Genomic DNA, 41,444 nt, shown 5'->3' with positions numbered 1-41,444 from the left:
ATGCCCTTGCAGATACGCAAATCTTTGATTTGCTCCCTGCATATCGGGCAATTATACCACAACGCTTCGCTTATGTGGTATAATATTAAACACATTATAAATTGCTTCGCTTTGTTATGTGGAGCAATATTTTTACGGAGGGGAATGGTTTGGACTTCAAAGCAAACAGCGGTATATGGGGAACTATGTTCGGAGTTCCTTGTATAGTTGCAGATAATTTCCTTAAGCTTGCAACAGGCGAACAGATAAAGGTACTGCTTTACCTGCTGAGATGCTCGGGAAGGAGCGTTTCCGCAGAGGAGATATCCCTTGCAGCAGGAGTAAGCATACAGCAGGCAGAGGATGCCGTACTTTTCTGGCAGCAGGCAAATGTTCTTACAACTGATATGGCAGTTCCTCAGCAGAGCAGTATAATGACGGCTCCCACAGAGAGCGCACCACAGGAACAGCCTGTACAGCAGACCGCTGCACCTGCCGTTATCGAGCATCAGCCTGCAAGACAAAAACAGAATCTGACTCCTTCAGAGATATCGGAGATAATCAAGGGTTCATCGGATATTGCCGAGCTGGTAAAGGCTGCAGAATGTACAATGGGTAATCTTAACTATACGATGCAGAATTCGTTGATATGGATGCATAACTATCTTGGACTCAAAAAAGAAGTGATTCTCACACTTCTCGTGTACTGTCAGAGCATCGAAAAGACCAACTCCGCATACATCGAAAAAATAGCGTGGAGCTGGTCCGAGAAGGATATCAACACTCTCAGTATCGCTCAGGAGGAAGTCGAGCGTCTTACAAACAGTCACAACTTCGTTAACAAGATAATGAATGCTTTCGAGATGAAGCGCCGTCCGACTACAAAGCAGCTTGAAATGATAGAACAGTGGCGAAGTGAGGGGTTCAGTGTTGAACTGATACACCTTGCCTATGAAAAAACTATCGAGAATATCGACAAGCTGAACTTCGATTACCTTAACAAGATACTTCTCTCGTGGAAGGAAAGCGGATACGCTACAGTTGCCGATGTTCAGAACGCAGAGACCGATTTCCGACGCCGCAGGAAGAACGAGCAGAAGTCCGATGATTTCGACATGGAAAAGTATAAATTCGTAATAAATAATATATAGTGAGGTAAGGATTTGGATAACGAACTTCTTGAAAAAGCTCAGGCGATAATAAGCGACAGAAGGCATAAGGCATTATCGGAGAACGAAATGCGTATCAACGAGATAAATCAGCGTATACCTCAGATAAAGGAAATAAACGATACACTTTTCAATACGGGAAGAGACCTTATAAGACTTATTTCCGAAGCCAAGGGAAGCGACGTTTCGGCAAAGGTCGAGGAGATAAAGCGGAACAATCTCGGCGCACAGGCAATGGCGCGTCAGCTTCTTACCGCAAACGGCTATCCCGAGGACTATCTCGATATACACTATACCTGTAAGAAATGCAACGATACAGGCTATTGCAGATATTCCTTCTGCGACTGCCTCAGAAAGGTGATCGGAAAGCTCTCGGCGGACGAGCTGAACCGTGAAGCACAGCTGGAGCTTTCAAGCTTTGATACCTTCAAGCTGAGCTACTACCACGGCGACGATTACTACACTATGGAGCGCATCTATAACTACACCCGCAGATACGCCGAGCAGTTTACACCTAATTCCGAGAGCATACTGATGTTCGGCAAAACGGGACTGGGAAAAACTCACCTTTCCCTTGCGATAGCGAATGCAGTGTTACAGAAGGGCTACAGTGTAATATACGATTCTGTTATCAATCTTCTGAGGATAGTGGAGAACGAGCATTTCAGCAGGGATCATTCCTCGGAAATGATAGATATGCTTATGAATACCGAGCTTCTTATCATGGACGATCTTGGTACGGAATATGTCTCGACGTTTTACAGCTCTACGGTCTACAACATAATAAATACCCGTCTTAACCGCAGAAAGCCGACTATAATAAGCACGAATCTGGACTTCAAAGGCATCAGCGGACGATACGATGAAAGAGTTGTATCAAGGCTTACATCGACTTACACATGTCTTGAATTCGTGGGGGATGATGTGCGCCTGCAGATGAAGCTGAATAATTCGGCAAATAAATGATAGAAAAAAGGAGTATGACCTGAAATGGTACATACTCCTTTAATTTTGTGATCGTGGATTACTTCTTGAAAAGTGAGAATCCTTTTTTCTCGTATGGTTCACTCTCAACTGAAATGAACTTATAGCCTGTTTCGTCGATAACTGCCTTTATCTTGTCTGTATCTATCGGCTCCTGAGATATAATCTCTGTTTCGCCCTTGCTGTGTGAAGAAGTTACCTTCTTAACGTCGAAAACTTTTCTTATGGCGTCATTTACGTGTGCCTCGCACATACCGCACATCATGCCGTCTATTTTTACAATTGTTTTTGTCATAACGATACCTCCGTTTTATTATGCCCATATACAACGAGAGTATACGCGGCATTGTTAGTCTACTCTATTATTTTATATCAACCGCTTCAAGAAGTCAATATAAGATAACTGCGGGTAGAACCGAATTGTCTGTAATGCCTTTATTCAGCGGATGATACCTGTATATTTTTGGTGAATCGGACGAGTACCCTTGCAGCTGACCTACAGTCAGACGTTAGCTGTAATTAACGATATAAGTCGGAATATGTCCGAATGGAGCTGAAAATAAAGCTTTTTGGTGCTATACTGAATGTAGAAAGAAATCAGCGAAAGCTGTAATATAAGGAGGTCATACTATGAAATGTGATTGGCGTAAAATAGGTATATTTGCAGGCGGACTTCTCTGCGGTACAGCAGGTATCAGAATACTCAGCAGTAAGGACGCAAAGAAGGTCTATACCCAGACTACAGCGGCTGCACTCCGTGCAAAGGAAAACATCATGGAGACTGTTACAGCAGTCAGAGAGAATGCGGGAGATATCCTCGCAGACGCAAAGGAGATAAACAAGCAGCGCATCGAGGAAGAGGCTGAGGAAATAATCGAGGATGCTGCTGAAGAGGCAGTGCCCGAGGCATAAAATAATGGGAGGCATGAGCAGCGGGGAGCGTTCCTCCTGCATCATGTCTTTCTTTTTGCGAGGTGAAACATATGAAATGTAAGATAATGCATGACAGCTGCGGACGTATGAGAGTTCATCTGATGCAGAAGTATATGACTCTCGAACAGGCGGATATCCTTGAATACTATCTGCGCTCCGGGAAAGGCGTAAAAGACGTCAAGGTGTTCGACCGTACATGCGACGCAGTTATAATATATGAAGGGTGCAGGAACGATATAGTATCTGCACTTGCAAGGTTCTATTACAGTGACGAAAGGGCGGTAAGTCTTGTACCCGAGCAGACAGGAAGAGCGCTTAACCGTGAATACGAGGATAAACTGGTATGGAAGATAATCGGCAGGATAGTCCGCAATACTGTCCTTCCCGTGTCTGTCAGAACGATACTCTGTCTTTTAAGGTCGGTGAAGTATATATTCAGCGGTCTCAGGACTCTCCTTCACGGTAAACTGGAGGTATCAGTCCTTGACGCAACAGCTATAACCGTATCCATGATAAGAGGGGATTTCGGTACGGCTTCATCTGTCATGTTCCTTCTTGGAGTTGGTGAGCTGCTTGAGGAGTGGACTCACAAGAAGTCCGTAGCCGACCTTGCAGGAGCAATGTCCCTGGGAGTTGATAAGGTATGGCTCAGAAAGGACGGTCAGGAGTTACTTGTTCCCGTAAATGAGGTGCAGAAGGGCGACTGCATCGTGGTACGCACAGGCGGTATGATAGCTCTGGACGGCAGAGTTGTATCAGGTGAAGCGGAAGTTAACCAGTCCTCTATCACAGGGGAGGGACTTCCCGTAAGAAAGACCGCTGACAGCCCCGTATATGCAGGTACGGTCGTTGAGGAAGGCGAGTGCGTAATATGCGTGGAAAAGGTATCAGGTACAGGAAGATACGACCGCATAGTGAAGATGATAGAGGAGTCCGAAAAGCTTAAATCAGCGGCAGAGGATAAGGCTTCACACATAGCTGACAGCCTTGTTCCTTACAGTCTCGGAGCGACTATCCTGACATACCTGATAACAGGCAATGCGGCAAAGGCGATAGCTATTCTCATGGTGGACTTCTCATGCGCCCTGAAACTTGCAATGCCCATATCGGTGCTCTCAGCGATGAGGGACTGCACACGCCGCGGTATATCCGTAAAGGGCGGCAAGTTCCTCGAAAACATAGCCGAGGCGGATACCATTGTTTTCGACAAGACAGGTACACTGACCTACGCTTCACCGAGCGTCCGTGAGGTAGTTGCATTCGGTGATAACGATCCCGAGGATATGCTGCGGCTTGCGGCTTGTCTGGAGGAGCACTACCCACACTCTATGGCAAATGCAGTTGTGGGCGAAGCCGAAAAGCGTGGACTTACCCACGAGGAACGCCATTCGAGAGTTGAGTACGTTGTGGCTCACGGCATTTCAAGTACGGTGGACGGTGAAAAGGTAGTGATAGGAAGCTATCACTTTGTATTCGAGGACGAGAAATGCGTCATCCCAGAGGGTGACGAGGAAAAGTTTGCTTCACTGAACGGCGAGTATTCGCATCTGTATCTTGCATGCGGAGGAAAGCTTGCGGCAGTTATATGCATCGAGGATCCTCTCCGTGAGGAAGCTGCCGAGGTGATCGAAACCCTGCGAAATCTCGGAATAAACAAGATAGTCATGATGACGGGAGACAGCAAGCGTACAGCAAAAGCAGTAGGCAGGCGTGTGGGAGTTGACGAGCTTCACTACGAGGTTCTTCCCGAGGACAAGGCGGAATTCATACGCCGTGAGCATGAGCTTGGCAGAAAGGTCATAATGATAGGGGACGGCGTGAACGATTCACCTGCACTTTCCGAATCCGATGCAGGCATAGCCATAAGTACGGGTGCGGCAATTGCCCGTGAGATAGCGGATATAACCATATCGGCAAACGACCTCTATTCACTGGTGACACTGAAAAAGCTCAGCGACTCGCTGATAAAGCGCATCAACTGGAACTACAGGACGATAATCGGATTCAATTTCGGACTTATCGTACTTGGAGTCATGGGAATACTTCCCCCTGCAACATCTGCATTCCTGCATAACGCATCAACTCTTGCGATAGGAATACGCAGCATGAGGGAATATGAAGCAGATTAAACATACAGAAATACCGCGGAGGGATCCGCGGCATTTCTTTTCTATGGGTAACTTAAGGAGGTAGGTTGTCATTCCGCAGTGGGCGGAGTTGTGTGCTCGGGGAGGTATAAAAGAAGCTTGGCATCGTATTTCTGGATAGCAAGTGCGTCCAGAGGAGTAATGCCCGAACCGGGATCGCAGCAGTCGGCGTTTATAAGTGCCTGACCTTCAAGGGGATATTTGTCGCTGTTTGCGATGTACTGAAGGATAAGCAGTGAATCCGCTAATGTTGTCACATAGTCCATGTTTGCATCACCGGGAGCCAAAGACTTTAAAAAGTCCTCTGTGTATGTATCCATTGTTGCAGCAGGCACTGGATAACCGGCGTTTTCTGCTGTAGGTATATCCTGCACCGGTATCACAGTATCTATCAGTTCGCTGTTCTCTGCAATTGCCACCTGTTCACGGGTAAGCTCTGCTGTCATTGTGAGAGTGAGCATACTGCGTGATTTTACGGTGTCTTTTATACCGAGTTCGGCAATTATCTTTTCCTGCTGTTCTGCAACAGCTTTCTTTATCAGTTCAGTGCGTTTCTTACGATAGTAGTCGATCTGGAAGTTCTCCAGCTGGTTGTGAGTGTATTGTGAACTGTCGAATGATTCTGCGTATTTGATGCTTTCGTAGTTTATCTCATTTTCCTGTTCCTCTGTTATCAGAGGTGTGGTCTTGCCCCATATGAGGACGTCCAATGGATATTCATAGCTGTCCCAGTCGGGGTTCTGCGGAGGATCATACTCGTAGAATTCCCTTACAAGCTCACATTCCTCAGCGGCTTTCATCTGTTCCGGAGTGAGTGCGGCATAGATGACCTGGGGATGCTCAAGATATTCCGCATCTTCTTTTGCAATGCCTATAGCCTCAAGCACCTTTTCGCAGCGTTCTGTCATAGCTTTGCTCTGACGCTCTTGGGTGAGGTCATTATAGAATTTCCTTCGCATCATTTCTATATCGTCCTCTGTGTAAACGTTTCTGTCGAGAGAAGCAGCATATTCATATGATTCGATCTCAGCCTGTTCCATGATAGCAGGCACATCGATCTTTTCGGGGTAGATCTGATATTTCTGTATCTCGGTTTTTTCGTCAGCTGTAACTGTCGGTGCTGACGCATCCTCTGCATGGATGTATGCTGAAGCAGAAAGAGCGAAAGTTCCGAGGATAACAGCTGATACAGCTAATGCAAATAATCTGTTTTTCATAGTAAAGCCTCCTTTAGTCTGGTTTTTTCGGCGATATCTTCACCTTTCATTAAATAGACGGATGAGGAATGTATTTTTCTCATCATAATTATGCATTTTTGTTATTGATAACTAACAAAAGCGTACAAATACAAAACTGATACAGGAGTAGTTTTTTTGGCATTGCTATTTGAGGGTTTATGATGTATAATATAGAGAGCAGCTTACTGATTAAAATAAGGAATCTGCACATGAAAGGAAGCAACAGAGATGGATATGATACAGAGACTGTTTCCCGTCGTTACTGACGAAACAAAGAAACGCGGAAAAATACTTTATTATGCACAGAACGATATGACCTGTTACGTCCTGAGAGGCAGTCGGGGTGATCTTCTGATAGACACGGGATTGTTTCATATATGGAACGGACTTCACAAATGGATCGGACAATTTGATATCAGATACGTACTGCTGACTCACGCTCACGCCGACCACGACTGGAACGCAGCCAAACTGCAAAAGTCGGGAGCTAAGATATTGCTTTCTGCGGACGATAAAAACCTGCGTCAGAATTATCTTTCCCAGAGAGTCAGACCGACAATGCCGAAATATACTTTCAGAAATTACACGCAGTGGATAAACGGAAGCCTGTTCAAAAGTCCGCATTACGATGCAGACATCTATTTCGGAAGACGGGACAGCAAACTTCTGCGGAAGCTTGGATTTGATGCGGATATCGTACTTCTTCCCGGACATACATACGGTTCTGTCGGAGTCTACAGCAAGGGAGTACTTTACTGCGGCGATGCCTTTACAGCCATGTGGAAGCGTCCCGACATCACACCTCACGCTGTCAGTCCGAAGCTGATGAAAGGCTCTCTCGAACGGATAGTGAAACTGTCTCCCGAGTGGTTAGCCTGCGGACACGGACTGCCAATGCGGTTTGATGAGGCACTTCCCGTGATAGAAGACTATCTGCGGAACTGTGCCGATTGATTTGCAGTGTAATCGAAAAAACGGAGGAACAACGACAATGAAAAAGAAAATCACATTACTTGCTTTATGCTTTTTGTGCGTTAGTCTGATATCCTGCGGCACGAAAACCGTTGAGACAAATGCACCCAAAACCGAACCTACCTCTGCGGCTTCAAACGTGCAGACTAACCCACCGACAGAGTCCATTCAGACCGAGACAACTCCCTCTGAGGATACCGAAACGGTCATTCCCGAAAATACGGAAGCTGATGAGACATCTCAGACCGCCGCTGCCGAGTCGGACGAAACCGAAGTTACCGAACAGACCGAAAGTGTATCAGATGCTGTTACAGCGGAGCAGGCATTGGATGCGATAAAAAAGTATTGTTACGATAATAACCCCGACCTGAAAAACATGGCAGATTCGGGCGAATACAATATTTACTGGGAGGTAGTTTCAAACGAGGCTGATGAGATAGTTGTTCTCTACAGGTCATACACAGGCGCACTGATACGCTATTACATTGCTCCTGTTTCGGGAGAAACATATGTTACCGAGTTCGTTCCGGGAATCATGGACGCAGAGCAGCGTACAGATGAAAGCTTTAATGTCAGGGACTACATAGCCTGACATGATGCAATATACGATGCCGGAGAGATGTTTACAAGTCTGATGCAGATAAAATGCACTCCGAAAAGAAAAGTCCTGAGACTTGCTTATGCAGATCTCAGGACTATTTTATGTTTCAATATGGAATATGCTGAAATACAGAGAACCGATCATTCATCAAAGTTCTTCGGATGCTTAGGCTTGCGCTTATAACGCTTCTTGTCGGTATCCACGACCTTTGTGGCAGGATCCACCTCATTCCAGCTGCCGCGCTTTTTGTCATTTATCTTTTTCTGCTCTTTTTTACTTAGTTTATCATAAGGTACAAATTTTTCCATAGTTTCCTCCATTCAAAGTAAATACGGATGATACATGCAATATTGTTTACAGCTTATTCCTCGCCTGCCTTGAAGTTGTATATCGGCTTGATGACCTCGTTTATCTCCACTGTATCACCGATATTATCCACAATATCCTCCATTGACTTATATGCCATCGGACACTCGTCCAGAGTCTGTGCATTTACCGATGTAGTGTAGATACCGTCCATCTGCTTTTTGAACTCGGACACCGTAAAGCTCTGCTTCGCCTGTGAACGGGACATAAGTCTTCCTGCACCGTGCGGCGCTGAGCAGTTCCAGTCGGGAGCACCCTTGCCTGTACAGATAAGACTGCCGTCACGCATATTTATTGGTATCAGGAGCTTCTCACCTGCCTGTGCGGATACTGCACCCTTTCGCAGTGTCATTGTATCGGTATCGATGTAATTGTGTATGGTTGTGAACTGCTCAGTAACGTGCAGATGCATACCCTTGATGATCTCGTCCATCATTGCCTGACGGTTCAGCATTGCGAACTCCTGAACGATTTTCATATCGTGGATATACATGTCAAAGAGTTCGCCCTCGCAGTAGGCAAGGTGCTTCGGAACATCTGTTGTTTTGGTATTTTCAAGCTTTTTAAGCTCTGACTGTATCTGCCTGTGCTTTCCCTCTGCTTTTAGCTTTGCAATAAGTTCGTTTATCTCTTTGTCGGAGCTTTTGTTGAGCCTTCTGTAAGCCTCATTCTGGTAATATTTTGCTACTTCAACTCCGAGATGACGGGAGCCCGAGTGGATAACGATGTATATGCTTCCGTCCTCACCCTTATCAGCTTCGATGAAGTGATTTCCGCCGCCGAGAGTACCGATACTCTTTTCCGCACGAAGGGGATCAATGTGCGGATAGCAGAAAAGTCCGGTGAGATCAATTTTTCCGTTATAGCGGTGGGGTTTTTCACGAATGGCAAAGCCCGAAGGTATCTTCTCGTAAATGAGTTTATCAAGCTTTTGCAGTTCAATGTGTTTTTCCTTCAGTTTTACGGTCTCCATTCCGCAGCCTATATCAACGCCTACGAGATTCGGGATTATCTTGTCCGTTATGGTCATGGTAGTACCTACGGTACAGCCTGAACCTGCGTGAACATCGGGCATTATACGTATTTTTGAGCCTGCGCTCATCGGCTGGTTGCAGAATGATATTATCTGAGCGACAGCATCCTGTTCGATAACATCCGTAAAGACCTTAGCTGAGTTATATTTTCCTTTTAATTCTATCATGGTCTTTCCTTTCCGAGCTGCCCCCGTATACAGACAAAAAAAGCACTCCCGCAGGAGTGCATTCGCTTTTCATATACGCAAAATCAGCACATGGCTGAGCTTACGGGGCAAACTCCATGCTTGCATAAATTATTATTTGATTTCGGCATCTTGTGTGTATAGCTGATAAATGTCATGGTGTTCACCATCCTTTCGTAGAATATGGGATTATTATAAACCTATATGCGGATTTTGTCAAGCATAAAGAGAAATTGTAACTGAAATGTAACTCTGCACTGATATGGATAAGCTCATTATCAGGCAGTTTTCTTTCTTTCCGTCGGGAAACATCCGAAGAACAATGCTGCTGCAAGCATGATGATAATTGCCGTCAGTTTTGCGGGAACTACCGTGAAGCCGTTCCTTTCACACAGCCAGCTTATGGCAGCTGTGACCATGAAGCCGATGAGTGTTGCTTCGGTCATTGTCCTGTTATAGCGCTGAACGAGACCGCGCTCGGGTTCAGCGGAATTTACATAGTAACGGCTGCCCGAGAGAAAGATACTGTTTCCTGCACCGCTCAGGACTGCTGCAATAGTCAGCAGAATGGGGGAACTGCTTTTCAGTATCATGATAAGTGCGAGAGCCAGAGCGATAGACAATGGCGCCGCCCATTGCAGTTTCCATAGCTTCATTGCAGGTATCAGAGCTATTACAGCTGCCGAAACGAGAACTGTTCCCGCAAGGAAAAGACTGCTTGTCAGCGCATAATTTTCAACGAGCAGGTAGTCCTTCATTGTGTAGGCAACGGAAGTCATAAGAACGTTCGTGGCGCAGGACATCATGAAGCTGTAGAGCATAACTATGTTATCCTTGTCCTTAAGCGAAAGGGAGGAGTGACGGACAGCTGAAGCTTCGGCGGTTTTACGTACAGCGACAGAAGATGATATATAGCTGCTGCTCACAGGCAGATAGCATATCAGCAGCAGACCGACAGCGATACACATGCACATCAATGATGAACCTTCAAAGAGAGAGAAGAAGAGAGGACCTATGATGTATCCTGCCATCTGATAGGTCAGCAGGATGCGGACGTTCTTTTCCTTTTCTTCGGGTGCAGTATCGCCTGATATGAAAACGTCGAATACATTGTACAGGAAATTAAGTGCGAAACCGGTAATGCAGAACATGGCTGTATATGCTGCGAAATTCTTTACCATGAACATCGAGGCGAAGGACATGCAGAATATGAAAGACATACCGACAGTTACAATGCTCTTTTTCAGTCCCTTTGTCCATTCTGTTGAGCGCAGCATACGAGTTGAAGCCATGATGCCGAACATAGTGAACAGAGCGTTGAAAAACAGCGAGAGCGAGACGAGTGTTTCCTTGTTCTCAGGGTAGTAGCTGTCAAAAAACATCTGTGAAACGATGTTTCTCATGCCTGCCGAAATTATGGAGGTGTAGAGGTACATCAGATCACGGACGAGATGCTTCTGCACGATCATCTTCCCTCCTTCTTGAGTCTGAAGAACAGCGTGAACGCCATTCTGCATATCTCAGCGGCTGCACCGATAAGCATTGGTATCATTATGATATCGAGGAGCATGATCGGGAACGAGCCGATGTGGAAGAGGGTTACAGGTCCGAGGATCATGTTGAGTACAGCCACGATTATGTATGTAAGGTGTATCTCAAAGGGACCGAATGGCGGAAAGGGGAACTCGTTGTAGATCATTATGTAGTGCATTGTGCAGAGCATATGTATTCCGTAGAGCGGCGCACCGAAAGCGGCAAATTCAAGGTGTCCGTAGGATGAGAGACCGATGAACAGCAGAGTGAATGTGCATACAAGGGTATCGGACATGATATCGTAAAAGCCTCCGCGGAGCGATTTCTGATTACGTGTACGTGCCATATATCCGTCAAGGTTGTCGCATACGATGTGAATGAGAAGACCGACTATTGCGCCGATGAAGAACAGCTTTGAGAACGTGCCGAGGAAGAAACACACCGAACCGAGAAGTCCTGCGATGATACCGAAGGTAGTTACAACGTTGGGATGTACGGTCTCGGGTATGAGATAGGCGAACTTGTAGTTGAAGTCCGCAAACTTTCTCTCCAGCAGGCTCGGAACTGTCTTAAGCGGTGCATTCTTTGCGCCCGACTGGTCAGGTCTTATGCTCTCTGCCTTTTTCTTTTCAGCCTTTTCCTGTTTCTTTCTGAGTTTTTCTTCTTTTTTATTATCGCTCATGATAATATGCTCCTTTATATTATATTCTGGTCCCTGAGATACCTTTCGGCTTCATCCCAGTTTTTTACTCTTATAAGGTTTTCGGATACCGCCTTGCGGTTATAGGGTGCATCAAAGAGAAGCACCTTTATACCGTTTCCTGCAAGTGTCATGGCAGTATCGGGATTATCCTCCATCATTATGTCAATGCCGTGCTTAAGGCAGAAGCTCAGCTTTTCCTGAGCCGCTCTGTGCTCATCGCAGAGCAGAAGCCTGTCATAGCAGAAACCGTTCCTGCTGAGCCATTTTTTCAGCGCATTGTAACTGTATCTGCCGAGGGGAGAATGCTGAAGTGCGAACTTTCGTGCAGTTATCTGCCATATCGTGTTTCCGCTGTTTTTCAGCTCTTTGTATACCTTTGCCGAATTCGGGTAAGGGGGGAACTTCCTGCAATAGTATGGCAGGAACCACCTCATTCCGAACAGCAGTACGGGTATCCCGTCCACGCCGAACATCTCCTCTATCGTATAGCCCGAGGGTTCAACAGGCTTCTTCCTGAAGAAGCGCTGTCCGTATTTCAGCATGAACTTGTGCGTATTGAGCAGAACTCCGTCAACATCTATTCCTATATTCATCCCTTATCAGCTCCTGTTCCGTCTCTCAGTGCCTCAACTGCGGACCGCAGTTTCTGCGTCAGCGTATCAGGGGTATCGTCCTTCTGCGGGTATATGGGTTCACCGAAGAATATCCGCAGTGGCAGACGCTTATGTGTGTCCGAGTCATGTATTCTCGGAAGAAGTCTGTCCGCAGGGTAAATGCGGTATGCTCCGTCTATATAGACGGGAACGAGAGGAACTCCCGTATCTATGGAAAGTCCCGCAACGCCCTTCTTGAATTCGCCCATTGAGCCGTCCCTTGTACGTGTTCCCTCGGGGTGAACGAGGAACTGTCTGTCAGCCTTTCTGATGACCTTGACAGCTTGTTCGAGGGCAGGTGCAGGGTTGCCGCTCCGGTCTATAGGAATGCCGCCGAGTATACGTATCATCTTTCGTGATACTGCGTTGTCGAGGTGTTCCTGCTTTGCAAGGCAGGCGAGAGCGGTGCAGTAAAGGTGCTTTCGCAGTGCAGTCATTACCCACAGACCGTCAAGGTGACTTTCGTGGTTCGGACAGAAGATATAGTGACCATCAGGCCGCAGGTTCTCGGTACCGAAAGCCTTTATGTCATACACCTTATCCGAAAGGCGCATGAAAGCGTCAAGGAGGAAGATGTCCGAGGAATTGCGTTTCAGCGGATAATTGCGGACGTCCGTCTTTTTGCCGGCGGCACGGCGGACAGGTGAGCATCCGCTGATACCGACGATATTGATAAGGTCCTGAACTGTACGTACATTGTCGAGCCGGTCCATGAAGTCGGTACCGTAAACTGTCTGTAATTCCGAACAAATCTCGAACATGGTTATCGAGTCTATGAAAAGCTCCTCGGTTATGAGGGAATCGGGAGTTACGGCAGTACCTTCGGGGACATACTTGCTTATGATACTGCAAACGCCCTCTGTGAATGTGGGGTAGTCCTTTGTCTCGGCACGAAGGGTACATGGAAGAATGATATCCTCGTCAGGTTCGTTCAGAGCAGACTCGGCTGTCTGACGGAGCCTGAAACGCTGTATCTTGCCGAGAGTAGTTCGGGGAAGTTCGGGGATACACATTATATCAGCGAGCCTGTAAAGACTTCCTGCGGACTCTGAGCGGCTCCTGAGCGTTTCTTTCAGTTTAACAATCTCCTGACTTTCGGGCTTGTCGGTCTCGATGAAGAGCACGAGTCGTTCCGTATCCATATAGTCGTCGGGAACTCCGCAGCAGGCAACAGGGATATCGCCGCAAAGAGCCTGATAGTAGCTGTCAACATCCGGTGCCGAGACCTTGTTGCCGTTACTGAGCTGAATAGTCTCCTTGCGCCTTCCTGTGATGTAGAGGTAGCCTTCCTCGTCGATATAGCCGAGGTCGCCTGTTTTGAGATATCCGTCCTCTGTGAAGGCGTTCTTTGTGCTTTCGGGATCGCGGAAATAGCCGTTCATCATGAGTTCCGATCTTACAAGTATCTCATCGTTTTCGATGCGGATATCGATGAATGGGAACTGATGTACATTTCCTGCGCCCTTGTTCGGATAGTTGTCCCTCATGGACGAAGCGGTTATCGGGAAGGAAGCTTCAGTCGAGCCGTAGGCGTTGAGGAATTCTATGCCGAGATCGAGGAAAAAGTCAACAGTCTCCTGATCGCAGGGTGCAGCGCCGCAGCCGAGTATGATGATACGGCTTCCAAGTGCCTGCGAGTAGAAAGGTCTCGTCAGGAAACGGAGCCTGATGCCTGTTTTTTTGCGTACTGCCGAGGTGATGCCCTTACATGCACTGAAAGCAGTTCTCACAGGTGCAGGACGCTTTTCTATCTCTGCCAGCATCTTTTTGTGTATGGTCTCGTACACCTTCGGTATCATTATCATGTGCGTCGGCTGATAGACCTTAAGGCCGAGGGTGAGTCCTGCCGCTGTCAGCTCGGGTACAAATCCCATTTCGGCACCGAGTGTAAGGTTGATGTGGAGCATCGTGAAGCCTGCAACGTGGGAGAGGGGGAGTATCTGGAGAAAATGCGGCGAATTATCAACATAGTTGCCGTATGAGATACCTGCCTTATGTGCGTAGAATATGGACTGGTATGTAACTTCAACGCCCTTGACGCTTCCTGTCGTTCCCGATGAAAAGAGTATGGCGATGATGTCCTTATTGCAGGGCAGCTTTGAGATACTGCGTTTTTTCAGTTTGCCGTTCAGCGGTACCATAGGTGATCTTCCTGAAATAAGCCTGAATACGGGTATATGTTCCGTCAGCTCCCTGCCGAGTTTTCCGCAGAGGTCATCAGTTGTTATCACAGCCGAGGGTTCGGTCAGCCGCAGCAGACGTTTCTGTTCAGCCTCGGGCAGCAGTACGTCAGGTATCACGGCAGTATAGCCGAGATATGCGAGCGCAAGGAGAGTTACCGCCATGTCAGCCGAAGGTCTTGTCAATACAGCGATGCGCTCTCCGGGACGGATGCCGCTGTGTTCAAGTACGCGCCTGATATGCTCCGTCATTTTCTGAAGCTTGCGGTATGTGTACCGACGCTGTTCGTTTTCGTTTATGCAGTTTACAATAGCAGTCTTGCCGGGAGTGCGGGCAAAAACCCTGTCCATTTTCTTCCGGTAATCCTGCTGTCCGTATGTCTTCATCAGACTTGCCTCCTGTTTTATATGCAAATAAGCTCCGCTTGCTGTGCGGAGCGGAAGTCTCGCTCATAAAGAGTAGAAAGCGAGGAAATCAGCGGTATCACTGATACCGTAGTCTTCGTATCTGAACATGTCTGTTTCTTTTTTTATTCCGTCATACCATGCGAGGACGCTTTCAAGGTTCGGTATATCTGTTCCTGCGAAATGTGCTATCTGTACTATAGCAGAAAGACCGTAGGAAAAATCAGCTGTGAAGTACCTTGAATGAAGATCGGGGATAAATCCCTTTTCCGTGCGGACAGAGGGTGTTCCGAGTCCCTTGAACGCCTTTATGCTGCGTATTTTCTCTGTGAGCTGATGCGGAGTCGGACTCTCGTAATGCTCTCTCAGGGATCTGACTCCCGAGAGGTCGAACGCAGGCAGTGAGCGGCATATCTTCCTGACCTCCTCATCGCAGCGGAAGAGCAGTTCGGAAGTCTCATCGTCCCATTCCTCGTAGAAGAGCGGAAGTCTGTCGTATACCATTCCCTCGTGGTAATCACGGAATATCGTCATAAGGCGAGTGGTATGGAGTACGGGGTTTGAGGGAGTCATAGTGAGCGCGAGCATTGAGGGTACCGCCTTGCAGGGGATATCGAATATCCCTTCCACGAATGAAGCACAGCGTTCCGCCTCTGAAGAAGGGATAGCTGCTGCGTGGAGCTCCGACCTGTAACCGACGGAGCGTACTATGCTGCCTTTCTTTACGAGTCTTGCCACAGCAGGAACACGTTCGATGCAGAAGAATGTGTTTCCCTTTCCGATACATTTGCGGAATGCACATTCACTTCCTCCGTTGCCTGGGACTACACCTATAAGAGTGTTATTTCCGCAGTAGGTGTAAACCTGATCTGCGGCTTTTTTCATAAGGTTTGAGGGAAAGGTCACGAACACGGCATCAGCGTCGGAAAGAGTCTTTTCGGGATCGGCTGATGCGAAGTCTATACTTCCTGAAAGAGTGACATTTCCGTTCTCATCCACTGCGGTGAGGCACTTTTCAAATACCTCGGGTGCGGAGGTCAGTATCCTTACATTATGACCTTTTGCGGCGCAGTGTACGGCGAACTGTGTTCCGATATTTCCGCCGCCTATTATCGTTATCACCATATCATTCTTCCTCCGTCAGGACTCTGAGTGCAGATATCAGCCTGTCGTTATCATGCTGATCGCGGACTGCTATGCGTATATACCGACCGTTCTTCATTTTCTTTGAAAGGTCTTTGATAAGTATTGAGTGTTTCAGAAGCAGGTATTTGGTCAGCTGATGAGCAGTCATGCCGTTTGTGATCTCCGCCATGAAGTAGTTTGCCTGCGAGTCGATAATACGCAGTACTCCTGTCTCTGTGAGTGCGGCGGCAAAGCGTCTGCGCTCCTCACGGAAGAGTCGGAGAGCTTCTGTATAGTCACTGTTGTATTTCTCTGCTATCTGCATGTAGAATTCAGCGAAGGAGTTGATGTTCCAGATAGCAACATCCTTCTTCATAGCAGATATTGTTTCGGTATCTCCCGAAGCGAGTATACCCAGACGAAGTCCGGGAACTCCGTAGGACTTGGATATGCTCTTCATCACATAAAGATGCCTGTTTTCACTGAGTATATCCTGATCGATGAGGGTAGCATTTTCCTCGTCTGCAAAGTCAACGAAGGATTCGTCGATAACAAGACGGATATCACGTTCAGCGCTCCATTTCACGAGCCTGAGCATATCCTTTTTCGGTATGTAGCTGCCTGAGGGGTTATCGGGATTTACGACAACAAGTGTTCGTATATCCTTATCCTCAAAGAAGGACATAAGGTCATCGGCAGTATATGAGAGGTCGGGATCATCGGGGAAGAACGAGACCGACTCATCTTTGCTGTATCTGTTCGGGTATTCTTCAAATGTCGGACGCATAAAGCCCGTCCTGCCGCTTATGTTCTCCATAAGGGACTTTATCAGTTCCGCTGCACCGTTGCCCACGATGATATTCTCCTGAGCAACGCCGAAGTTCTTTGCCGCAAGAAGTGAGTTTACGCCCATGCCCGAGGGGTACTGTGTGAGGAGAGTCTCGAAGCTTGCCTTGATCTCATCGATGAGCTTCTGCGGCGGGAAATATGGGTTCACCAGATAACAGAAGTCGAGGAGCTGTGGGTATCTCCAGTAGCCGCCGTACCTTGAAGTTACAAGGCTGACTCTTGTATCCTCGTCGGGAGCGAACATTGATGCGGCGATATCAAGGTCCTGTATATCGTCTATCTCGTACCAGAGCTGTCCGTTCAGGCGCTTTGCCTTGATGACAGGATCATCGAGCATAGTGATGACTTTGAGGACCTGTTCATAGTACTGGTTGTTTCCGAGGGCAGCACAGTAGGCTTCAAGGAAGGGAACATAGTGCGTCTCAGAAAAATGACGGCTGAATTTGTAGATATTCACCGTCTTGTAGTAACTTCTGATCTTGTTGAAGCGGAACCTGTCCTTTGTCACGAAGGCTTCGATATTATCGTCCTCGTCGAGCTTAACGCAGGTGCCGTCCATCCAGCTCTCGTACTTGTCAACGAGAGCGAGTGTATCCCTCGGATCCTCCAGCAGAAGATCTATTACCTCATCCTCGAATATCAGGTCTGATTCAAAGAGAAGTGTATCATCGCTGCAAAGGTGTTTCTTTGCCAGTGCGAGGGAGTATATATTGTTCGTCTTGTAGTAGACTGGGTTCTCGATGTATTCTATCGGAGTCTTTATGCCGAGGGTTGAGATGTAGCTTATAAGTTCCTCCGCCATATAACCGACAACTATAACTATCCTTGAAAGGGATTTCTTTTCAAGCTGGTGAAGCATTCTGTCGATGAGGGAAACTCCGTTGACCTTCACCATACATTTTGTATTGCTGCGAGTAAGTCCCTTCAGTCTTTTTCCCATACCGGCAGCAAGTATAACAGCCTGCATCAGATCACTCCATTCTGTAAGCGTGTCCGGCAAAAACGATCTTTTGAGTTTTTGCCTCTGTAACGCCCTGTTTTTTTGCCACTAAACAGTATAGCATAATCGAATGATGCGTGTCAATCCAAATTGACCTTTTTTAGGACGAAAAGCAGTAATTTGGCTATTTTTGTAATGATAGACAAAAAAGGCGGAGATAATGCTGACAGAATACACCGATATTTCAGATTATTAATATATTTGTACGCTGCTATGTCAGCGGAAAACTTGTTTTTTCAGTCGGACTGTGGTATAATACTGATCGTATTTCAAGACTTTCTGACGAAGTGGTTCGCTGTCAGGAAAAGCAAGAAAAATCAAGAGAAAGCTGATGGAAAATTATTGTCCACTTTAGTTCGGAAGGAGCGATTATGATTATGAACATGTTCAAAAGGAGTGAAAAAGGAATATGACTGACATTCAGCTCAGGGAGCTTATGAAAGACTCTCCTGATACATGGCAGCGTATATTATATGATGAATACTGTGCCTATGTCTATGCGATAGCTGCAAATAAACTCAGGTCCTGCGGAACTGCCGAGGATATCGAGGAATGTGTGGCAGATATCTTTATTGACGTATTCCGTTCACTGCGTTCCGGAAAAAAATACAGCGGCGACATTAAAGGGATAATATCCACTATCGCAAAAAGAAGGTCCATTGACCTGTTCAGGAAGCTTTCGCTGAAAAACAACAGGATAATACCGATCGAAGAACTTGCACCGAATGAAGAACCTTCCGATAACGGGCTTGAAAGCGCTTCCGAGCGCAAGGAGCTGAAAAGGATTCTTTTTGACTGCGTGAAAAAACTCGGAGATCCCGATTCTTCCATTATAATGAGTCATTATTACTACGGCAGAACGGCGAAAGAGATAGCTTCCGAACTTAACATGACGTCGGTATCGGTTCAGAAAAGGATGCAGCGAGCAAGAAAAAAACTGAAAGACCTGCTTTGTAAAGCAGGAGTAGATGCGGAGTGGTGAAAATGAAGATCGAAGAATTATTCAAAGACGATGTATCGGAAATGTCTGAAAACGTCCCTGATACAGCTTTTTCCGACGAGATAAGGGAAAGGATATATTCACGTATAGAGCGAAAGTTAGCTTCTCAGCAGGACGGATCATCAGATAACAGCAGTGTTTCGGGCGTTGAGAAGTACAGAAAGCCGATATTGACAAAATTCATCGGAGTTTCCGTTTCAGTTGCCGCAGCCGCTGTTGTTGTTATGGGTTCACTGTCATTCTATGGCAGCAGACATAACACAGTCAACAATATAAAACCGGTCCTGAATTCACTTGATGATTCCGACCGTCCTGCTGCTGCAAGAATGCTTGCCGAAGAATTCGACTCGGTTTCGGACTATTTAAAAGGCGGAGCCGCTTCAGACAGCAGCGTAAGATATTTCTATCAGTACAGTTCACGTTCTCCCGAATGGCAGGGAGAGGATGTGGCTTATTATCTGACAGACGGCGACCGTTTTAACAGCTTTGCGGAAATATATGATGCTCTCCGTGAAACTGTCAGCGACGAGTACTTCGACAGGCTCAAAGAAAGCGAAAGTCCATATATCGGTACGAGTATAGATGAAGCGTTCAACGGGAACGAAAATTCATCTGCTCCTGTCCTTATCGAATACAACGGTAAACTCTACACAAGAGAAGGAAATACCGACAATACTGCGGAAACTCTTTCAGAGCCGCAGATATTCGATAGCAGCAGTCATGATTTTTCTGCTTATGTCGATAAGGATAGGGAATATGTATTCGATTTTGTTTGGGACGGTACACAATGGAAGATCGATGATATCAGGCTCAATTCAGATGCAAGAAAGGATTAACTATGAATAAATTAATATCAGTTTCAGCAGCACTTGTTATAATGGTGTCATGCATATGTGCTTCATCCTGCGGCAGACAGACAGGATTCAGCATTGAAGAAAATCAGGCAATGAATACAGAAAGCGTTACGGAAGAACAGCTTACCGCAAATTTAAGCGAGAGCACCGTGACAGAGACCTCCGCTGCGGAGTCCGAACCTGTGGACTTAAGCGGTATTACCGACCATTATACGTCTGAAGAAATAAAACTGCCCGAAGATATTGATTACATTTACGAGATCACAAATGTCGGCGGCAATGAGTTCAGATTAGCATACGATGCAGGTTTTGAGGAAGGATTAAAAGAATACTATACCGACAGGGATATCAGCAATTTTACATTCGTTGAAACAGAAGTACCGCAGGAATGCGGTTCGGTTGATTTTTATGTTGCTATGAATGATATGGAAACAATTTCGGACGGCTGTATCATCTACCTGCTGCAGGATCACGGCGGTATCAAAGCTCCCGACGAATTTGACGAGAATTTCGACTATGCAAGCTATAACAAAAATTGCAAAAAAACGTATATCATGGCTGAATACAAGGACGGAAAAGTTGTAAGAACTATCCCGCTTAAGTTCGCTGAGGGTACTGAAGGAGATAATCTGATGCAGGTCGCCGATTTTGAAGATCAGATGCTGTATATAGGTGCAGGTGAACTCTATAGTATAAACAAGGCTGACGGTTCTGTAAACAGGATAGCAGATCTTACGGAAGGTGTATCTCCTGAGGTGATCGAAAATTATTGTTTCGAGTCCTATATCCTGAAAGGACGTGACGGCGATCCGTATATCGCATATACAGATACCGAAAGCGGTGAAGAAGGAGTGTATAAGATACGCAAGGTAGAAGGTGATTCGCTTTCGGATTCATTCTTCACTTTTAAGATCGACGTATTTTTCCCTGTAGCAGGTTACGGAAAATATCAGTTCATTGTATACGGGGATAATTATGTATCAGGCATTTGTGACGACGGAAGCATGGAAACCATAATCGATCTGAAAAAATCAGGACTTCCCGAAATGAACCTTTGCGCTCTCGGAAACGGCGAGTTCCTCGGATACTATAATATAGGGGAGGAGGCAGTAGATGCAACCCATGAGCCGCATCTTGTAAAGCTTACTCCTGTTTACGACTCGGAACAGTAACAATGTAAGAGTGGAAAAGGGGATAATACTGATTTAAAAATGCAAGCCATAGTATTTCTGATAATGCTTCGGAAGTACTATGGCTTTTTGTATATCATAAAAAAGCGGTCCGTAAAAAACGAACCGCAAGCTGTAAGCGCCGTATTCAGCGCTGGCGTCCCAAAGAGGAGTCGAACCTCCGGCCTACTGCTTAGGAGGCAGTCGCTCTATCCTACTGAGCTATTGGGACACAACATATATATTTTACCACAAATCAGAAAAAAAAGCAACAGGAGGGAATATATTTTGTTCATTTAACTATTTTGCAGTATAAAAGTACAGGGACGACTTTGCTGATGTACTCATACGGAAGTTTTATGTAATATCGGGGGGAGTCCCTCTGAATGGAGATATTCCCTGATAAATACACATAAACGTCTATTTGAATACTGTATTAAAGCCGTCCCTGAAAGGATGAAGTTTATTAAACCGAAAAAATCAATATACCTTTTGCGGCATCGGATTGCCGTAGCTGTCATAGCCGTAGTAATTGTTATACTGTACGAGTTCTTCCTCGGGGATGAGGTCGAGGGACTCTACAGCCTTATCGAATATCTCACGGTTGCCCGGTCTGTCGGGTACATAGAGTATAGTTCCGAAGTTATTATAATTGATGACAGCGAGTGGCTTTTCACCGATGATTATTGGAGTAGCTATTTTCATGAGTTCTTTGAATTCGTCAGTATCATAGAGTCTGTAAAGGTATCCGCCTCTTGTACCGATTTGTCCGCTGCTCATGCTGCACATTGAATCAACTGAGTTTTCGCTGCGATAATTGTCCTCTTCATAATAATATCTGCCGTAGTCAATGAAGTATCCTGATGAATGGGGATCGCTATAGAAATATTTCTCATATGTAACTATACCTGGTTCGTCGAGAATTTCAACATTGGATACAGAGTAGCGGTCGAACATATTCTTAGCGTTGAAATCAATGAATTCCACGTTCATCTTGTCAAGAACTGCAAGAGTATTTCTGAAGGAAGAAAGTACGAACGCACCGCTTACATATCCGAGGAATTCGCTGTTTTTAAGGCCATCTTCGGTTATCTCCATAAGGTCCTTCTTGTAAGCTTCATAAAGCTCAACTGCCTCATCCTTGGTGATGTTGTAGTATTTGCTGTCGGAGTAGACCTTATCTTCTACAAGGAGCTGTGTGTTCTTCATGTATTTCAGAGCGTCGGACTTGTTTGATACAATATAATCCGATTTAGTATTTGCGATACTTAAAAGCATCTGTTCCGAACGGTATTCTGCATTTTCCTCGCAGGTCATTTTCTTCAGCATAAGGTCGGATATCATATATGAAGGTATCTGATAGTATCTTTCGATAGTTGAACCGCTCTTTGTGCAGTAGGAGATATTAATGGTTGTCTGGTCGATGATCTGACTTGTGCCTGATACGGGTTTATATTCGTAGTTGTTTCTGTTATTGTAGTGGCCAACTATATCTTTATGTAAAGCTATTACAGAATCGATAACTTCCTTGTCTGAGAAGGTTATGTCAGAACCGTAATAGTCACGTGAATAGTAGTCGTTATTCTCGATTTTGACGCATGAGATGCTGTTTGCGGAAGGTATCTTGTTAACTGCACCGAAGCCGTTTGTAGCTTTGCAGAGTCCGATAAAACCAAAGGATGCTGCAACCGTGATGCCGAAGCTTACGATAGCTGTCCAGAACTTCTTGAAGCCTCGTCTTGTGATGACTTCCATTATGAACCAGAAGATAGCAACTACTATTACAGCTGCGAGAGGATTGCCGTCTACAGCAAGCATAAGTGAAAGGATGCAGAAAAGTGCAGCTGACATGATGCCGTAGAAGAACACCTTTGAGATGTAAGGCTTTGCAACGTCCTCAGCCTTTCTTCTGCTGTAGATAACGAAAGCGATGCAGAGGTAAATAACTGTGAAAATAAGTGCCATTGCGAGCCAGCGTATATATAAAGAGTGGTAATACTCGGGAGTGTAAACGGAGATAGAATCGTAAATGTTTCTCTGTACGAAGCCGTCTTCAAGGTATTTGCCGAAGAACATGGCAGAACCTATCGGGCTTGTTCCGAACATGGGATTGCCGTGGAAAACAGCGGTGTCGATAAGTCCGAATCCGTTGTTTCTTACTATAGTCAGCCATATACATGCGATAACAGCGGGAATGATACCGTTAACAGCTGCAACGCTGAATATAGCCTCGAAAGTACTTCCGCAGAAGGTTATTGCAAGTACGGCAAGAGTATACAGCATCAGCATACCGATAACAACTATGAAGCCTGATACGAACAGATGCGGTATCATAACAGATATTTCTTCGATAACGTGTACGAACTGAGAACCTATGCCGTAAACCACCAGTGCAAGCAGGATTCCTACAACAAGGGGGACGAAGTAAACAAAGAGTCCCGAGAGGTAATCTGCGGAAAAGCGCTGTTTATTGTTCAGCGGCAGAGAGTAGTTCATATCGACGATGGACTTTGTATACAGGTATCTGAAATGGAAAAGTGCAATAACGATACCCATAGCGATATAAAGAATAAGTGCGATAACGGCGATCATGACGAAAGCAGCGCTTCCGTTCGTATAGATCTGATGCTGCTGATTGTAGCTCTCCACGAGGACTGCGATGACGCCCATAGGGAGTCCGAGGACATTCAGGAAAACACTTACCCAAAACAGTCTTGAGCTGTCTTTAAGATCATTGCTGAACCTAACAGCAAACATATTTTTATTCTTCGTTGATGTTGTTGCTGTCATAGCCAAGCACCTCCAGTTCATAGATAAATATTTCTTCAAGTGTAAGCGGGATTATTTCAAGAAGGACGGGCTTTTTAGAACCGAAAACAGCTCTTATAACATCTTCGTCGCCCTTTGCGATTATGTAGTAAATACTCTGCGATCTTTCAAAATGGAGTATCTGAAGCTCATCTGAATTGAAGTCCTCAGCCTTGTATTCGGGGATATTACCGTTTTCGTCCTTGCGGAATACCACCTGTATCTTGTGTACGCTGCCCTTGACATCGTCGATATCGCGCGAGAATACTATCTTTCCGTTGTGGATGAGAGCGGCAGTATCGCAGACCTCGTTTATCTCCTTAAGGTTGTGTGAGGAGATGATAGTGGTAAGCTCTCTGTCAAGCATAGCGTCAACGAGCATTTTCTTTACGATGATACGCATTGTAGGATCAAGACCGTCGAATGCTTCATCAAGGAGGAGATAGTCGGTGCAGCAGGCGAGACCGATAATAACGATAGCCTGACGCTTCATGCCCTTTGAGAAGGTGTTTATCTTCTTATCAAGGGGAAGGTCCACTTTTTTCCTGAGAGTCTCGAAAATCTCATCGGAGAAGTTCGGGTAGTAGGATCTATAGTAGTCCTTAAGCTTTTTGAGGGTGAATCCTCCGAACTGAACGGTCTCGTCATTGATGAAAAAGACCTTCTGTTTCATCTCTGGATCATCGAAAACGGACTTTCCGTCGATGAGTACCTCGCCTGAATCGGGGGAGTAGATACCTGAGAGAAGGCGGAGTATAGTGGATTTACCTGCGCCGTTAGAGCCGAGAAGTCCGAAAGCGACGCCCTTGTCTATTTTCAGGTCGATGCCGTCGAGTGCGGTATATTCATCGAATTTTTTTACAGTGTTTTTTAGTTCTATCATATCTTATTCTCCTTTCCGAAAGCTGAACCGAGAGTATCAAGACGGTCTTTCAGTTCAGAAGTGGTGATACCACGATCGAGTGCTTCGTTTACGGCACTGTCGAAGTCTTCAAGCACCTTTGCCCGAAACTCGTCATTGTCCTGAGCTGAGATAAAGCTTCCTCTTCCCGGAACGGAATAGATTATCTTATTGCGTTCGAGTTCCTGATAGGCTTTTGCGACTGTATTGGGATTGACTCCTGTGGATTTTGCGAGGCTGCGTACACTGGGCAGCTGGTCGTTTTCTTTCAGAGTACCGTTGAGGATCAGACCAATGATTTTTTCGTAGATCTGCTCATAAATGGGGATTCTGCTTGTAAGGTCGATTGAGAACATAGTGCAGCTCCTTTCTGTAGAATGTGTACTATATCACGTAATACAGTTATTACAGTTATATGATAACACGTATTACAGTGTTTGTCAAGGGCTTTTTTTATTTTTCTGAAAAAATTTTTCCCGCAGACAGGTGAGTGTATGAGACATAAAAAAACGACGCACAGTTAAGAAACTGTGCGCCGCAATGATAAAAGGAGTTGATGTCTTACATTATTTTTTCTTGTAAGTTACCCATTCATAATATGCTGTAAGAGGAGTATTTCCGTTGTAGTGAGCGAGCCACTCGTCAACACCGCGTCCCGGCCATGTGTTCATCATGATCTTGCCGGCTGTCTTAGGAATGTTGCTGTTTGCAGTGTAAACAGGCTTGCCGTCAACGTACCATGTGATGTGATCGGGCTGCCAGTCGAAGCCGAATCTGTGGAACTCCTTAGATGAATCGAATCCGAGGTCGTACATGTACTCGTGACCGCCCTGACCGTTGGTGTAGTAGTTGAACTGTACCTTTGTAGTGTCCTTACCGAGGATCTCGATGTCTATCTCGTCCCAGGGGTTATTATCGGAAGGTCCTGTGTAGGTGAAGAATGAGGAAACAACACCGTCATTCTTGATAGCCTTCATGGAAGTCTCGTAGTAGCCGTAGTGGTAGAAATCTGTAGTTCTGTACTCGGCACCTGCATAGTTGTACTTGCCTGTTTTGTCCTTGTCAATAGAGAGAGTCAGGCAGCCTGTGTCGAGGGAAGTCTGGGACTTGTACCAGCCGCAGTCGAATGGATCGCCGTTCTCCCAGCCGTCGGAAGCGATGAATGTAGGAGTTGAACCCTTTCTGAAATCAGCTACGAGGTTTGCAGTAGCGTCCATGTAGTCTGTACCGGACTGCTGATTGTTGTTATTGTTATTGTTCTGGTTAGGATCGGGCTGCTGCCACTGTTCCCAGGGGTTCTGCTGCTGGTTGTTGTTGTTCTGGTTGGGATCGGGCTGCTGCCACTGTTCCCACGGATTCTGCTGCTGCTGATTATTGTTGTTGTTATTGTTGTTTGATGAACCGCTCTTCTTGTATGTTACCCACTCGTAGTAAGCTGTGAGAGGAGTATTGCCGTTGTAGTGAGCGAGCCACTCGTCAACGCCGCGTCCCGGCCATGTGTTCATCATGATCTTGCCTGCTGTCTTTGGAATGTTGCTGTTTGCAGTGTAAACAGGCTTGCCGTCAACGTACCATGTGATGTGGTCAGGCTGCCAGTCGAAGCCGAATCTGTGGAACTCCTTGGATGAATCGAATCCGAGGTCGTACATGTACTCGTGACCGCCCTGACCGTTGGTGTAGTAGTTGAACTGTACCTTTGTAGTGTCCTTACCGAGGATCTCGATGTCTATCTCGTCCCAGGGGTTATTATCGGAAGGTCCTGTGTAAGTGAAGAATGAGGAAACAACACCGTCATTCTTGATAGCCTTCATGGAAGTCTCATAGTAGCCGTAGTGGTAGAAATCTGTAGTTCTGTACTCGGCACCTGCGTAGTTGTACTTGCCTGTTTTGTCCTTGTCGATAGAGAGAGTCAGGCAGCCTGTGTCGAGGGAAGTCTGGGACTTGTACCAGCCGCAGTCGAAAGGATCGCCGTTCTCCCAGCCGTCGGAAGCGATGAATGTTGGAGTTGAACCCTTTCTGAAGTCAGCTACGAGGTCTGCTGTAGCATCCATGTAGTCTGTGCCTGACTGCTGATTGTTGTTATTATTGTTGTTGTTGTTGTTGTTCTGGTTTGGATCCGGCTGCTGCCACTGTTCCCAGGGATTAGGCTGGTTGTTATTGTTGTTGTTGTTGTTGTTGTTGTTCTGGTTGGGATCGGGCTGCTGCCACTGTTCCCATGGATTAGGCTGGTTGTTATTATTGTTGTTATTGTTGTTATTGTTGTTGTTGTTGTTGTTGTTGCCGTTTGCAGGTCCCGACTGGTTGTAAGTTACCCACTGATAACGTGCTGTAAGAGGTGTATTGCCGTTGTAGTGGTTGAGCCAGCCGTCAACGCCGCGTCCCGGCCATGTGTTCATCATTATCTTGCCTGCGGTCGTGGGGATATTGCTGTTTGCAGTGTAAACAGGCTTGCCGTCAACGTACCATGTGATGTGGTCGGGCTGCCAGTCGAAGCCGTAGGTATGATAACCCTCGGAAGCATCGAAGCCGAGATCGTACATGAACTCGTGTTTGCCCTGTCCCTGTGTATAGTAGTTGAACTGTACCTTTCTGGTATCCTTACCGAGGACTTCGATATCTATCTCGTCCCACGGATTGTCATCAGAAGGACCTGTGTAGGTGAAGAATGAGGAAACAACGCCGTCATTCTTGATAGCCTGCATTGAAGTCTCGTAATAGCCATAGTGATAGAAGTCGTTTGTTCTGTACTCGGCACCTGCGTAGTTGTACTTGCCTGTTTTGTCCTTATCGATAGAGAGAGTCAGGCAGCCTGTGTCGAGAGAAGTCTGGGACTTGTACCAGCCACAGTCGAAAGGATCGCCGTTCTCCCAGCCGTCGGAAGCAATGAAATACTTCGATGAGCCGTCACGGAAATCCTCGACCATAGTAGCGTTTGCGTTCATAGCGGTACCATAGTCCTTGATATTTGAAGTGGGGTTAACAACAGGAGCAGCAGTAGTAACAGGAGCCGCTGTTGTAACGATCACTGTAGTTGTCTGAACCTGAACAGGCTGTGTGTAGACAACGGGAGGTGTCGTCTGCACGGGCTGATCGCCGTTTGCCTGACCAGGATTCATGTAAGATTCAGGGAGAACGGAGATGAGTTTTGCATCATAGCGCTGGAGGGTAAGCGAATCATTTGCTGTTATACCGTCGCCGTTGAGGTACACATCTGCGTTCACCAGTCCCTGAGGCTGGAGGGGGTATTTTTGAGAGTTCGCAAGGTACTGGAGGATGAGGAGAGCATCAGAAAGACCGACTTCCTTGTCAAGATTGGCATCGCCCCAGGCAGTTGCGCTCTGATCGGCAGCATTGGCGGAAAGACTTCCGCCGTAGGCTGCTGCTGATATCATGGTAAATGCAGCTAAAGCTGCAGCTAATTTTTTGAATGATTTTTTCATGCTGATTAGCCCCTTTCAGTTGGTATTGACAGCCGCTGAGTGCTTGCAATGCGGCATCGTTTTCAATATTTCCTATAATTATAATACCCGCAAGAGGAAAATAAGTATATTATATTATTGCTAAAAATAGCATAATCATGATGTATCAGCAGAAAAAAACAGCCGTCGGAGCGTTCCAACGGCTGTTAAAGTTATGTTTATTTGTTATTTCAGTTCGGGCATTATATGGCTCAGCTGATACTGTTTTTTGTATTCCTTCGGGGTTGAACCCGTGAATTTTTTGAACACTTTTATGAAGTGGCTCTGCGAACTGAAACAGAGCAGATTGCTTATTTCAAGGTCCGTATACTCGGTAAAGAGAAGGAGCGATGAAGCTTCTTCGATCTTAAGCTTGTTTACGTATTCGCTGAAAGCCATACCCGTTTCGTTCTTGAAAAGCCGTGAGAGGTAAGCAGAGCTTATCTTAAGATGCTCGGCAGCGTCTTCAAGGAGTATCCTGCTGTGAAGGCGTGTTATAATGTACTCGATAGCGTGGACTATCTGTTTTGAGCAGATGCCGCTGAGTTTTACGTTACGCATCTTATTGGTATAACCCTCGATCATTTCAAGGTGGATAGCGCGTATCTCTTTTTCGGTAGAAGCTTTATCGGTCTTATTTATATAATAGTCGCTGAGACTGTATGAATCCTCGGGAGTCATACCGCCGTTAATGCATGCACGGGCAATGAGTGCGGCAAGTACGATAAGGTGGTATTTAAGGTTTCTGAGGGGATCGTCGCTGAGGATACCGCATCCCTCAAAGAAGAGCGGCTGCATAAAGACCTTTACGAGCTCCATGTTACCTGAGCAGATACTCTCGTAGAAAGCGATCTCGCGATCGAAGGAAGTATGCTCGAAGTTTTCCTCGTGCTGAGAGAACAGATAGGAAGCGATACTTTTTTCATAGCTTTCATTCATAACGTCTCACCTCGGTATAATTAGTGGATTATCAATAACTGCCTTAAGACGGTTATTGAGCATATGTTTATTACATCACTATTATAACACAAAACCGCAGAAATTGCAATAAAAAGGCAAAAATTACATTTTTTACCGCTGATTGTAAAATATGGACGGCTTATCAGTTTTTATTTTCGGCAATGAGAGTACGCAGTGCAGCGATATCAAAGCTGTTTATTTTACCGTCTTCGTTTATGTCTCCCGAACCTGCAAGGGACTTTGTTTTGCAAAGCAGGAAATCGTTAAGGCAAATAAGGTCATTTTCGTCCGTATTTCCGTCCTTATTGACATCGCCCTTTATTTCAGTGCCGATACTGCTGAGGTCGACCTGAGCGAATTTTCCGTCCTCTGTACTGTATCTCCAGAGCGTATCATCGGTCCTTGTGAAATAGACAGATACCTTGTCCTGTTCCTCATTTATGTAGTTGAAAAGGTATCGCTTTACGTGGGTAATGGACTTTGTCTGTCCCAGAAGATTGAGGGTAAGAACATCATCATCTGTAATGATGTAATTTTTGATGACGTTCATCCTGTCGCCTCTTATGATGTTTAATCCGAGATAGAAAAAGTCGGAATCCTTATAGTAGGTCGGATTGTCCTTAAGCTCCACAACTTTACCGTTATCGGCAAGATGTGCTTTGCCGTCGAAGGTTATGTAAACGTCATCGTAGGAAGTATGGTCTGAATTGTAGCTTTGATTGTTCAGATAGTAGTGATAGCCTACAGATTCCACGTTCTCAGCGATTTTTTCCGCACTTTTGCTGCTGTATTTCCAGAGCACATCGTTTTCGTCGATATAAAAATTACCGAAACCGCTTTTAACGTTCATGATACCAGTATGATAATTGCCGTCCAGATCTATCATTTCTCCGCTGTTGTCCTCATATACGGTCGTACTGAATTTATTCGGGTTTTCGATGAAGCCTTTGAAATCATCGGTTATCAGGTATGTAGAATATTCACCGTCCGAGTAAGTAAGTCCGTATAGTTTATTATCTTCCGAGATCATACGTTGATTCTGTATATCGACTATCTCAGAGCCGTTATGGTTGACCTTATTATCGCCGAAATAAATGCTTCCGTCTGTTTTGATAACCAAGTTCCTGTATAATGTGGAACTACCGATCCATATTGCATCCTGCGCTGCTGTAACTATGTCATCATACTGCATAATAAACGAATCCATATGATCGTATTTGTAAAGCTTGTTATCTGATATTACTGCATTTCCGCCTAAGCTCGAGAGCGTATATTCGGGAAAATCTTCAAGTCCCGGTTTTTCTACTACCGAAGTTATGCTTACGGGATCTTTTCCTGTAAGCGGAGGATCTTCGGGAGTTGAGTCCACAACAGTTATTTTACCGCTGTGAATCTCCTTTCCGTTATAAGTCACGGTATAGGTGGACTCGCCTTCTTTATATCCGAAGGCTGAACATGCGGTGTCCTTTGATTTACGCAGGTTCAGAGCGCTGTCGCCTGATATCTCAATATTTACATCCTGTCCGAGGAAGAGTCCGATAGGTGAACCGCCGACAATAGCCTCGAAGTTCTTTTCAACAGTAACATCGTCCGTCCATTTAATGATATCGATTTTCTGCTGATCGGTTATCTGGTCCATATCGGAGATGTGCATACGTCTGAGGTCCATATCCTTTGCAAAGGATATATCGGTAATGGGAACTCCTGTAAGGTAAAGCTCCCTGATAGAATCCATTTCTGCAAGAAAAGAAAGATCGGTGAAATCACCGCCTCTGAGATCGAGACATTCAAGCTTTTTCATTTCTTTAAGGAATGACAGGTCGGAAATGTTTTCAAGATCAAATGATCCAAATACCGTGTTTTTGAATTCCTCTTCCGTAACGATGCCGTCGAGGTTTTCATCGGCAAAGCAGTATTCAATAAGCTGGTCGTAAACAGCTTTATCGAGTTTAACGGGGACAGCTGCGGAGTCTTCGGCTTTTGCAAAGGTAAATGGCATATTGGTGAGCATAGAGACTGCGGCAGCCAGTGATAATAGTTTTTTCATTAGATCCATCCTTTCAAAAATAAGATAAGACAATTATATCACGTCCGATATGGGATTTCAATGTTTATTTATGTACAAAAAAGCCTCCTGTATGCAATAACAGGAGGTTCAGCTTGTCAAAAAAGTATGGATTCATCAGGGAACGCCCTCTCTTGCAGGGCGTTCCCTCTTTCAAAACAGTCCACCGGACTGTTTTGAAATTCACCCTTTGCTGGGCGCTTCGTATCGCAGGGCTCTGCCCTGCACCTGCCAGAGGCGCCGCCTCTGGACTCCGCTAAAGGGATAGCATCCCTTTAGAATCCCCGAATTAATGGTTTCATTGTTTTTTTATGTACAAAAAGCCCCCTGTATGCAATAACAGGAGGCTGTAAAACTACATTCAGATAAGGGATTCGCCGTCGCCCATAACGTCGATATCAACTGCGGTAGCATTCTCGAGGTGGAAAGTCATCATTTTCTTGCCTGTTGTTTCGTTGTAGAGAGCTTTGAGCTCGGGAGCACCTGCCAGAATAGCATTTGCGTACTTTTCATCTGTTTCAAAAACAGCTTTTCCCGTATAGCGGAGCCAATGTCCGTTTGATTTGCAGGCAACTATCTCACAGAGAGGATTAGCCAGGAGCTGTTTGTAGACGTCCTTGAAATCGCCTATTCCGAATATGACCTTTTCATCCATATCAAGGTGTGCGCCGAGGGGACGGAGCTTAGGCTGGTTGCCGTCGGTAGTTGCAAGGAAGAATATTCCTGCCTCAGTAAGAAAATCGTTAATTTTGCTCATTAAAAGCACCTCCGTTATTATATTAGCACTGAATAACAGCGCCTGTTATTATTTTACATCATCAGTGGACTTTTGTCAAATCCTTTAAAATAGCATGTATCATTCGGGGAATGTATTGCGGAAGGCAAGGAAGTTCTTTCCGTCCTCGGGACCGTATATCGCAAAGCATACATCGCTGAAATACCTGCCGAGACCGTCATCGCAGAGTGCGGTCCTGAACGCCTTTGAAACGTCATCGGGAGAATTGCCGAAGGCACCGCATCCCCATGCACCGAGGATTAGTGAACGGTAGCCGTTTTCCACAGCGATACACAGCATTATGCGGATACGGCGGAGGATAGTCTCGTTTATCTTTTTGCCCGATGCGAATATTGCCGCACCTCTTTTATTGGGTGCAGGGAGAGTTATTACGCCGACGCTGAAAGGGGAGTCGGTAAGGTTGCATTTATGGTCCCTGAAAACGCATACATTGTCCGAAAGGAGCATATAGTCGGATTCAACAGCGTTGATGTGAGTGTTGTTGTATTTATACATTTCGGATGCGGCATCAGAGGAGATAGAAGCATAAAGTGTGCTGCACCTGCAAAGGGCTTCTTCCTGAGCGTTTGCACCGAGTCGGAATCCGCCGCCTACACTGTGAGCGTTGGCGAAATTCATTACAAGGGGATGTTCAAAGCGTGAAGCCGCCGCGTAGGAGTCCTCTGTAGTAACGGTTATGCTGCACATGTCTCCTGTTTTTTCTGCGGATGAATATTTTTCCAGCAGCTTTGCACCTGCATCGGGAGAATATACCTTTACAGCTTCCGGTTCGGAAGTTGTGAGCTTTATTGTTCTGCCGTCAAGCTGATACTGACCTGCCTTTGTGATCTCGATAGTTTCATTGGCGATCTTTATGTTGTTCATAGAAAAATCCCTCCTGTTTTATTGCTCCACTAACTAACTCTTGAAGAATTATGGCGCAGAACCGTAAGCGAAAGGCAAGGAAGAAAGGCACAGGAATACTGACGTATTGCAAGGCTTTCTGACGAAGTATTTCGCTTTCGGGACAAGCAAGAAAATTCAGGAGTTAGTTGGTGGAGCAATAGTATTATACAGCAGAAGGGAGGTATTTGTCAATATTATTCTGTTCTCAGTGCGACAACAGGATCCTTCTTGGCAGCGCTTCTTGACGGGATAAGTCCCGAGATAAGGGTGAGAAGTACGCTGATAGTAATGAGTATCAGAGCTGCGGGAAGAGGAAGAACTGCCCGTAGGTTCGTTATACCTGTAAGAGCCTTGATTATCGCATTTATCGGTATAGTCAGGAGCGCCGAGATGATGACTCCGAGAAGTCCCGAGGAGAAACCGATAAGCATCGTTTCTGCATTGAACATGTTGCTTACGTTCCTCTTTGAAGCACCTATGGCACGGAGTATACCTATCTCCTTTGTACGTTCCTGTACCGAGATAAGTGTTATAACTCCTATCATGATAGACGAAACGATGAGCGAAATGCTGACGAATGCAATGAGTACATAGGTTATGGCGTTGATGATTGTTGTTATACCGCTCATCATTATGCCTACATAGTCGGTGTACTTTATCTGCTGCATCTCGTCCTTGCCCTCGTTGTAGTCACTGATAGCGTCCTCGATAACGTCCTTGTTCTCGAAGGATGAAGCGTAGAGGTTAACTGCGGAAGGTTCATCAAGGTCGATATATCCCATTGAGCGGAGATTATCCTCGTAGGTAGAGGAGGAGAACTCCATTATCTGGTCATAGTAGTAAGCGCAGTCTGCGGTGGACATGGACTGCATGAGGGCATCGAGTCCCTTTATCATGTCTTCGGGCTTCATTGCTGCAAGTCCCTTTGCGGCTTCCTGTGCGTACTGAGCCTTTATCTGCTCCTGAACTGCCATAGTGTAGACGTTTTTGATATCATCGTCCGACATATTTTTAAGGTAGTTCTTTATATCGTTTTCGGACATGCTCATCTGCTGTGACATCATCTGTATCATAGCGTTTTCCATATCCTCACGCTTGGCGTTGTTCAGACTGTCGGCAGTCATTTTCTGCAATTCCGCTTCTGAGGGGATAGTGCTGAGCTGCATGAATACAGCAATCTTATCCTGCTGGTTCATAGAGCCGATGTATTTGCGGAATACCTCCTCCTTTTCATCGTCGGAGAGAGTACCTGTATTGGACTTGAAAGGAAGTCCGCTGATAACGTCCTTATCGGGAGTATCAAGCTGTGCTTTGATGACATCAGCTTCACGGGAATTGCTGATTATATACTCGGTAAGCTCTTTTGTATAGCCGATAGAACCTGTGAGCATAGCGGCTGTAGCGTCCTCGTCGGGACGGATGATACCCGATATCTTTACGGGTAGTCCCTTATCGTAGAGGTACTGAAGACCGGTATCTGTCTCGCGGAGGTCGGTGTAGAGTCCCGTAGCTTCATCGTAGCTGTAGCAGTCGGAGTTGAGGACTACCCTGTACTCTGAATCGCACACTTCCTGATAGCTCCATTTTTTCTGCTTGAACTCGCCCAGTGTCTTGCCATTCATAGCGGCATCCATGATAGTGTCTATCTCTTCCTTGGGTTCAAGACCGAGAGCGTAAAGTGCAAGGTCGTTGAGCTGATTGCTGCTGTCAAGGACGAGAACTATCTCATCGTAGCTTGTAGGCCATGAGCCGTACACAAGGTCGTACTGCTTCTCGATAAGGGGACTTATGAGTTCTCCGTTCCTGCCCGAGAGCATTTCCTGCCAGAGCTTTCCTGCGGTATTGCTCGTCATCATACCGCCGCCCATCATAGGTGAAGAAGAGGCGCCGCTCATCATGGACATATCGATGTTCATGCTTTCGGCGATAAGTTCGCTCATAAGCTGCTGAGCATCGGAGATGATGATACTGCCGTCAACGTTCTTGGTATAGACCAGCATATCGTAATCGTAGGAATACTGAACTCCGTTGAGAGCCTCGTGAAGGGAAGAATTTTCGTCGCTTTTTTCCTTCTCGACGAAAGCCTTGAAGGAGCGGAGGTCGTTCTCGTTGCCTTCCGTATCGTTGAAGGCGTTGACTATCTCATATACCGATGAACGCTTGTAGACGCCGTCCATTTCGTGGTCGGACTCCTCTTTTCCGTGTTTCATGAAGGTCTCCATAATTGAGGAGAGGTCGGTATTTGTCTGCTCGATAGTAAGGGGATAGGAAGAAAGTGTTTCCTCCTGTATCGCATCGATGTAGTTCTGAAAGCCCTGTGACACCGAGTAGATAAGAGCTATACCGATGATACCGATGCTTCCTGCGAAGGAGGTGAGCATTGTACGTCCCTTTTTGGTGAAGAGGTTTTTCAGTGAAAGTCCGAGAGAGGTACCGAAGGACATGGAAGGCTTTTTCTTTCTGCCCTTGCTTGTTTCGGCGGTTGACTTGTCGGATTCTGCTTCTGAGGCTGTTTCTTCCTCGGTAAGGGGCATCGTGTCCTCCTGTATAACGCCGTCCAGCATACGAACTGTACGTGTAGCGTACTCTTCTGCAAGGTCGGGGTTATGAGTTACCATGATTACCAGTCTGTCCTTGGCGATATTCTTCAGTATATCCATTACCTGAACGCTGGTCTTTGTATCAAGGGCACCTGTTGGCTCGTCGGCAAGGATGATATCGGGATCGTTAACTATAGCACGGGCGATAGCCACACGCTGCATCTGTCCGCCCGACATCTCCGAGGGACGCTTGTTGAGCTGATTGCCCAGTCCCACTTGTTCAAGAGCTTTTTTTGCACGTTCACGGCGCTCCGACTTTGATACGCCCGAAAGAGTCAGTGCAAGCTCAACGTTCTGGAGAACGGTCTGGTGAGGGATGAGGTTATAGCTCTGGAAAACGAAGCCGATGGAGTGGTTTCGGTAGGCATCCCAGTCCCTGTCCCTGAAGTCCTTTGTGGACCTGCCGTTGATGATGAGGTCGCCCTCTGTGTACTGGTCGAGTCCGCCGATGATGTTGAGCATAGTAGTCTTGCCGCATCCCGAGGGACCGAGTATCGCCACGAATTCCGATTTGCGGAATGAAAGGTCTATACCCTTCAGAGCGTGGACGGTGTTTTCACCTGCAAGGTAATCCTTTTTGATACCTTTTAGTTCAAGCATATTTATCCTCCTTAGTGTAAGCTGTCGGCAGCGCCGGAATGTACGGAATGCCGTCAGTAAGAAAATTTCTCCCTGTTTATGGCAGGGAGAAATTTTAACATCTGTCTGTGAGCTTATTTAACAACGAAGCTCAGTATCTTGTTTGCTCTGTAAATGGTCTTGATGATGTTCTTGCCCTCGATAGCCGCAGCGACCTTTTCGTCAGCCTTTGCAGCTTCAACAGCAACGCTTTCTTCGCAGTCTGTAGGTACGTTTACAGTAGCCTTGAGCTTACCGTTTACCTGTACAGCGATAGCAACTTCGTCATCAACAAGCTTTGCTTCATCATATGAAGGCCACTGTGCAACTGATATGAAGCCTTCGCCGCCGAAGCTCTCCCATATCTCCTCGCAGAGATGCGGAGCAAAAGGACAAAGGAGCTTGAGCATAGTGAGGTACTGTTCCTTGCCGATGCTGCCTTCAGCCTCGGCATCGTTCATGAATGTCATGAGAGCAGCGATAGCTGTGTTGTACTTCATCTTCTCTATATCGTCGGATACCTTCTTGATAGTCTTGTGGAGCTTGCTTTCAAGTCCGCTTACGGGAGCGTCCTGAACAGATTCCGAAAGGTTAGCCACACGGTCGAGGAAGCGCTTGCAGCCTCTGAGTGAGCTGTCGCTCCACGGGATAGCTGCGCTGTATTCGCCCATAAAGAGTACGTAAGTTCTGAGAGTATCCGCACCGAAGCGGTCAACTATTTCAAGGGGATCAACAACGTTGCCCTTGGACTTGCTCATCTTGCTTCCGTCAGGACCGAGGATGAGTCCCTGAGCACTTCTCTTCTTGTAAGGCTCAAATGTTGGAACTGCACCGATATCGTAGAGGAAGTGGTGCCAGAAGCGTGAATAGATCATATGTCTTGTAACATGCTCCATTCCGCCGTTATACCAGTCTACAGGCATCCAGTATTTCAGCTTTTCTGGATCTGCGAGAGCCTTGTCATTGTGAGGATCGATGTATCTGAGGAAGTACCATGAAGAACCTGCCCACTGAGGCATTGTATCGGTCTCTCTCTTTGCATCGCCGCCGCACTTTGGGCACTTGCAGTTAACGAATGAATCTATCTTAGCCAGAGGGGACTGACCGTCCTCACCGGGCTGGAAGTTCTCAACATCAGGCAGACGGAGAGGGAGCTCCTCGTAAGGAACAGCAACCATTCCGCAGCTCGGGCAGTGAACTATCGGGATAGGCTCGCCCCAGTAACGCTGACGGTTGAATGCCCATTCCTTCATTTTATACTGTACGGCAGCTTCGCCTGTGCCGTTCTTTTCAAGCTCCTCTATCATGCGCTTGATAGAGTCCTTCTTGTTGTTGTAGCCGTTGAGGAAGCCTGAGTTGACCATTTCGCCGTCGCCTGCATAAGCCTCCTTGGAGATATCGCCGCCGAGTATTACCTCGCGGATATCAATGCCGAACTTCTTTGCGAAGTCGTAGTCACGCTGGTCGTGAGCAGGAACAGCCATGATAGCACCTGTACCGTAGCCGACCATAACATAGTCAGCGATGAATACGGGAACTTCCTCGCCGTTTACAGGGTTCACAGCAGTAAGACCTTCAAGCTTTACGCCTGTCTTGTCCTTGTTGAGCTGAGTACGCTCGAATTCGCTCTTCTTAGCGCACTCGTCCTTGTAAGCGTTTACAGCGTCCATATTCTTTATCATTGAAGCGCACTTCTCGATGAGCGGATGCTCGGGAGCGATTACCAGGAAAGTAACGCCGAAGAGAGTGTCGGGACGTGTTGTGTATACCTTTATTTTTTCGTCATTTCCGCTGATGCCGAAGTTTACGAATGCACCCTCGGAACGTCCTATCCAGTTTTTCTGCTGAGCCTTGATGTTCTCGGGGTAATCCACCTCTTCAAGTCCTTCAAGGAGCTTATCAGCGTATCTTGTGATGCGGAGGTACCATACTTCCTTTGACTTCTGTACGATGTCGCTGTGGCAGATATCGCACTTTCCGCCCTGGCTGTCCTCGTTTGAGAGAACGACCTTGCAGGAAGGACAGTAGTTGACCATAGTCTTGTCACGGAAAACGAGACCATTCTCGAACATTTTGAGGAATATCCACTGAGTCCACTTATAGTAGTCCTCATCTGTAGTATCGATAACGCGGTTCCAGTCGAAGGAGAATCCCACACGTTTCATCTGCTCTGTGAAATGAGCGATATTCTTATCGGTAACGACTCTCGGGTGAGTATTGGTCTTTATAGCGTAGTTTTCGGCAGGAAGTCCGAAAGCATCGAAGCCGATAGGGAAGAGTACGTTATAGCCTTCCATGCGGCGTTTTCTTGAAACTGCTTCAAGACCTGCATAAGCCTTGATGTGACCAACGTGCATACCTGCACCGCTTGGATATGGGAACTCAACGAGTCCGTAGAATTTCGGCTTTGAGCTGTTGTCCTCAGCGCCGAAAACATTGGCAGTCTCCCATTTCTTCTGCCACTTGGGTTCATAGCTTTTGAAATCGATATTCATTGTTTATTCCTCCAATATACCTGTTTGGAAGCGACAGGTAAAAATAACATAAGGTGGTGTGCAGGTGCCATTCGAGCATACTAACACATAATATAACATTATATCATGAAGATGAGAATATGTCAATAGCGGCGTTCCTTTCAGAAATCACTGCTTTCTGCTTTCTGATCTCTGCGCACTGATAACCGAATAAATTTGTATACAAGATTGACAATCATGTAAAAATAGTATATAATGTATAGGATAATAATACAGCTTTAAAGCTGATCGGGGTGAAAAAACTGCTATGAAAAAATACACGGGACAGATAATCTTCAATCTGATCGTTGCTCTTTCGGGAGCATTGCTCTACGGAGCGGCGGGAATAGGGGATTCAACGGGAGCTTCTATAGCTTTCGTGCTGGTGCTTATGTCGCTTCTCAGCGGAGGCAACTATTACTTCATCAAGCTTGCTTCCACGGGAAAGAAAGCCTTCCAGCCTTCCTACGTCATCAACGAGCAGACATTTGATAATCTCAATGAACCCAAGGACTACCTTGAAGTCATGAAGAACCTTAAGAACTATCCGCTGTGCCGTCAGGAGGCATCTCGTATGATCGAACAGTGGGAGCTCTATAAGAAGAAGTCCGAAGCTCTCGATGCCATAACCTCCAGCGGAGGCGTCTATGAGGTTGTAAATCAGGACGTTGAATCGGTCATGCTGAACAATATGACGCTTTTCATGAAGCGTTCGGCAATTCTCCAGGCTGCATCACGTCAGGATGAGATAAACATGCACAGAGCTTACCTGAGAGAGCTTACGGGACGAAATGAGAAGATACTTAACGACTATACGAATCTGCTGATCGAAGCTTCACAGCTTACAGGCGATGATTCGGGCAAATCCGAGGTAAAATCGCTCAATCTCATTATAGATTCCATAAGAGAATACAGGAAAGAACTTGAAAGAGAGGTAAATGAATAATGAAATCAAGCAAAGCACCGCTTCTGATAGCAGTTGTCGGAGTTATCGCAACAATGGCTATCATGATAGCTCTTATCTCAAAGCCTGTTAAGGATAACAGGAACGAGCCAAGGGGTTCGGCAAGCAATATCACTATCGATAATCCCGAACAGGTACTTACAAAGTCCCTTAAGGACATCAAGGTAAAAACAGCTACAAAGCGTCAGGGTACAGTTGATTACTCCGACAAGGCTGCTGCAAATCTTCCTAATATCGAAACAAAATATCCTCTTACGGTAGAGGGTACAGGCGATGTTGACATCGAGATATTCTCGACCTCCGAAAAGGCAGGAAAGAATAACAACGGCTGGCTCAACGAGATAGCACAGCAGTTCAATTCTCAGAACAACAAGCTTTCAAACGGCAAGACGGTATCAATAAGCGTAAGAAGCATACCTTCGGGAGCTTCATCCGATTACATATCCAATAACGTTTATGTTCCGCAGGCTTATACTCCTTCAAACACTCTCTTCGGAGAGCTTGCTGTCGCACAGGGCGCAAAGCTTGATCTTGCGGCAGAATCTCTCGTATCCAATACAGCAGGCATCGCTATTTCACGTACAGCATCTTCCGAAATACAGAGCAAGTACGGTTCGGTAACTTTTGAAACCGTAGTTGATTCAGTAGTGGACGGCGAGCTTCAAATGGGTTACACTTACCCCTATACTTCCGCTACAGGACTTAACTTCCTCGTAAATGCTCTTCAGTATTTCGACGGAAACGATATGCTCAGCCAGGGTGCTGTTTCAAAGTTCCAGCAGCTTCAGAAGGGCATTCCCTTCGTATGCTACACTACCGACCAGATGGTAAACGCTATGCAGAACGGTACATTACAGGCAGGCGTTGTTGAGTATCAGGCATACACAAACAGTCCTGTACTCAAAGGCTCTTACGATTTCATACCTTTCGGCTATAAACACAGCAATCCTCTTTACAGCGTCGGTGACCTTTCAGCTGACCAGCGTGAAGCTTTACAGAAGTTCGTTGACTATGCACTTAACGATCAGTCACAGTCGCTTGCAAAGAAGTACGGATTCGATCCGGACGAGAGCTACAGCTACAATACAAAGCAGATAAGCGGTTCCGACATCATGAACGCACAGCGTCTCTGGAAGCAGGAAAAAGATTCGGGTACTCCGACTATCGCACTCTTCATTGCCGACGTTTCGGGAAGTATGAACGGCGATCCGCTTCTCAGACTCAAGGAGTCACTCCTTGAAGCCTCCAAGAACATAAAGGCTGAGAACCATATTGGACTTCTTTCATACAGCGATGATGTAACACTCGAGCTTCCGATCGGTGAGTTCGGACTGGAACAGCGTTCCTACTTTGCAGGTGCAGTCGAGAATCTTCGTGCAGGCGGAAATACTGCTACATATGACGCACTGCTTGTAGGTATAGACATGATAAACAAGGCAAAGCAGGATATGCCCGAAGCCAAGACTATGATATTCGTACTCAGTGACGGAATGTGCAACCGCGGAGTTGATTTCAAGACTTCGGCAGGTATAGTTAATCACTACGGCATACCGATCTACACTATAGGCTACAACGAGCAGATAGATTCTCTTAAGGAACTCTCGTCCATAAATGAGGCTGTCTATATCGACGCAGATAACGACGACGTTGTATACGAGCTCTCAGCTCTCTTCAACGCTCAGATGTAAAATAATTTGGGGATTCTAAAGGGATACCATCCCTTTAGCGGATTCCAAAGGCAGAGCCTTTGGTGGGGTTAGAGGGGCAACGCCCCTCAATCTACAAAGCGCCCCGCAA

The 41,444-nt window shown here is 46.2% G+C and carries 31 protein-coding genes and 1 tRNA gene; 11 read left to right on the top strand and 21 right to left on the bottom strand.

Annotation, left to right across the window (positions count from 1 at the left end; translation table 11 throughout):
• Window positions 1-149: 149 nt before the first annotated feature.
• Window positions 150-1,130, top strand: a complete 981-nt coding sequence (locus BT127_RS04325) for a DnaD domain protein (protein WP_075423797.1) — start codon at window positions 150-152, stop codon at window positions 1,128-1,130.
• A gap of 12 nt (window positions 1,131-1,142) precedes the next feature.
• Window positions 1,143-2,114 (top strand): ATP-binding protein, encoded by a 972-nt coding sequence (locus BT127_RS04320; RefSeq protein ID WP_075423796.1) that lies wholly within the window; start codon window positions 1,143-1,145, stop codon window positions 2,112-2,114.
• A 58-nt stretch (window positions 2,115-2,172) separates the two neighbouring features.
• Here BT127_RS04320 and BT127_RS04315 read toward each other — a convergent pair whose 3' ends face one another.
• Complete coding sequence (locus tag BT127_RS04315) at window positions 2,173-2,427, bottom strand: heavy-metal-associated domain-containing protein (protein WP_075423795.1); 255 nt, start codon at window positions 2,425-2,427, stop codon at window positions 2,173-2,175.
• Between the two features lie 335 nt (window positions 2,428-2,762).
• On the opposite strand from BT127_RS04315, the gene BT127_RS04310 reads away from it, so the two are divergent.
• Together BT127_RS04310 and BT127_RS04305 are read left to right on the top strand one after the other, a co-directional pair.
• The gene (locus BT127_RS04310) at window positions 2,763-3,044 is read left to right on the top strand and encodes a DUF6110 family protein (protein ID WP_075423794.1); all 282 of its coding nucleotides are present in this window, start codon (window positions 2,763-2,765) and stop codon (window positions 3,042-3,044) included.
• A 71-nt stretch (window positions 3,045-3,115) separates the two neighbouring features.
• Window positions 3,116-5,194 (top strand): heavy metal translocating P-type ATPase, encoded by a 2,079-nt coding sequence (locus tag BT127_RS04305; RefSeq protein ID WP_075423793.1) that lies wholly within the window; start codon window positions 3,116-3,118, stop codon window positions 5,192-5,194.
• A gap of 68 nt (window positions 5,195-5,262) precedes the next feature.
• Here BT127_RS04305 and BT127_RS04300 read toward each other — a convergent pair whose 3' ends face one another.
• Window positions 5,263-6,429: a dockerin type I repeat-containing protein gene (locus tag BT127_RS04300; RefSeq protein WP_075423792.1), complete on the bottom strand. Its 1,167-nt coding sequence runs from the start codon at window positions 6,427-6,429 to the stop codon at window positions 5,263-5,265.
• A gap of 249 nt (window positions 6,430-6,678) precedes the next feature.
• Here BT127_RS04300 and BT127_RS04295 point away from each other — a divergent pair, with 249 nt between their 5' ends.
• Both BT127_RS04295 and BT127_RS04290 read left to right on the top strand, forming a co-directional pair.
• The gene (locus tag BT127_RS04295; protein ID WP_075423791.1) at window positions 6,679-7,404 is read left to right on the top strand and encodes an MBL fold metallo-hydrolase; all 726 of its coding nucleotides are present in this window, start codon (window positions 6,679-6,681) and stop codon (window positions 7,402-7,404) included.
• A gap of 37 nt (window positions 7,405-7,441) precedes the next feature.
• Window positions 7,442-8,014, top strand: coding sequence for a hypothetical protein (locus BT127_RS04290; protein WP_075423790.1), 573 nt, complete (start codon window positions 7,442-7,444; stop codon window positions 8,012-8,014).
• A 149-nt stretch (window positions 8,015-8,163) separates the two neighbouring features.
• On the opposite strand, the gene BT127_RS16710 is transcribed toward BT127_RS04290, so the two are convergent.
• The 8 genes from BT127_RS16710 to BT127_RS17410 all read right to left on the bottom strand — a co-directional run bounded on the left by BT127_RS16710 (window position 8,164) and on the right by BT127_RS17410 (window position 18,023).
• A complete protein-coding gene (locus BT127_RS16710; protein WP_173541743.1) occupies window positions 8,164-8,331 on the bottom strand; it encodes a hypothetical protein in 168 nt (55 codons plus the stop codon).
• A 53-nt stretch (window positions 8,332-8,384) separates the two neighbouring features.
• Complete coding sequence (locus BT127_RS04285) at window positions 8,385-9,590, bottom strand: RtcB family protein (protein ID WP_075423789.1); 1,206 nt, start codon at window positions 9,588-9,590, stop codon at window positions 8,385-8,387.
• Window positions 9,591-9,886: 296 nt separating this feature from the next.
• Window positions 9,887-11,077 (bottom strand): MFS transporter, encoded by a 1,191-nt coding sequence (locus BT127_RS04280; RefSeq protein ID WP_075423788.1) that lies wholly within the window; start codon window positions 11,075-11,077, stop codon window positions 9,887-9,889.
• The gene (locus tag BT127_RS04275) at window positions 11,074-11,823 is read right to left on the bottom strand and encodes a CDP-alcohol phosphatidyltransferase family protein (protein WP_082334888.1); all 750 of its coding nucleotides are present in this window, start codon (window positions 11,821-11,823) and stop codon (window positions 11,074-11,076) included. The genes BT127_RS04280 and BT127_RS04275 overlap by 4 nt, the downstream gene beginning before the upstream one ends.
• A 14-nt stretch (window positions 11,824-11,837) precedes the next feature.
• Window positions 11,838-12,437: a 5' nucleotidase, NT5C type gene (locus tag BT127_RS04270; RefSeq protein ID WP_075423787.1), complete on the bottom strand. Its 600-nt coding sequence runs from the start codon at window positions 12,435-12,437 to the stop codon at window positions 11,838-11,840.
• Window positions 12,434-15,064, bottom strand: coding sequence for an AMP-binding protein (locus BT127_RS04265; protein WP_075423786.1), 2,631 nt, complete (start codon window positions 15,062-15,064; stop codon window positions 12,434-12,436). The genes BT127_RS04270 and BT127_RS04265 overlap by 4 nt, the downstream gene beginning before the upstream one ends.
• 63 nt (window positions 15,065-15,127) lie before the next feature.
• A complete protein-coding gene (locus tag BT127_RS04260; protein ID WP_075423785.1) occupies window positions 15,128-16,207 on the bottom strand; it encodes an NAD/NADP octopine/nopaline dehydrogenase family protein in 1,080 nt (359 codons plus the stop codon).
• Window position 16,208: 1 nt separating this feature from the next.
• Entirely contained in the window at window positions 16,209-18,023 is a 1,815-nt protein-coding gene (locus BT127_RS17410) for an aminotransferase class I/II-fold pyridoxal phosphate-dependent enzyme (RefSeq protein WP_075423784.1), read from the bottom strand.
• A gap of 442 nt (window positions 18,024-18,465) precedes the next feature.
• On the opposite strand from BT127_RS17410, the gene BT127_RS04245 reads away from it, so the two are divergent.
• From BT127_RS04245 to BT127_RS04235, 3 genes are read left to right on the top strand one after another with little or no spacing between them, the layout of a single operon-like run.
• Window positions 18,466-19,038: an RNA polymerase sigma factor gene (locus tag BT127_RS04245; RefSeq protein WP_075423782.1), complete on the top strand. Its 573-nt coding sequence runs from the start codon at window positions 18,466-18,468 to the stop codon at window positions 19,036-19,038.
• Between the two features lie 2 nt (window positions 19,039-19,040).
• Window positions 19,041-19,892 carry a hypothetical protein gene (locus BT127_RS04240; protein WP_075423781.1) on the top strand — a complete coding sequence of 284 codons (852 nt, stop codon included), beginning with the start codon at window positions 19,041-19,043 and terminating at the stop codon, window positions 19,890-19,892.
• A 2-nt stretch (window positions 19,893-19,894) separates the two neighbouring features.
• On the top strand, window positions 19,895-21,082 hold the full coding sequence (locus BT127_RS04235; protein ID WP_075423780.1) for a hypothetical protein: 1,188 nt from the start codon (window positions 19,895-19,897) through the stop codon (window positions 21,080-21,082).
• 152 nt (window positions 21,083-21,234) lie between these two features.
• On the opposite strand, the gene BT127_RS04230 is transcribed toward BT127_RS04235, so the two are convergent.
• The 11 genes from BT127_RS04230 to leuS form a co-directional block, all read right to left on the bottom strand.
• A tRNA-Arg gene (locus BT127_RS04230) sits at window positions 21,235-21,311 on the bottom strand.
• Between the two features lie 248 nt (window positions 21,312-21,559).
• On the bottom strand, window positions 21,560-23,869 hold the full coding sequence (locus tag BT127_RS04225) for an MFS transporter (protein ID WP_075423779.1): 2,310 nt from the start codon (window positions 23,867-23,869) through the stop codon (window positions 21,560-21,562).
• Window positions 23,841-24,770, bottom strand: a complete 930-nt coding sequence (locus BT127_RS04220; protein ID WP_075423778.1) for an ABC transporter ATP-binding protein — start codon at window positions 24,768-24,770, stop codon at window positions 23,841-23,843. The genes BT127_RS04225 and BT127_RS04220 overlap by 29 nt, the downstream gene beginning before the upstream one ends.
• Window positions 24,767-25,144, bottom strand: a complete 378-nt coding sequence (locus BT127_RS04215) for a GntR family transcriptional regulator (RefSeq protein ID WP_075423777.1) — start codon at window positions 25,142-25,144, stop codon at window positions 24,767-24,769. The genes BT127_RS04220 and BT127_RS04215 overlap by 4 nt, the downstream gene beginning before the upstream one ends.
• A 210-nt stretch (window positions 25,145-25,354) precedes the next feature.
• Window positions 25,355-28,228: a beta-glucanase gene (gene bglS, locus BT127_RS17405; RefSeq protein WP_502687135.1), complete on the bottom strand. Its 2,874-nt coding sequence runs from the start codon at window positions 28,226-28,228 to the stop codon at window positions 25,355-25,357.
• Between the two features lie 204 nt (window positions 28,229-28,432).
• Window positions 28,433-29,185 (bottom strand): helix-turn-helix domain-containing protein, encoded by a 753-nt coding sequence (locus BT127_RS04195; protein ID WP_075423776.1) that lies wholly within the window; start codon window positions 29,183-29,185, stop codon window positions 28,433-28,435.
• 163 nt (window positions 29,186-29,348) lie between these two features.
• Window positions 29,349-31,253: a dockerin type I domain-containing protein gene (locus BT127_RS04190; RefSeq protein ID WP_075423775.1), complete on the bottom strand. Its 1,905-nt coding sequence runs from the start codon at window positions 31,251-31,253 to the stop codon at window positions 29,349-29,351.
• 379 nt (window positions 31,254-31,632) lie between these two features.
• Complete coding sequence (locus tag BT127_RS04185) at window positions 31,633-32,028, bottom strand: pyridoxamine 5'-phosphate oxidase family protein (protein ID WP_075423774.1); 396 nt, start codon at window positions 32,026-32,028, stop codon at window positions 31,633-31,635.
• 99 nt (window positions 32,029-32,127) lie between these two features.
• Window positions 32,128-32,931 carry a TIGR02452 family protein gene (locus tag BT127_RS04180; RefSeq protein WP_075423773.1) on the bottom strand — a complete coding sequence of 268 codons (804 nt, stop codon included), beginning with the start codon at window positions 32,929-32,931 and terminating at the stop codon, window positions 32,128-32,130.
• Window positions 32,932-33,146: 215 nt separating this feature from the next.
• Complete coding sequence (locus BT127_RS04175; RefSeq protein ID WP_075423772.1) at window positions 33,147-36,152, bottom strand: ABC transporter ATP-binding protein/permease; 3,006 nt, start codon at window positions 36,150-36,152, stop codon at window positions 33,147-33,149.
• 113 nt (window positions 36,153-36,265) lie between these two features.
• The gene (gene leuS, locus BT127_RS04170; RefSeq protein ID WP_075423771.1) at window positions 36,266-38,665 is read right to left on the bottom strand and encodes a leucine--tRNA ligase; all 2,400 of its coding nucleotides are present in this window, start codon (window positions 38,663-38,665) and stop codon (window positions 36,266-36,268) included.
• Between the two features lie 286 nt (window positions 38,666-38,951).
• Here leuS and BT127_RS04165 point away from each other — a divergent pair, with 286 nt between their 5' ends.
• Together BT127_RS04165 and BT127_RS04160 are read left to right on the top strand one after the other, a co-directional pair.
• Window positions 38,952-39,629 carry a hypothetical protein gene (locus BT127_RS04165; protein ID WP_075423770.1) on the top strand — a complete coding sequence of 226 codons (678 nt, stop codon included), beginning with the start codon at window positions 38,952-38,954 and terminating at the stop codon, window positions 39,627-39,629.
• Window positions 39,629-41,335: a vWA domain-containing protein gene (locus BT127_RS04160; RefSeq protein ID WP_075423769.1), complete on the top strand. Its 1,707-nt coding sequence runs from the start codon at window positions 39,629-39,631 to the stop codon at window positions 41,333-41,335. Before BT127_RS04165 ends, BT127_RS04160 begins: the two co-directional genes overlap by 1 nt.
• The last annotated feature ends 109 nt before the right edge of the window (window positions 41,336-41,444 follow it).

It is taken from the genome of Ruminococcus sp. XPD3002 (assembly GCA_900119535.1).
Lineage (GTDB): Bacteria > Bacillota > Clostridia > Oscillospirales > Ruminococcaceae > Ruminococcus > Ruminococcus flavefaciens_H.
Note: the sequence above shows the minus strand (reverse complement) of the source record. Positions and strands in the feature narration are given on the sequence as shown.

Coding starts and splice junctions, on each gene's coding strand:
- BT127_RS04315 (WP_075423795.1), bottom strand. CDS start 2,427: ATGACAAAAACAATTGTAAAAATAGACGGCATGATGTGCGGTATGTGC.
- BT127_RS04310 (WP_075423794.1), top strand. CDS start 2,763: ATGAAATGTGATTGGCGTAAAATAGGTATATTTGCAGGCGGACTTCTC.
- BT127_RS04305 (WP_075423793.1), top strand. CDS start 3,116: ATGAAATGTAAGATAATGCATGACAGCTGCGGACGTATGAGAGTTCAT.
- BT127_RS04300 (WP_075423792.1), bottom strand. CDS start 6,429: ATGAAAAACAGATTATTTGCATTAGCTGTATCAGCTGTTATCCTCGGA.
- BT127_RS04295 (WP_075423791.1), top strand. CDS start 6,679: ATGGATATGATACAGAGACTGTTTCCCGTCGTTACTGACGAAACAAAG.
- BT127_RS04290 (WP_075423790.1), top strand. CDS start 7,442: ATGAAAAAGAAAATCACATTACTTGCTTTATGCTTTTTGTGCGTTAGT.
- BT127_RS16710 (WP_173541743.1), bottom strand. CDS start 8,331: ATGGAAAAATTTGTACCTTATGATAAACTAAGTAAAAAAGAGCAGAAA.
- BT127_RS04285 (WP_075423789.1), bottom strand. CDS start 9,590: ATGATAGAATTAAAAGGAAAATATAACTCAGCTAAGGTCTTTACGGAT.
- BT127_RS04280 (WP_075423788.1), bottom strand. CDS start 11,077: ATGATCGTGCAGAAGCATCTCGTCCGTGATCTGATGTACCTCTACACC.
- BT127_RS04275 (WP_082334888.1), bottom strand. CDS start 11,823: ATGAGCGATAATAAAAAAGAAGAAAAACTCAGAAAGAAACAGGAAAAG.
- BT127_RS04270 (WP_075423787.1), bottom strand. CDS start 12,437: ATGAATATAGGAATAGATGTTGACGGAGTTCTGCTCAATACGCACAAG.
- BT127_RS04265 (WP_075423786.1), bottom strand. CDS start 15,064: ATGAAGACATACGGACAGCAGGATTACCGGAAGAAAATGGACAGGGTT.
- BT127_RS04260 (WP_075423785.1), bottom strand. CDS start 16,207: ATGGTGATAACGATAATAGGCGGCGGAAATATCGGAACACAGTTCGCC.
- BT127_RS17410 (WP_075423784.1), bottom strand. CDS start 18,023: ATGCAGGCTGTTATACTTGCTGCCGGTATGGGAAAAAGACTGAAGGGA.
- BT127_RS04245 (WP_075423782.1), top strand. CDS start 18,466: ATGACTGACATTCAGCTCAGGGAGCTTATGAAAGACTCTCCTGATACA.
- BT127_RS04240 (WP_075423781.1), top strand. CDS start 19,041: ATGAAGATCGAAGAATTATTCAAAGACGATGTATCGGAAATGTCTGAA.
- BT127_RS04235 (WP_075423780.1), top strand. CDS start 19,895: ATGAATAAATTAATATCAGTTTCAGCAGCACTTGTTATAATGGTGTCA.
- BT127_RS04225 (WP_075423779.1), bottom strand. CDS start 23,869: ATGACAGCAACAACATCAACGAAGAATAAAAATATGTTTGCTGTTAGG.
- BT127_RS04220 (WP_075423778.1), bottom strand. CDS start 24,770: ATGATAGAACTAAAAAACACTGTAAAAAAATTCGATGAATATACCGCA.
- BT127_RS04215 (WP_075423777.1), bottom strand. CDS start 25,144: ATGTTCTCAATCGACCTTACAAGCAGAATCCCCATTTATGAGCAGATC.
- bglS (WP_502687135.1), bottom strand. CDS start 28,228: ATGAAAAAATCATTCAAAAAATTAGCTGCAGCTTTAGCTGCATTTACC.
- BT127_RS04195 (WP_075423776.1), bottom strand. CDS start 29,185: ATGAATGAAAGCTATGAAAAAAGTATCGCTTCCTATCTGTTCTCTCAG.
- BT127_RS04190 (WP_075423775.1), bottom strand. CDS start 31,253: ATGAAAAAACTATTATCACTGGCTGCCGCAGTCTCTATGCTCACCAAT.
- BT127_RS04185 (WP_075423774.1), bottom strand. CDS start 32,028: ATGAGCAAAATTAACGATTTTCTTACTGAGGCAGGAATATTCTTCCTT.
- BT127_RS04180 (WP_075423773.1), bottom strand. CDS start 32,931: ATGAACAACATAAAGATCGCCAATGAAACTATCGAGATCACAAAGGCA.
- BT127_RS04175 (WP_075423772.1), bottom strand. CDS start 36,152: ATGCTTGAACTAAAAGGTATCAAAAAGGATTACCTTGCAGGTGAAAAC.
- leuS (WP_075423771.1), bottom strand. CDS start 38,665: ATGAATATCGATTTCAAAAGCTATGAACCCAAGTGGCAGAAGAAATGG.
- BT127_RS04165 (WP_075423770.1), top strand. CDS start 38,952: ATGAAAAAATACACGGGACAGATAATCTTCAATCTGATCGTTGCTCTT.
- BT127_RS04160 (WP_075423769.1), top strand. CDS start 39,629: ATGAAATCAAGCAAAGCACCGCTTCTGATAGCAGTTGTCGGAGTTATC.